Annotated in this window: 43 protein-coding genes and 1 pseudogene; 19 read left to right on the top strand and 25 right to left on the bottom strand. The window is 68.1% G+C overall.

The features are described from left to right. Positions 1-246 precede the first annotated feature (246 nt). From QHF83_RS37295 to QHF83_RS37285, 3 genes are all read left to right on the top strand, one after another. Positions 247-1,734 (top strand): hypothetical protein, encoded by a 1,488-nt coding sequence (locus QHF83_RS37295; protein WP_282422818.1) that lies wholly within the window; start codon positions 247-249, stop codon positions 1,732-1,734. Between the two features lie 423 nt (positions 1,735-2,157). Further along, positions 2,158-2,613, top strand: coding sequence for a hypothetical protein (locus tag QHF83_RS37290; RefSeq protein ID WP_282422817.1), 456 nt, complete (start codon positions 2,158-2,160; stop codon positions 2,611-2,613). Further along, the gene (locus tag QHF83_RS37285) at positions 2,610-3,650 is read left to right on the top strand and encodes an RNA ligase family protein (RefSeq protein ID WP_282422816.1); all 1,041 of its coding nucleotides are present in this window, start codon (positions 2,610-2,612) and stop codon (positions 3,648-3,650) included. Before QHF83_RS37290 ends, QHF83_RS37285 begins: the two co-directional genes overlap by 4 nt. Here the strand turns inward: QHF83_RS37285 and QHF83_RS37280 are convergent. Together QHF83_RS37280 and QHF83_RS37275 are read right to left on the bottom strand one after the other, a co-directional pair. Further along, on the bottom strand, positions 3,638-4,342 hold the full coding sequence (locus tag QHF83_RS37280; protein WP_282422815.1) for a hypothetical protein: 705 nt from the start codon (positions 4,340-4,342) through the stop codon (positions 3,638-3,640). The genes QHF83_RS37285 and QHF83_RS37280 overlap by 13 nt on opposite strands. Next, positions 4,339-5,604 carry a PAAR domain-containing protein gene (locus QHF83_RS37275; RefSeq protein WP_282422814.1) on the bottom strand — a complete coding sequence of 422 codons (1,266 nt, stop codon included), beginning with the start codon at positions 5,602-5,604 and terminating at the stop codon, positions 4,339-4,341. The genes QHF83_RS37280 and QHF83_RS37275 overlap by 4 nt, the downstream gene beginning before the upstream one ends. A 141-nt stretch (positions 5,605-5,745) precedes the next feature. On the opposite strand from QHF83_RS37275, the gene QHF83_RS37270 reads away from it, so the two are divergent. Further along, positions 5,746-6,282: a rhodanese-like domain-containing protein gene (locus tag QHF83_RS37270; RefSeq protein WP_282422813.1), complete on the top strand. Its 537-nt coding sequence runs from the start codon at positions 5,746-5,748 to the stop codon at positions 6,280-6,282. Next, a complete protein-coding gene (locus tag QHF83_RS37265; RefSeq protein WP_282422812.1) occupies positions 6,279-6,719 on the top strand; it encodes a MauE/DoxX family redox-associated membrane protein in 441 nt (146 codons plus the stop codon). The genes QHF83_RS37270 and QHF83_RS37265 overlap by 4 nt, the downstream gene beginning before the upstream one ends. Positions 6,720-7,058: 339 nt before the next feature. Here QHF83_RS37265 and QHF83_RS37260 read toward each other — a convergent pair whose 3' ends face one another. Both QHF83_RS37260 and QHF83_RS37255 read right to left on the bottom strand, forming a co-directional pair. Further along, positions 7,059-7,760: a hypothetical protein gene (locus tag QHF83_RS37260; protein WP_282422811.1), complete on the bottom strand. Its 702-nt coding sequence runs from the start codon at positions 7,758-7,760 to the stop codon at positions 7,059-7,061. Positions 7,761-7,803: 43 nt separating this feature from the next. Then, complete coding sequence (locus QHF83_RS37255; RefSeq protein WP_282422810.1) at positions 7,804-9,228, bottom strand: M20 family metallopeptidase; 1,425 nt, start codon at positions 9,226-9,228, stop codon at positions 7,804-7,806. 207 nt (positions 9,229-9,435) lie between these two features. Between QHF83_RS37255 and QHF83_RS37250 the strand changes: the two genes are divergently transcribed. Beyond that, positions 9,436-12,309, top strand: coding sequence for a right-handed parallel beta-helix repeat-containing protein (locus tag QHF83_RS37250; protein WP_282422809.1), 2,874 nt, complete (start codon positions 9,436-9,438; stop codon positions 12,307-12,309). A 10-nt stretch (positions 12,310-12,319) separates the two neighbouring features. Here the strand turns inward: QHF83_RS37250 and QHF83_RS37245 are convergent, their stop codons facing one another. Together QHF83_RS37245 and QHF83_RS37240 are read right to left on the bottom strand one after the other, a co-directional pair. Then, on the bottom strand, positions 12,320-13,564 hold the full coding sequence (locus QHF83_RS37245; protein ID WP_282422808.1) for a right-handed parallel beta-helix repeat-containing protein: 1,245 nt from the start codon (positions 13,562-13,564) through the stop codon (positions 12,320-12,322). Between the two features lie 221 nt (positions 13,565-13,785). Continuing rightward, a complete protein-coding gene (locus tag QHF83_RS37240; protein WP_282422807.1) occupies positions 13,786-17,964 on the bottom strand; it encodes a tetratricopeptide repeat protein in 4,179 nt (1,392 codons plus the stop codon). 699 nt (positions 17,965-18,663) lie between these two features. On the opposite strand from QHF83_RS37240, the gene QHF83_RS37235 reads away from it, so the two are divergent. Beyond that, the gene (locus tag QHF83_RS37235; RefSeq protein ID WP_282422806.1) at positions 18,664-20,808 is read left to right on the top strand and encodes an FAD-dependent oxidoreductase; all 2,145 of its coding nucleotides are present in this window, start codon (positions 18,664-18,666) and stop codon (positions 20,806-20,808) included. Positions 20,809-20,827: 19 nt separating this feature from the next. Here QHF83_RS37235 and QHF83_RS37230 read toward each other — a convergent pair whose 3' ends face one another. From QHF83_RS37230 to QHF83_RS37205, 6 genes are read right to left on the bottom strand one after another with little or no spacing between them, the layout of a single operon-like run. Then, positions 20,828-22,006 (bottom strand): hypothetical protein, encoded by a 1,179-nt coding sequence (locus tag QHF83_RS37230; RefSeq protein WP_282422805.1) that lies wholly within the window; start codon positions 22,004-22,006, stop codon positions 20,828-20,830. After that, complete coding sequence (locus tag QHF83_RS37225; RefSeq protein ID WP_282422804.1) at positions 22,003-23,364, bottom strand: MFS transporter; 1,362 nt, start codon at positions 23,362-23,364, stop codon at positions 22,003-22,005. The genes QHF83_RS37230 and QHF83_RS37225 overlap by 4 nt, the downstream gene beginning before the upstream one ends. 26 nt (positions 23,365-23,390) lie before the next feature. Next, the gene (locus QHF83_RS37220; protein ID WP_282422803.1) at positions 23,391-24,638 is read right to left on the bottom strand and encodes an ATP-grasp domain-containing protein; all 1,248 of its coding nucleotides are present in this window, start codon (positions 24,636-24,638) and stop codon (positions 23,391-23,393) included. Then, complete coding sequence (locus tag QHF83_RS37215; protein ID WP_282422802.1) at positions 24,635-26,032, bottom strand: methylaspartate mutase subunit E; 1,398 nt, start codon at positions 26,030-26,032, stop codon at positions 24,635-24,637. The genes QHF83_RS37220 and QHF83_RS37215 overlap by 4 nt, the downstream gene beginning before the upstream one ends. Further along, the gene (locus QHF83_RS37210) at positions 26,032-26,466 is read right to left on the bottom strand and encodes a cobalamin-dependent protein (protein ID WP_282422801.1); all 435 of its coding nucleotides are present in this window, start codon (positions 26,464-26,466) and stop codon (positions 26,032-26,034) included. Before QHF83_RS37210 ends, QHF83_RS37215 begins: the two co-directional genes overlap by 1 nt. After that, positions 26,459-27,622 (bottom strand): fatty acid desaturase, encoded by a 1,164-nt coding sequence (locus QHF83_RS37205; RefSeq protein WP_282422800.1) that lies wholly within the window; start codon positions 27,620-27,622, stop codon positions 26,459-26,461. Before QHF83_RS37205 ends, QHF83_RS37210 begins: the two co-directional genes overlap by 8 nt. 807 nt (positions 27,623-28,429) lie before the next feature. Here QHF83_RS37205 and QHF83_RS37200 point away from each other — a divergent pair. The 3 genes from QHF83_RS37200 (at position 28,430) to QHF83_RS37190 (ending at position 31,221) form a co-directional block, all read left to right on the top strand. Beyond that, positions 28,430-29,137: a hypothetical protein gene (locus tag QHF83_RS37200; protein WP_282422799.1), complete on the top strand. Its 708-nt coding sequence runs from the start codon at positions 28,430-28,432 to the stop codon at positions 29,135-29,137. Positions 29,138-29,581: 444 nt separating this feature from the next. Beyond that, positions 29,582-29,959 carry a hypothetical protein gene (locus QHF83_RS37195; RefSeq protein WP_282422798.1) on the top strand — a complete coding sequence of 126 codons (378 nt, stop codon included), beginning with the start codon at positions 29,582-29,584 and terminating at the stop codon, positions 29,957-29,959. A gap of 38 nt (positions 29,960-29,997) precedes the next feature. Next, positions 29,998-31,221: a trypsin-like serine protease gene (locus tag QHF83_RS37190; RefSeq protein WP_282422797.1), complete on the top strand. Its 1,224-nt coding sequence runs from the start codon at positions 29,998-30,000 to the stop codon at positions 31,219-31,221. A gap of 27 nt (positions 31,222-31,248) precedes the next feature. On the opposite strand, the gene QHF83_RS37185 is transcribed toward QHF83_RS37190, so the two are convergent. Beyond that, positions 31,249-31,617: a hypothetical protein gene (locus QHF83_RS37185; RefSeq protein WP_282422796.1), complete on the bottom strand. Its 369-nt coding sequence runs from the start codon at positions 31,615-31,617 to the stop codon at positions 31,249-31,251. 23 nt (positions 31,618-31,640) lie between these two features. Then, positions 31,641-32,033, bottom strand: a complete 393-nt coding sequence (locus tag QHF83_RS37180; protein ID WP_282422795.1) for a hypothetical protein — start codon at positions 32,031-32,033, stop codon at positions 31,641-31,643. 10 nt (positions 32,034-32,043) lie between these two features. Here QHF83_RS37180 and QHF83_RS37175 point away from each other — a divergent pair, with 10 nt between their 5' ends. Next, the gene (locus QHF83_RS37175; RefSeq protein ID WP_282422794.1) at positions 32,044-32,322 is read left to right on the top strand and encodes a hypothetical protein; all 279 of its coding nucleotides are present in this window, start codon (positions 32,044-32,046) and stop codon (positions 32,320-32,322) included. Here the strand turns inward: QHF83_RS37175 and QHF83_RS37170 are convergent. From QHF83_RS37170 to QHF83_RS37160, 3 genes are all read right to left on the bottom strand, one after another. Beyond that, positions 32,309-32,686 carry a hypothetical protein gene (locus tag QHF83_RS37170; protein ID WP_282422793.1) on the bottom strand — a complete coding sequence of 126 codons (378 nt, stop codon included), beginning with the start codon at positions 32,684-32,686 and terminating at the stop codon, positions 32,309-32,311. The genes QHF83_RS37175 and QHF83_RS37170 overlap by 14 nt on opposite strands. Before the next feature lie 842 nt (positions 32,687-33,528). Beyond that, positions 33,529-33,894 (bottom strand): hypothetical protein, encoded by a 366-nt coding sequence (locus tag QHF83_RS37165; RefSeq protein ID WP_282422792.1) that lies wholly within the window; start codon positions 33,892-33,894, stop codon positions 33,529-33,531. Between the two features lie 168 nt (positions 33,895-34,062). Continuing rightward, positions 34,063-34,404 carry a hypothetical protein gene (locus QHF83_RS37160; protein WP_282422791.1) on the bottom strand — a complete coding sequence of 114 codons (342 nt, stop codon included), beginning with the start codon at positions 34,402-34,404 and terminating at the stop codon, positions 34,063-34,065. Between the two features lie 706 nt (positions 34,405-35,110). Here QHF83_RS37160 and QHF83_RS37155 point away from each other — a divergent pair. Next, positions 35,111-36,418, top strand: a complete 1,308-nt coding sequence (locus tag QHF83_RS37155; RefSeq protein ID WP_282422790.1) for a C1 family peptidase — start codon at positions 35,111-35,113, stop codon at positions 36,416-36,418. A 10-nt stretch (positions 36,419-36,428) separates the two neighbouring features. Here the strand turns inward: QHF83_RS37155 and QHF83_RS37150 are convergent, their stop codons facing one another. Both QHF83_RS37150 and QHF83_RS37145 read right to left on the bottom strand, forming a co-directional pair. Then, positions 36,429-36,665 carry a hypothetical protein gene (locus tag QHF83_RS37150; RefSeq protein WP_282422789.1) on the bottom strand — a complete coding sequence of 79 codons (237 nt, stop codon included), beginning with the start codon at positions 36,663-36,665 and terminating at the stop codon, positions 36,429-36,431. A 54-nt stretch (positions 36,666-36,719) separates the two neighbouring features. Continuing rightward, positions 36,720-37,202 (bottom strand): hypothetical protein, encoded by a 483-nt coding sequence (locus tag QHF83_RS37145; protein ID WP_282422788.1) that lies wholly within the window; start codon positions 37,200-37,202, stop codon positions 36,720-36,722. A gap of 234 nt (positions 37,203-37,436) precedes the next feature. Here QHF83_RS37145 and QHF83_RS37140 point away from each other — a divergent pair, with 234 nt between their 5' ends. Next, positions 37,437-37,889 carry a hypothetical protein gene (locus QHF83_RS37140; protein WP_282422787.1) on the top strand — a complete coding sequence of 151 codons (453 nt, stop codon included), beginning with the start codon at positions 37,437-37,439 and terminating at the stop codon, positions 37,887-37,889. Positions 37,890-38,226: 337 nt separating this feature from the next. Here QHF83_RS37140 and QHF83_RS37135 read toward each other — a convergent pair whose 3' ends face one another. Then, the gene (locus QHF83_RS37135) at positions 38,227-38,868 is read right to left on the bottom strand and encodes a hypothetical protein (protein WP_282422786.1); all 642 of its coding nucleotides are present in this window, start codon (positions 38,866-38,868) and stop codon (positions 38,227-38,229) included. A gap of 221 nt (positions 38,869-39,089) precedes the next feature. On the opposite strand from QHF83_RS37135, the gene QHF83_RS37130 reads away from it, so the two are divergent. After that, positions 39,090-39,539: a hypothetical protein gene (locus QHF83_RS37130; protein WP_282422785.1), complete on the top strand. Its 450-nt coding sequence runs from the start codon at positions 39,090-39,092 to the stop codon at positions 39,537-39,539. A 336-nt stretch (positions 39,540-39,875) separates the two neighbouring features. Here QHF83_RS37130 and QHF83_RS37125 read toward each other — a convergent pair whose 3' ends face one another. From QHF83_RS37125 to QHF83_RS37110, 4 genes are all read right to left on the bottom strand, one after another. After that, positions 39,876-41,267: a sigma-54 dependent transcriptional regulator gene (locus tag QHF83_RS37125; RefSeq protein ID WP_282422784.1), complete on the bottom strand. Its 1,392-nt coding sequence runs from the start codon at positions 41,265-41,267 to the stop codon at positions 39,876-39,878. Further along, a complete protein-coding gene (locus tag QHF83_RS37120; protein WP_282422783.1) occupies positions 41,264-42,892 on the bottom strand; it encodes a HAMP domain-containing sensor histidine kinase in 1,629 nt (542 codons plus the stop codon). The genes QHF83_RS37125 and QHF83_RS37120 overlap by 4 nt, the downstream gene beginning before the upstream one ends. 92 nt (positions 42,893-42,984) lie before the next feature. Then, entirely contained in the window at positions 42,985-44,550 is a 1,566-nt protein-coding gene (locus tag QHF83_RS37115; RefSeq protein WP_282422782.1) for a hypothetical protein, read from the bottom strand. 125 nt (positions 44,551-44,675) lie between these two features. Beyond that, on the bottom strand, positions 44,676-46,232 hold the full coding sequence (locus QHF83_RS37110) for a hypothetical protein (protein ID WP_282422781.1): 1,557 nt from the start codon (positions 46,230-46,232) through the stop codon (positions 44,676-44,678). A 1,120-nt stretch (positions 46,233-47,352) separates the two neighbouring features. On the opposite strand from QHF83_RS37110, the gene QHF83_RS37105 reads away from it, so the two are divergent. From QHF83_RS37105 to QHF83_RS37090, 4 genes and pseudogenes are all read left to right on the top strand, one after another. Next, positions 47,353-48,171 carry an alpha/beta hydrolase gene (locus tag QHF83_RS37105; protein ID WP_282422780.1) on the top strand — a complete coding sequence of 273 codons (819 nt, stop codon included), beginning with the start codon at positions 47,353-47,355 and terminating at the stop codon, positions 48,169-48,171. Positions 48,172-48,233: 62 nt separating this feature from the next. Further along, entirely contained in the window at positions 48,234-48,959 is a 726-nt protein-coding gene (locus tag QHF83_RS37100; RefSeq protein ID WP_282422779.1) for a dienelactone hydrolase family protein, read from the top strand. 57 nt (positions 48,960-49,016) lie between these two features. Next, entirely contained in the window at positions 49,017-49,844 is an 828-nt protein-coding gene (locus QHF83_RS37095; RefSeq protein ID WP_282422778.1) for an alpha/beta hydrolase, read from the top strand. 41 nt (positions 49,845-49,885) lie between these two features. Beyond that, positions 49,886-50,155: pseudogene (locus tag QHF83_RS37090) on the top strand (ferritin-like domain-containing protein); the annotation flags it as partial. Positions 50,156-50,358: 203 nt separating this feature from the next. Here the strand turns inward: QHF83_RS37090 and QHF83_RS37085 are convergent. Next, the gene (locus QHF83_RS37085; RefSeq protein WP_282422776.1) at positions 50,359-51,804 is read right to left on the bottom strand and encodes a catalase; all 1,446 of its coding nucleotides are present in this window, start codon (positions 51,802-51,804) and stop codon (positions 50,359-50,361) included. A 281-nt stretch (positions 51,805-52,085) separates the two neighbouring features. On the opposite strand from QHF83_RS37085, the gene QHF83_RS37080 reads away from it, so the two are divergent. After that, entirely contained in the window at positions 52,086-57,548 is a 5,463-nt protein-coding gene (locus QHF83_RS37080; protein ID WP_282422775.1) for an AAA family ATPase, read from the top strand. The last annotated feature ends 123 nt before the right edge of the window (positions 57,549-57,671 follow it).

Here is a 57,671-nt window from a genome sequence, read left to right as displayed (position 1 = left end):
TTTGCGAGTCTCAGTGGCGGAAACGCTACTCGCGCGCGCCATTCCCATGACGAAAACGTTTCGTCATGGGTGCGGACGACAGGCAGGCAGAAACAGAATGAGACGTCCTCGCGCCACCGTTTTCCGAGGGCTCCTCGAGATCGGTGCTGCCTGCCGTCGCTGACCCCCCTTGCGTCTCTCGTCCCGCCGCGTGCGCGCGGGGTGGAGATCCTCGCTTCCTGAATCCTTAACGAAGGGCACATCCACATGAAATCGATTCTACGGCTGGTACCGCTGCTTCTTCTCCCCTTCGCCGCCGGCTGCCCCGACGACGCTCCCGTGTCGCCGCCGCCGGAGTGGACCTGCGACGCCGCGCGCTTCAACGGCTCCGACGGCTGCGACTGCGGCTGCGGCGCGCCCGATCCGGACTGCGACGGCGCCGGCTCGGCCGACCCGGGCACCGGCGTCGACAACGCCGCCTGCAACGCCTGCTTCGACGTCGACGGCAAAGCGCAGTCGTGCATCAGCGTGACCGCGGCGCTCGAGGCGGCCGGCTTCATCGTCAGCCCGGCCGGCAAAAGCGACGACGGTGCCGAGCTCTACGATCTCACGCTCCTGCAGCTGAACGATCACCAGGACGCGACGTCGGGCACCCACGAGCAGTACCTCACGCTCATCCACCGCGGCTTCGACCTGCCCATGAACTTGATCTCCACGGGATACAGCAATTATCTCGGGTTCGAACAGGATGAGTTGACGACTCTTCTCAAGGGAAATCAGCTTGTTCTGGACAAGCGCTTCCACAACGGCAATGGCGACGACTTCTCCCACTTCACGCGCAAGCAGGTCGCCGACGATGCGCACGACGTCGTGGTGCGCCTGCACGACCTGTACACGAGCGCGTGGCTCGGCTCGGGCTTCAGCAACGGCGGCGTCGACATGGTGAGCTTCCGCCAGCACTACCCCGATGACGTCGACGCCACCGTCGCGTTCGGCGCCCCGTTCATGGTGCCCGATGACGCGCGTTTTCTTTCGTTCTTCGACACCGTCGACGCCGCCTGTCAGGACCGCCTCGAGGCCATCCAGCGCGCCGTGCTCGGCGCCCAGCGCATGGGCGTCGAGCCCGCGGTGCAGGCGCTGGCCACCGACGAGCTCGGCGACGCCTTTACCCGCGTCGAGCCCGCGCGCGCCTTCGAGGCCGCCGCGCTCTCGTACCCGTGGCTGTTCTGGCAGTACTTCGGCACCCCCGACGACTGCGCCGGTCTGCCCGATCCGGCGACGGCGACGGCGGAGGATCTGACGACGGCGTTCTTCGACGTCACCAGCATCTTCGGCACCTACCCGATGTCCGACGGGTACCTGTCGTTCTTCGGCGCCTACTTCTACGAGGTGCAGAAGAGCAGCGGCTGGCCCGCCCTGCCGCGCGCCGAGCTCGTCGCGGAGGGCCTCATCCCCGAAGACCTCGTCGACATGGAGCGCGGGCTCGTGCCCGAGGGCGTGACCGCGCCGATGTTCGACGCCGCCGAGAACAGCTCGCTCGCAGAGTTCGCCCGCGTCGGTGACGGCGTCGCCTTCATCTACTCCGACCAGGACCCGTGGTCCGCCGGCGCCGTCACCCCAGCGGCAGGGAGCGGCAACCTCCGGTTCAACGTCACGAACGGCAACCACCTCGCGACGTTCTCGTCGCTCTCGGAGCCCGATCAGGCCGCGCTCTCCGCCTTCCTCGAGGAGAAGCTCGGCATCGACATCCCCTGAGAAGGGGTTCCCCCCTCTGGGCCGTCGCGCCGGGGCGCCGCCCCGGACCCCGCGGGGGCTGTCCGCCCCTCGACCCGGACCAGGCACGGCCTGGACCGAGGGTGGAAGAACTGCGCTCCGCGCAGTTCTTCCAGCGGGCCCGTGAGAGAGCCTTGCCAGCCGAAAGGGCGGCGCGGCTGTCTCGGTTGGCAGGGGTCTGTTCGATGAACTGCGCATCGCGCAGTTCATCGACCCCGGGTCCAGCGCTTGCGCTGGTCCGGGTCCAGGGGCGGATAGCCCCGGTGGGGCCTGGGGCAACGCCCCAGCGAAACGGCTCCCAGATGAGATCAATGCTGGGCGCTGATCGCCCCTGGGCGCTGCGCCCCTCGGCCCGCCCCGCCCGTTGACGCCTCGGCCCGCGAGTGGTCTCCTCTCGGGCCCGCCATGCCCAGTTCTTCGCGCCCGCTCTTCCTCGTCCTCGCTGCGTCCCTCTTTGCTTGCGCGGGCCAGACGCCGCCGCCGAATCCGCCCGAGGCGCCTCCTGCCACGATCGCGCCTGCCAAGGGGTACGATGCCCGCGGGCAGTCCAAGGCTTGCGAGCCTCCGCCTGCCGATTGCCCCGCCGTCTCGCCCGACCGCGACCTCGCCGATCGTTGCTCGCTCGGCGGCTTCCGCATGATCCAGTGCGGCTGCGAGATGCTCTGCGGCGGCAATCCCGGCAGCGGCGAAGCGAAGCAACACTACGACGCCGAGGGCCACGGCAAGGCCTGCGCACCCGCGAAGGACGATTGCACGCCGGAGCCGGCGAGCGCTGCCTTCCAGGACGCCTGCGCCGAGAAGGGGCACAAGCTCGAGGTCTGCGGCTGTGAATGGCTCTGTTCGGGGAACCCGAAGTTATGACGTTTTCCCCGTACGAGAAGATCGCCGACAGCCTCGCGGCCGCCCTCGGCGACGACGAGGCGGCCCACCGCGCGGCGAGCCGGGCCGAGTGGATCGTCACCGAGAAGATCCACGGCGCGAACTTCTGCTTCGTCACGGATGGCGAGGAGGTGCGGTGCGCCAAGCGAAAGGGATGGCTCGCGGAAGACGAGGACTTTTTTGGTCATCGCGCGGTGCTGGGCCGATTCGCCGGCGGCGTGCGTGACGTGCTCGCGCGGGTGAAGACGCGCGAGCCGAAGGCCACGCGCGTCCTCGTGTATGGCGAGCTCTTCGGCGGCGGATATCCGCACCCCGACGTCACGCCCGTCCCCGGCGTGCAGCCAGTGCAGACCGGCTGCTGGTATGCGCCGGGGATCGAGTTCTGCGCGTTCGACGTCGGGTTCGTCCGGGAAGATGCCTCCGAGCGCGTCTACCTCGATCAAGACGAGGCCCGCGAGGCGTGCGAGGACTTTGGCATTCCGTTCGCGCGGCCGCTCTTTCGTGGCCGCTACGAGGACGCGCTCGTTCTTCCGCTGGGCTTCGAGACCACGATTCCCGCGCGCCTCGGCCTACCTTCGCTCGGGCCCTCCAACAAGGCCGAAGGCGTCGTCCTGAAGCCCGCCCGGGCGCTCGTCGTGCCAAGGCGCGCGGGCGTGGTGCGGCCCGTCGTGAAACGCAAGATCCCCGAGTTCTCCGAGGACGAGCGTTTTCACGAGGCGGAGAAATGGACCGGCTCGCGCGCGCCTTCCGCCTCGCCCGTCGATTGGCTCATGCACGAGGCCTCGTCCCTGGTGAACGAGAATCGCCTGAACGCCGCCGTCTCCAAGGTCGGACCGACGCGGCCCGGGGACACGGCGCGGCTCGGCGAGGTGCTCGCGCTCGTCCGCGAGGACCTCGAAGCCGAGATGCGCGCGCGCCACGAAGGCGCCCTGCGCGCGCTCTCGCCGGCGGAGACCCGCGCGCTCGCCGCCCACCTCGACAGCGAAGCGCGCGCCCTCGTCGAGCTCTACCTCGGCTGATCGACCGGGATCCCGAGCCGCTCGGCGACCTTGCGCCGCCACCCCTCGAGCGGCGAATCCGCCGCCGGGATCGGCTTCTCCGCGAGCTTGCGGACGGACAAACCGACCTGATCTTTCGCGTCCGGATCGGCGCCGCGATCGAGGAGCTTGTCCACCTCGTCGTATCGATTGAGATACGCGAGCCGCAGCGCGGGCGTCTGCTCCATCTTGTTCTTCACGTCCACGGGGACGCCGCGATCGAACAAGATCCCCAGGTTTTGCCATTGCCCGAAGTTCAGGGCCTGGTGGGCGAGGGGAACGCCCTTCTGGTTTTCGAGGTTCCGATCGCCGCCGTTGTCGAGCAAGAGGACGAGGAAGCGAGGATCGGGGCTCGTCGCGGCCACGAGCATCGGCGACGTGCCGATCTTCGTGAGCACGTTCGGATTCGCGCCCGCCGCGAGCAAGGCCCGCACGGCGACCTCGTTCCTCGCGACGAGCTCGTACATGAGCAGGTTCACGTCCGAAGGCGCGATCTCGTCGAGATCCGCGCCTCGCGCGACGAGCGCGCGCAGCGTCGCCACGTCGCCGCGCTCGGCGGCGGCCGCGGCCTCGCGCAGTCGCTCGCTCGGAAACACCTCGCTTGCGGGGGGAACGGGCGGCCTCGGGCCCAGAATCCCCTCGAGACCTGCGGCAAATCGCTCGACGTCCTTCACGTCATCCCCTGAATGGTTGCGATGTCCTGGCTCTTTTGCTGCTCGATGCCGGCTTCGTGCGTGCTGTGACGCTCGATCATCTCGCCGAACCGCTTCTTCTCCTGGTCGATCTCCGCCGCCGCCCAGTCCTTCGTGCGCCGGGCCATGCCGAACGGGTTCAGATACCCCCAGCCGCTGTCCGGGTGATCGAACGTCGGCTCCGGTGGCCACTGCCGGGCCGTGAAGCTGCCGTCCGGATTCTGGTTCACCGCGTTCAGGCCGTACCGGTTGCCGATCGCGTCCGGCATCAGCCCGGAGATGGGCGAGTGCTCCTGCGCCCAGGTCAAGATGTCGCCGTCGACCTGGTACGCGTCGATGAGGTCGTTCGCCTGCGAAGCATCGAGCCCGTAGCGGTCGTACGTGTTGTTGTGGATGCCCGAGGCGTTGAACGTGTTCGCCGGCAGGCCCGAGGCGAGGGAGCCGGCCGAGGCGAGGCCGCCGCCGAGGGAGTGCCCGGCGATGCTCGCGTTGTTGCCGTAGACCGCGGCGACCTGCCGCGAGAGCTCGACGGCCTGCGTGTACTGCGCGCCTTCGAAGCCCGTGCCCTGCGAGAGGTTGCCCCAGAGCCAGTCGTTGCCGTCCCACTGCTTCCAGGTCTCGAACTCCGTGCCGCGCATGATCAGCCGGTAGCTGCCGTCGATGTCGGAGCGGTAGAGGTCGGAGTAAAACCCGGTGCTGTCGTCGTGGAAGACGGCGTTGCGCAGCTCCGGCGGGAGATCGTTCGGGCCGAGGCGCGTCCAGCCCTCGGGCGCGCCGCTCGTCCTGTAGACGTCGTTCACGAGGCGCGCGTCCTCGACCGAGCGGTTGTTCCGCGCGAGCCGCTCGGCCGCGTTCGAGAGGCGATCCTTCTCGGGGCCGTTCGGCATCGAAGCCGCGCGCTGCCGAGCCTGGTCGATGAGGCGCAAGCGCTCCATGAGGCGCATGCGTTTGTCCGCCGCGGTCATCTTGCCGATGATGACGGTGGGACAACCCTCGTCGATGAGCCCGCCGTGGAGCGTGCCGTCGCCGAAGCGCGCCGCCATCTTGCCTTCGAGGAGCACCGTGGGCTCGCCGATGCCGATGACGTCGGGCGGCGAGCCCGTGCACTCGAGCTGGTCGGTCACGCGGGCCGCAGGCTCGCCGCCGACGAGGATGGTGGTCGCGCAAGCAGGCAAGATGTCCTTGCCGACATGCTGCAAACAGAGGTGATGATCGCCTTTGCGCGCTGCGATGGGATCGCTCATCCGGGGCCTCGGGGTCGATCGAGCGCGGCCATGATCACCCGGGATGCGAGGAGATGGGAAGCGCGAAATGAAGACAACCCGCACCCACGCGCCGCAGCATACCTCGCCTCCTCGCCGCTTCCGCGCTAGCTTCGCGGGAGGATGTCGTCCGGGCTCGATCGACCCCTCCTGTTCCGATCGGCAGCGCTGCTCCTGGGAGGCGCCGTGCTCGGCCTCGGGATCAACGCAGCGCGGCCCGCAGGCGTCGCCCTCGTCGGCTTCGAGCCGCCCACGGCCTGCACCGTGGCCGCCGCCGACGAGACGCCCGTGATCGAGATGACGCCGCGCGAGGCCTCGACCCTGTGCGGGCAGCCAGGCACGCTCTTCGCCGACACGCGCACGGCCGAAGGCTTCGCAGCCGGGCACGTGGCCGACGCGATCCACCTGCCATGCGACGCGACCGCGAGCGGCGCCGAGGTGGCGATGAAGGAGCTCGGTCACGCGAAGACGATCGTGGTGTACGGCGAGTCGACGGAGGAGGCCTACGAGGTGGCCGAGACGTTGCGCCGGCGCGGGCTGAAGATGGACGTGCGCGTCCTGCGCGGCGGCTTTTCGGCCTGGGAACAGGAAGGCCTCGCGTGCGCCTCGGGCCCGTGCCCCGGCTGCGCCATCACCCACAAGCAGGAGCCGAGCCCGTGAAGACCGCGCTTCTTTGGCTCTTGCGCCTCGGCCTCGGCGGCATGTTCGTCGCAGCCGGCGCGCTCAAGTTTTACGACCCGACCTCGTTCGCGCTGGAGATCCACAACTACCAGCTCCTGCCGGATCTCGCCCCGCTGCTCGCGGCGACGCTGCCGACCGTGGAGATCGTCCTCGGCCTCGCGCTGCTCGCAGCCCCGCGGCCATGGATGCGCGCCAGCGCGTTCGCCTCCACGCTGGTGCTCGGGGTCTTCACGGTGGCCGTGGCATCGGTGGTCGCGCGCGGCGTGAACATCACGTGCGGCTGCTTCGGTGAGGGATCAGGGCCCGTGACGATGTTGACGGTGCTGCGCGACGTGGCGCTCGTCGCAGCGGGGGTGTTGCTGTTTTGGCTGGCGAAAGAGCCGCCCCGCCCCGCGCGTGTGCAGTCCACGGCGTAGCGCCGGGGTTTCACCCCGGACCCGACCAGGGGTTGTCCACCCCTGGACCCGGACCAGCGCAAGCGCTGGACCCGGGGTCGATGAACTGCGCAACGCGCAGTTCATCGAACGGGCCGAGGCAAGACCGGCGACGATCCTGCCGGCCAAGCATGACGCCGACGGCGTGAAGCGAACCTTCGCGGTCTTGCCACCGGCCTGTGGGAAGAACTGCGCATCGCGCAGTTCTTCCCCAAATGGTCCAGCGTTTGCGCTGGTTCGGGTCGAGGGGCGAACAGCCCCCGCGGGGTCCGGGGCAGCGCCCCGGCGCGACGCTCGCTTGTCAAGCGCCATCGGCGCCCGTCATTCGGCCGGCAAGAAGCCAATGGTGTTCCGGCCTGCTTCGTCCTTTCCGATGGCGTCCACGTAACGCTTCCAGTCGGCTTCGCCGGGGCGGATGATCTGGCTTCCGTCGTCCCGCGGATAGGGATCGAACACGAAGAGCCCGCGCGTGTCGCGGCCGACGAGGATCCAGTGGTCGCCCTCGTCGCCGAATATCGAGATCTTGGCGGGCCAGCATTCGCAACTGCGATCGAGCGTCCGCGCGAGGTCGTCGTCGTTCGGGCGGCGCGGCGGCGAAAAACCCGCGCGTTGCATCAGGTGGAGCAGCTTGCGGTACTCCATTCCGCCGTCCATGCCGCGGTAACGCCGGTAGAGCAGGAGCGCGTAATCGGCGAGCGCGCCGTACGTCGCGTCGGGGCCGCCGCTCGTGATGGCCTGCGCGAGCCGCGTGAGCTCGGCGCGCTTCTCGTCGTCGAGCTCGTCCGCGATCCGCTCGGCGAGATCGACGAGCCCCCTGTAGCCCGAGGTCGCGAGCATGGCGCCCACGAGCGAGACCGCGCCGCACGCGTGTGCGCTCGCCGAGGGGCTCGAACCGTTCAACTGCGTGAGCTTGTCGAGCGCCTCCATCGGATCGCGCGGGAGCCGCTCCTCGTCCGCGACGACGGGCCAGTCGACGTGGTGGATGCCGGGGGCAAACTGGTTCGAGCCAGAGGACGGGGGCATGACACGAGGATACTACGACCCGCGCGCGCCGTGCCCCGATCTCTTACGCGCTGCGGGTGAAATGATCGGCGATGACGCTCGCGACACACGCCGTCAGCTTCTTGCCGCAACGGATGTGCAAGAACTCGTTCGGTCCGTGGGCGTTCGACTGCGGGCCGAGGACACCCGTGATGAGGTATTGAGCCTCGGGGAACTTCTCGCCGAGCATCGCCATGAACGGGATGGTCCCGCCCTCGCCGAACGCCATCGCGGGCCGGCCGAAGAACGCCTGGCTCGCGCGCTGCATCGCCTCGTCGAGCCAGGGCGCGAGCGGCGGTGCGTCCCAGCCTTCCGAGGGTTCGGAGAGCGAGAACGTCACGTCGGCCCCGTACGGCGGATCCGCCTCCAGGGCGCGCTTGAGCGCATCGGCCGCGCGCCGCGGGTTCACGCGGGGCGGGATCCGCATCGAGAGTTTGACCTTCGTGAAGGGCCGGAGGACGTTGCCCGCGTTCGCGATCGGCGGGATCCCGTCCGCGCCCGTCACGCTGAGCGCGGGGCGCCAGGTGCGGTTCAAGAGGAGCTCCTTGTTGTCCTGCGCCATGGGCTTCGCCCCCGCGGCCCACGGCATCTCCGCGTAGACCGCGTCTCCGAGCACCGTCGCCGCGGCCTCGGCCTGGGCGATCCGCTGCTCGGGGATCACCGCGAAGAGCTCGTCGACGAGGATACGCCCGGTGCGCTCGTCCTCGATGCGCGAGAGGAGCTGGCGGAGGATGCGGAAGCTCGACGCCGCGACGCCGCTCGCCGATCCGGAGTGCACGCCCTCGCGCAGGATGCGGACCTCGAGCGTGCCTTGCACGAGGCCGCGGAGCGAGGTGGTGGTCCAGAGCTGGTCGTAGTTGCCGCAGCCGGAGTCGAGGCAAACGACGAGGCTCGGCTTGCCGATGCGAGGGGCGAGCGCGTCGATGTACGCAGGCAGGTCGAAGCTGCCGCTCTCCTCGGCCGCCTCGATCAGCACGACGCAACGCGCGTGCGGGATGCCCTGCTCGGCGAGCAAGCGGAGGGCCGCGACGGAGGCGAAGGCGGAGTACCCATCGTCCGCGCCGCCACGACCGTAGAGTTTGTCGCCCTCGCGCACGGGCTCCCAGGGGCCCTTGCCCTCGGCCCAGCCGGTCATCTCGGGCTGCTTGTCGAGGTGGCCGTAGAGCAGGACGGTGTCGTCGCTTTTGCCGGGGACTTCCATGAGGATGACCGGCGTCCGGCCTTCGAGGCGCACGACCTCGACCGTGAGACCGGGGACGGGCTGGGCACGGCACCACTGCTCGATGAGGGCGACGGCGCGCTCCATGTGGCCGTTTTCGCGCCAGTTGCGATCGAACGAGGGGGACTTGTTGGGGATGCGGATGTAGTCGGTGAGGGCGGGGAGGATCTCCTGCTCCCAGACGCGCTCGGAGAAGGCTTCGGCGTGCGACTTGTCGAGCTTGGTGGTCATACGGGGTCGTTCCTTTGGGCGGACCTTAGCGCCGAACGTGTCCCGAGGTGAAGCGGGGAGCGGAAGCGGGCGCGGGAGCGGAGGCGCTGGCGGGAAAGGAGGGCCGGCTCGCACTTCATCGACGACATGAGCGTCTTCGATTGTGAGCTTCGCGGTTCAGGTGGACCCCATGGTACGATCGCGCATGGCCTATTTTTCCCTGTGGCCATGGAGAAAGCCATGCCGTGGATGAGGCGTCCAATTTCGAGGGATTTGCTGTTCACGCTGCTGTTCGTGCTGTTCGCGTTCGGGGGCTGCTCGGACGAACCGGGTGCGCCTGCGGCGCCTGCGCCGCCGAAGACCTGTCCGGCGGGAGAGATGTTGCTCGAGGATGGACGGTGCCAGCCCGCGGGGCTGCCGCTCGACATGACGTGCCCGCCGGGGGAATGGGAAATGGCGGGGGGCGGATGCGCGCCGGCAGGGTTGCCGCCGGACATGGCGTGCCCGCCGGGGGAGATGGAGAAGGAAGGGGGAGGGTGCGAGCCGGCGGGGATTCCGCCCGAGATGTGCGCGCCGGGGTTCGTGGCGGATGGCAATCGAGGGTGTGAGGCGATTCTGCCGGCGGATCCTTGTCCCGATGGGATGATGGCGGTGCCGGGAGATACGGTTTGTCGTGAGGTAGCGCCGTGCGGGGATGGGGATTGGGGGGACATTCCGGTCGATGGGGCGACGGAGTTCGTGAATGCGGCGTATCCGCTGAATGACAGCGATGGGTCGCAGGAAAAGCCTTGGAAGACGATCAACGCGGGGGTGACGGCGGCGGCGACGGGGGCGATCGTGGCGGTGGCTGCGGGTACGTATACGGAAGATGTGACCATCCAGGGCAAGGCGGTGAAGGTCTGGGGCAGGTGCCCGGAGACGGTGGAGATCAAGGGGGTCAGCAAGGCCGCGGTCATTACGATCTCAGGAAGCGCTGCGGACGCGAGCGAGCTGCGAGGGGCCTCGATCACGGGACCGAATACTGGCATCACCGTGAATGGCTCGAGCAGCGTGATCCTGGAGCGAATTCGCATTCACGACACGGGCCACAGTGCGATCGACGCACGGAATGCGCCCTCGAGCCTGGCGGGAGTCACGCTGGCACATTCGCTCATCGAGCGTGCAACCGTGGCGGGCGTGTACGCGAAGGGGGCGACGATCACGGTCGACCGGTCCGTCGTGCGAGAGACGGCATGCAATACCAGTGGGAGGTTCGGGAGAGGCATCGATGCTGAATCTGAAGGAATGACACGGGCCAATGTCACGGTGAGCGGCTCACGCATCGAACGCAATCACGAGATGGGCATCCTCGTGGGGGGTTCGGACGCGCTGATCGATGCGACCGTGGTGGAGGAGACGCAGCCCAACGGGAATGGGGTGATGGGGATTGGTGTCTTCGCGGAAGCTTTTGGAGCGGAGCCGCGGGCAAAGATCGCCGTGACTCGATCGCTCATCGAAAGAAACCATGATGTTGCCATCTATGTCGGAGGCTCCGATGCCGTCATCGAGGCGACGGTGGCGCGGGAGACCCAGCCGCTCACCAGTGGGCTGTCGGGACTCGGCGTCGTGGCGCTTCCCGAGTCCGACACCGGGGAGTTCGCAAACGTGGCCATCGTGCGCTCACTCATCGATCGGAACCATGAAGCGAGTATCCTGGTTGGCGGCTCGCAGGCTCTGATCGAAGCATCCTTGGTGCGTAAAACCCTGCCCAACGGACAAGGCAAATTCGGGATCGGAGTCCAGGCAACGGACGACATCGATACAGAGAAGCGCGCGAGCATCACGATGCGGGGATCGGTCATCGATGAAAACAGCAAGACAGGGATCATCGTGGAGGGCGCAGATGGACTCATCGACGCGGTGGTCGTGCGGGATAACCTGGGGCATGGCATCGAGGCCGTGAACCGACGTGAAACCGGGCATCGGTCGAACGTCACGGTGCGAGCATCCCTCATCGAGAGGAACTTCGAAGTCGGTGCCCTCGTGCGGGCGTCCGATGTGCAGATCGAGTCGACGGTGATGCGCGAGACGAAGCCCGATGCGACCAACGAGGGATTGGGGATTCACGCGCAGAGCGACGCAGGGCAGCGCGCGAGTTTACACGTGCGCGGAGCGCTCATCGAGAAGAACCTCGACACCGGCATCGCCGTCGACGGATCGGAGGCGTTGATCGAATCGTCCGTGGTGCGCGAGACCTTGCCCCGAGGAGACACGGAGCCGGGCCGAGGGCTCAACGTGCAGGGCGTCGCCAAGGTCGAGCTTCCTACGGAAGTCACCGTACGGGCATCGGTGGTGGAGAAGAACCATGGGCTGGGCATCTTCGTGGCCGGTGCGAAAGCCCTGATCGAGGCCACCGTGGTACGCGAAAACGGGTTGGAGGAAGGGGGAGGTATCACCGTCCAATCCGCCGGCGCAGTCGCACGGACCGGCATCACCGTGCGCGCGTCACTCATTGAAAGAAACCAGGGCCTCGGCATCTTCGTGTCGGAATCGGATGTCCAGATCGAGGCGACGGTGGTGCGTGAGACGCGGCCCGATCCGGATGGCACCTTCGGAAGAGGCATCCAGGTGCAGATGCACCCGAGCATCGGGCAGCGCGCAAACGCCGGGGTGATTGGTTCGCTCATCGAGAAGAATTACGAAGCCGGCGTCTTCGTGGTCAACTCGGAGGCAAAAATCGAATCGACGCTCGTACGCGGGACCATGCCCAACGACTACGGTGAATATGGAGACGGCATCGTCGCGATCTCCGATGTCGATAACGTTTCGAAGTGGGCGGCCTTGCCACCATCGGTCGGAATAACTCGAACCCGATTGGATAGCAACGCGCGCGCCGGCATCGCCAGTTTCGGCGGATCCATCCAGCTCGTCTCCAGCGTCCTCACCTGTCACAAGTTCGACTTGAACGGGGAAGACCAGGCCGGGTATACCTGGTCCTTCGACGGTAGCCGCGACAATTCATGCGGGTGTCCCGAACCCACCGGGAAATGCGGCGCCAAGAGCGCGGGACTCGCGCCGCCGACTCCCTTGGTCGACCCGACCGGGCCACTTCCCCCCCCGTGATCCGCTCCCCCTACGGGCTGATCATCGTCAGGTTCGGCGCACTCGGCACCGAAAACCTCTCCCCCACATCCGTCTGAATCGCCGGCGCATTCTCCACCATCGGCTGCATCCCTCCTGCCGGCAAATTCTGCTGCCAGATCCCCTTCAGTTCGTCCCCTCCACCGAGCGTCACGTTCTTCAAAATGCTCGGCATGCTCCCCATCGTGCCCATGGGCCCGTCGATCAGCACGCTGACCCGACTGCTCCCGCTGATGGTCGCATCCTCGAGCTTCACGCTCGCCTGGTTCCGCCACACAATGCCATGACCCACCGGCTCGCTGCTCGCGCCGTCCGTGGGAAGGTTGTCCTCCAGCGTGTTCACGACCTTCGAACGGCAGAAAATGAACCCCTGCGTCTCCCCCTTGATCCCCAGGCCGACGCCCTTGTTGTTCTCGACCCTGCCGTTATGCAGCTCCGAGACCCCGCCGTCCGCGCCATTTTGAACCCATATCCCGATGCTGTTCCCTCGGATGACGACGCTGTCCTCCGCATCGTCCTGATCCCCGAGCCTCGCCGTCGAAGCGTCGATCAAGATCCCGTACGCGAAGTTGTCCTCGATGCGCAGGTTCCTCGCCTCGATCACCGTGGAGCACGCCGCGATCGAAGCGCCGCCGCCGCCCTTGAACGTCATGAACGACTCGCCTTGAAGCGTCCCTCGGATATCCACGTTGTTCATCACGACATCCGTCGTGAACAGGTCGACGCCACCGACGTGGTTATTGCGGATGATGCTGTCGGTGACCGATAGACTGGGTCGCGCGGCGCACGCGCCGCATCCTCCGCTGCACGTCGTCGCGATGCCCGAGCCCTGCTGGCCCAGGATGACGCTTCCCTCGATCGTCACGGAGGCGCCGTCGTCCGCGAAGATCCCGTACAGGGCGCCGTTTTGCACCGTCGAGCCGACCATCGTGACCTCGGCTCCCGCCTGGACCTTGATCGCCGCCGCCGTCGCGCCGTTCACGCGAACGGACTCCACACGCACGCCCTGCGCGCCGTCGAGCGAAAGCCCGCCGGATCCGATCTCCAGGCCCCGAAGGACCGAGCCCTCGCCAGCCGCGACCGTCACCGCCTTGACCTTCACCTCGTCGGCGCATGGCCCCACGAGGCTGACGCCTCCCGGCAACACGACGGCGCCATAACTCCCCGCGCCGAGCACGATGCACGTGCCGGCCGTGGCTGCGTCGATCGCGGAGCCGAGCTCCCCATCGTCGTCCACCTCGACCGTCTTTGAACACGTGATGTCCGTGGTTGACGCGTCAGCATTGCAAGCCCCCGTTGCGGGGACACCTCGGCATACGCCGCCCTGTTGATCTTCCGTTGCGCAGGTGACGGGCTCGGTTTCTTCCGTGCAACCCGTCGCCAACAGGGAACCAAGGATCGTCAGCGCGAAGGATAGGCAGCGTCGAATCGACATCGTGGACCTCGTCCCTTGGGGGATCAAGATACGGGGGTTTCGTCCGCTTGCTCGAGGAGCGGTGCGACGAGCGAACGCCATTCCATGGATCGTTGCCCGAGGTCCGGGTCGTCCGCAGAACGGTTCAGGATCCGTAGCAAGCTTCGCGCCACGCCTTGCGCCTTCGTATGGAGATCGGAGCCCGGTGTCGCTTTCTTGGCCACCTGCGCGCAGCTCTGGGCGACGGCCGAAGCGACGTCCTTGAGGTAGAACTTCCCCGTTTCGCCGGCGATGGCCAGCGCTCTCGAGCCTGCGTCGAGGGCACCATCGAGGTCGCCCGAGGCGAGGGAAGCCTGCGCGAGGTTCTTGTACATGTCCGCCAGGTCATACCCCGCCCGAGCCTGCTCGCCGAGCCAGACGCTCCTCTTCGCATGTTCGACGGCGGCTTTGGTCTCCGACAAACGCAGCTCGACCTCGGCGAGGTTGCTGTACGCGATCGCGAGCTGGTGAAGATCCCCCGCGCGCTCCTTGAGCCGGAGCGAACGCAGCAGATACTCGCGAGCCCCTCGAAGATCGCCCTTGGCGAGCCTCAATCCCGCGATACCGTTCAAGGCCAGGCTGACCTGATGCGGATGTGCCGATTCGGAGAGCATGCGCGAGACCTGACGAAACGTCCGCTCCGCGGCGCCGAGCTTCTTCTTCCCCAGGAGCGCCACGGCCAGGCCGAGCAGGGTCTCCACCACGTTCATTCTCCACGGCTCGTCGCGGTTGGGAATGGACCGGCAAATGCGGAGCCCCCTCCTCGCCGCCTCGAGCGCGCGATCCGGCTGCTTCAGGCGCCGGTGGAGGAAGACCAGCACGGCCAGCATCGGCGGCGTCTCCTCGTGCGCCCCCGCCTCGGTCGCCCGCGTGATGGCACGCTCGACCAGCGCGCGGGCCGCTTCGAGCGAACCTCGCACCCGCTGGAGCAACGCGAGGCGATAGTCGATCCGCGCATCGAACCGCAGGGCCCGCGCGAAATCGATCTCGCTTTTCGCGCTCGGCTCGTCCCGCGGGATCCGTTCGCGCGCCTGCTCGTAAGCCACTTCGGCTTCGTCGAGGCGCCCGATCCGACGCAGCACGTCTCCGAGCTCGATCCGAACGCGCACGCGATCCGCCGCCGATACGACGATCGGCGTGGCCACCACCCATTCCACGTGCTCACCGAGCTCCTGCTCCGCGCCGAGCTCGTCATGAATGTCTCGCGCCCGCTCGAGGTGCCGAAGCGCCTCCACATTTTCACCGAGCGACGCCGCGTGGTGCGCCGCCCGCTCGTAGGCCGCGGCCGCGCGGGCCAGATCTCCGCCTCGATCGTAATGCACCGCGACGACCGCCGGGCTCTGATCGGCCATCTTGCCCTCGAGCCATTCCGCGACGAGCAAGTGCAGAGGCCCCAGCACCTTGCGGCTCGGCATTTGGTAGGCGACCTCGTACGTGGCCGAATCGACGAACACATACTCCTCTTCGCCCGCGATCGACGACGGCCGGCGGCGGCGGATGAGCAGCCGTTCGCGCAGGACATCGAGGTGCCGCTCGAGGGATCCCTCGGGCCCGACGATGTCCCGGCTGAGGTGCTCGAGCGCGCCCTGCCAGAACGAACGGCCGACGACGGCGGCCCGCATGAGCACGATGCGAGTATCGGCGCCGAGCCGATCGATGCGCTCCTGCACGATGCCCTGGATCGTGGTGGGCAAGGTGAGCTCACCCATTCGATCCTCGTGCACGGTCCAAGGTTTGTCGGCTCGCGCTTCGATCACGCCCGTATCCAGGAGGAGATGGAGGGTCTCCTCGGCGAGCCTCGGAGATCCCTCGGCCCGATCGGCGACGATCTTCATGAGGTCCGGCGGAAGGCTCGGCACGGCGCGCAGCCGATCGCGGATCATCTCCTCGATGAACCGGCGGGGCAGGGGAGTGAGATCGATGCGCTGGTGGCCTTCGCGATCCGCTCCCCATTGCGGCCGACGCTCGAACAGGTCGGGCCTCGTGCCGCACAGGGCGAAAATGGGCAAGTCCGCGCCATCCCGGAGCACGTCGTCGAAGAGGTCCAGGCTCGCATCATCCACCCATTGGAGGTGATTGCACACGAACACGACGGGCGTCCTTCGGGCGGCGAACCGGAGCAGCCGCGAGACGGCAGCCCGGATGCGGGGCTTGACGAGGTTCGACGACTCATCGGGAAAACGATCGCGCGTCGCGCCGGCCTCATGAATCCCGAGAATGACCTCGAGCTGGCGCAGACCATCCTCCAGCTCATCCGCCTCGTCGCTCGGTATTCCGAGCGCGGTGGTCCAATCCCCCGCGCGCTCTGCCGCGGCCGTGCGCATCCGGAACCATCGCAGGCCGCTCCGTAACCTCCGTCGGACCCGCGTGGGAGAATCCCCTTCTTCGGCGCCGAACCGACGTCGCAGCATCGAGGCGAGAAATCCGTACGTGGTATCTCGAAAGAGCGGTGAGCCCTGACCGAGCAGGATCAAGGGGGGCTCCGGGCGCGAAAGGAACCCCGTGAGGATCTCGGACAGGAGCCGGCTTCGTCCGAGGCCCGGCGCGCCGACGAGCGTCACGAGCTGAGGACGGACCTCCGACACGGCGGTCTCGTACGCGTCCGCGATCCAGCGCCGCTCCGCGGAGCGCCCGACGAACTTCGTTTCGAACCCGTAAAAATCCGCAGTCGCAAAAGCGGGGCGCACGCTCGTGGGAGCGAGGACACGGAAAGCGGCGATGACGCCGTCGCCTCCTTCGAGCGGGCTCGGCGGCAGGGGCTCGACGTCGACGAGGCCCATGACCTGCCGGTACGCCTCGCGGCCGATGACGATCGCCCCTTCGGGAGCCATTTGCTGGAGCCGCGCCGCGAGCTCCGTCGCTTCGCCCACGACCGAAATCTCGGCCGAGGAAGTCCCCTCGATCTGCACGAACACGCGCCCGGTCGCCACGCCGATTCGCACCGAAGGGCGCGCTCCCTTGAGCTCCCGCAGCGGAGGTAGGCGCCGCATCGCCTCGCGCGTGCGCATCGCGCTGACGACCCCGCGCTCCACGTCGTTCTCGGCCGCGCGCGGAACGCCAAAAAGCGCGAGCGCCCGATCCCCGACGAGCCGCTGGACAATGCCTCCCAGGCCCTCCACCTGCTCTTCGAGGACGCGATAATGGCGGTCGCATATCTCCTTGAGGCGCTCGGGGCTCCATTTCGCGGCCCCGCGCGTGGCGCCGGCCAGGTCGACGAACATCACCGTGCATACGCGATTTTCGCCCGATGCGGGGAGCCTCGAAGAGACGCTCGGGGGGCCGGTCACGTCATCGTCGCGCTCGGCGTCCGCGCGCGTGGTATGGCTCCGAGCGCCGCTGTCGAGCGCAATCGAACGCCACGTCGGTCGGTCGGTCCTCGGCGCGCGGCGAGGCGTCTCCGCCTGCCAGGGCGCCGCCTCGGGGATGGCCGGGTAGAGGTCAGGGCTGCCATGCGTGCTCAGCGGTGTCACGAAGAGGCCGAGGGGCGGCGTCGAATCGATGTCCCTCCAGCCCATCGCGGGGGGCCTGCCCGTGCCGACGAGCCGCACGGTCGCCGGATCCACGCGTCCACGGAGCTCCGGCATGTCCGCGTCCGGCAGGCCGCACGTCTCGATCAGATTGCACCCGAGCTCGAAGGCGGCCTTGACCGTCTTGCCGCGCGCGATGGCCTGGTAAAACCCGACCGCGAACACGCTCGCCGATCTGTCGTCGATGGGGCCCTTCATTCCGATGACGCAGTCGACGTGCGCCGCGATCGAGGCGGCCTCGGCGGCGCTGAAACACGCGTTGAGCACGACACATCGCTGGGTCTTCAGGATCGCGAAGAGCCGCGCCAAGCTCCCGGCCGACACGGGCGCGGCCTCGCCTTCGGGCGTCTCGAGGAGAAGCCTCCCTTGCCGCGAGCTCGGCGGCGACCCCGAGTCGGGCAGGCCGAACTCCCGCGCCGTTCGCGGGGGGGGCTCGGTGCGGGCAAGCGTGCCATGGCCGCTGAAGTGCACGACATCCGGCTCGTACTCGAGCAAAAGCCGGTTCAGATCCACCGGCGTGACGGCGACCGCGGCCAGGATCTCGATCTCACCGCTCGCCCGCGCGCGCTCGATCTCTGCCTGGACGTCCCGGAACTCCGCGCCGATGCGGAGACGGGACGTGTCGATCCCATTGGCACCGACGAACAAGATCTTCACCGTACGAGCACCTTTCACAGTCGACCGAGACAAGCGCTCGACATCATACCCAGTTCCTCGGCCGCTCCGCGACAACCTTGCGAAGATCCTCCGCCGCGCACGCTGGCAGCCGAGGTGAACGACCACACAGTCAGCGTGCCGGAGGGAGGCGCTTCGCCGGGGCGCTGCCCCGGACCCCGCGGGGGCTATCCGCCCCTCGACCCGGACCAGGGCAAGCCCTGGACTCGGGATGGAAGAACCGCGCGATGCGCGGTTCTTCCAACGGGCCCGTTGGAAGACCAGGGGCAGCGTTGCCAGTTGAAATGGCAGCGCGGCTGTCTCGGTTGGCAGGGTCGTCGCTGGTCTTGCCTCGGGCCTGTTCGATGAACTGCGCATCGCGCAGTTCATCGACCCCGGGTCCAGCGCTTGCGCTGGTCCGGGTCCAGGGGCGGATAGCCCCTGGTGGGGCCTGGGGCAACGCCCCAGCGAGGCCCCTCCCAGATGAGACGTAGCGAGCGGGGGAGCGGGACGGATCTGCGGGCGCGGTCGCCCTGGACGGCATGGCTCGGCCTCGGTGGCTCGCTTCGATACAGGGGGGGTGGCGTCAATCGTGCATTCTCGCGCCATGGAAAGTCGGTCGAAGAACGCTTTGTTTATTGTCAGATGCGCCGCGCGTCCTCGTTCGCGCGCCATGGGTAATTGAGATCATGGAGAGCGTTCATGACGGCACGCGTTGCGATCGTAGGCGGTGGGCCTGGGGGCCTCTTCACCGCGTACATGCTCAATGACAAGCTCTGGGACCGCTGCGCGATCACCCTCTACGAAGCGAGCTCTCGCCTGGGCGGGAAGATCTCGACCGCGAAGCTCGGGCCGGGAGGGCCGGTCTACGAGGCCGGCGTTGCCGAGATTTACGACTATTCGATGATCGGGTACGACCCGCTCCGCACCCTCGTCGAGCACCTCGGGCTCGGCGTCCTCCCGATGTCTGGAGGCACGGTCCTCCTCGGCGACCGGGTCCTTCGCAACATCGCCGATATCCGGCAGCTCTGCGGCGATAACACGGCCAGCTCCGTCGAGGCGTTCCGCGCCGAGGCGATGCGGCAGCTCAGTCGCGAGGACTATTACGACTCGCATTGGACCCACGACAACGCGCATGCGTGGGCCAGAAAGACCTGCCGGGAGATCCTGGATCGCTTGAAGGACGAAGACGCGCGCCGCTACTTCGAGGTCGCGGCCCACAGCGACATCGCCACCGAGCCGCACCTCACCAATGGCCTGAATGGCCTCAAGAACTTCCTGATGGACGTGCCCGGCTACATGCGGCTCTACACCATCGAGGGGGGCATCGAACGCCTCGTCGACCGCCTGAGTGGCCTCGTGAAGGCCGACATTCGGCTCGGGCGGCGGGTCGTCTCGGTCGAGCGCGGCGAACGGGGGTATCGGGTCGTCGCGCGGCATGGGCTCGACCTGGAGGAGGCGGAGTACGATTTCGTCGTGATCGCCCTCCCGCACGATCGGCTATCGATGCTCGAATGGAAGGATCCTCGCCTCGCGCGGGCCATGCAGACGCACGTTGCGCACTACGACCGCCCGGCCCACTACCTCCGCGTCTCCGTCCTGTTCTCGCGCCCGTTCTGGCGGGACGCCGTGCCGGGCTCGTACTTCATGATCGACACCTTCGGCGGCACGTGCCTCTACGACGAAGGCTCTCGTTATGGCGACGCCCCGGGCAAAGCCGTCCTCGGCTGGCTGCTCGCGGGCAGCGCCGCGCAGACCCTGGCGAACAGCGATGACGCGACGCTCATCCGCGAAGTGCTCGACGCCCTCCCTCCGCCCCTCCGGCATGGCCGTGAGCTCGCGCTCGAGGGCCGTGTTCACCGGTGGCTTTCGAGCGTCAATGGCCTCCCCGGAGGGTTCCCGACGCCCGACATGCGCGAGCGCCATGTCCCGGAGCCGAAGCGGCACCCCGGCCTCTTCCTGGTCGGCGACTACCTCTTCGACTCCACGCTGAATGGGGTGCTCGACTCGGCCGACTTCGCCACGGATTGCCTGACCAGCGAAGTGTTCCGCGGCACCTACCTCCCCGAAGCCGAGAAGGCGCAAGACGACGAACCGCAGGCCACGAAGCGACCCCATGAGGACGAACGGCCCGCAATCACCATCGTCGACGGCGCCCCGTCCGAGGACCTCGACCCGGCCTACCACGACTTCTACGACGGCGAGAGCTCCTACGAGGCTTCGTTCAACGAGTACTTCGACGCGCGGTACGTCGTGGACCTCATCGAGATCATCTGGGGCGCGAAGCCTCCGTACAAGCTCCTCGATTGCGGCGCCGCGAACGGCATCACGCTCGAGGAGTTCGCCAAGCTCGACGTCGATGCCTGGGGAATCGAGAAGAGCGCATACATCCACGGCAAGACTGCGAAGAAGTGGAAAGCGCGCAACGCCCTCGGCGACGTTTGTGCGATGCCCTTTCCCGACGATGAATTCGACTTCCTCTACGACACCGCGCTCTGTTACGTCCCGCAGAAGAAGGTCGGCCGCGCGATCCGCGAGATGGCCCGGGTCTGCAAGAGGGGCGTCTTCTTCGGTTCGATCGCCAGCGACATGACCCAGCAGGTGATCGACGCGCACGACCTCTTCTCCGGCGTCAGCACGTTATCGACCCTGTGGGAATGGTCCGAGCAGTTCCTGGCGAACGGCTTCCGTTTCGCCGTCGTCGACCCCAAGCCGCTCGCTTGGGCCTTCGCGCGCGAGCTCTCGGGGAGCCCGGGAGAGCATCCCTGGTATCCGACGGCCGAAGCGATGCGATATTGCTTTTACACGAAGGTGCCTCGCCGACGGAAGAAGAAGTCCCGACGGTAGGGGCAGGAGCGCCGGATCCTCACCGGCAAGCCTTCTCCGCCGCCTCCTTCCCGCGCTCCCCCTCGATCATCTCGCGCGCCCCCTTCTCCGTCGCCAGGCACTCGCGCAGGCTCTCGGGCATCACCCCATCATAGCCGTACGGCAACGCGCTCACGCACCGGCGGGCCCGCGCGCACGCCTCCTCCAGCGCTGGCAATGCCGCCGTCTCTGCGAGCGCCGCCTCCGCCTCCGGCCCCGCGAGCCGCTCCAGCCACGCCGAGAACCCTCCGCGCTGGAGAACGATCTCGGACTTCTCCTGGCGTAGCTCCATCAGCTCGCCCACCGCCTCGTTCTTGAATACGCTCCTCTCGGACGTCGACGACCACTGCGCTGGCCATGCGTCCCAGGGCTCGCCGACCGGCTTCATGAAAGAGCGGCCATCCGTGAAGCAATACAGCGTGCCCAACCCAAAACCCTTCGGCTCGCGTGGCCCTCCCGGCGCTTTCACCCGGAAGCAGCCCGCGAGCGCCGCCGGGAGCGGCGTCCTCGACCATTCTGGAGGCGGCGGATCGGGCGGCCGGAGGCGCTGGCTTTCCCGCAGCCGCTCGCAGAACCCCCCGCGCGCCTGATCACGATCACAAATATCCACGAGGATGTCGAGCTCGTCGCACGCGGTCAGCACCCCCCGCGCGCACGCCTCGCCGATCATCTCGACCCCCCGCACCGCCGTGCGCGGGTCGGACGATAGCCCCGATCCATACATCCAGCACCCGCACATCGAGTCTCGCTCGCAGGCCGCTCGGAGCCTGGTCTCGATCCTCGCTCGATCGCCAGACGTCGCCTCCTTTTGCCAGGCGAGCGTGAGGCAACCCCAGGCAAATCCCTTCTCGCACGTCATGCGCAGGAGCTCCATGCCCCGCGCCGGCCCGCCGCCCTCCTTCGGGTGCTTCGTGTGCCACGCCGCGAGCGCCACGCAGGCCGCCATGTCCCCGTCGCCGCAGCCTGCCTCGCACGCTTTGGGGTCCGTGCTCGCACAATCGTCGCTCGTGATCGGGCAATCCACGGTCTCGACGCCGGGACGCGGGCGAAAGGGAATGCTCTTCTCTTCGGCGGTTGCTCTCGCGGCGGGAGGTCGGGGGCCCCCGCCGCATGCCGCCGCGAGGCTCCCGATCGCGAGGGCGAAGAGCACGGTCACACGGAGCGGCGAGACGGGCTTCACGAGCTCCTTTTATCGTCGCAGGGAAAAAGCGTCGATACCGAAATGCCATCGAGCCCAGCCGTCCCTCGGCGGACCTCTTCGGCGTCGACCTTGCCCGCGGCGCGGGTCCAGCTGTTCGAGAGGCGCCAGAAGACGGCCGCGACGATCAGCGACGTCACGCCGAAGACGGCCGGAAAGAGCACAAACCCATACGTGCGGCAGAGCTCTATGACGAGGCCGCCGAGCACGTTGCTCGCGCCCCCGCCGACGCCCCAGGCCAGCATCGCCAGCCCGAAATACGGACCCGGCGTCGCGCCCCGCGCCTGGATCGACTCGTTCACGAGGACCTGGACGATGGGCACGAAGCAGAGCTCGCCGAGCGTGAACAGGGCCATGAACAGCAAGGGTGTGGCGTTCGGCAGCCACGCCGCCGCGCCCAGGGAGAACAGCGCCAGGCCCATGCAAGCCGCGCCGATCGCGACGCCGTCGAGCTTCGACCGGCCGCGTTCCTCGTGAAAGCGCACCATCCAGCGGTTGATCCGGTAGCCGAGGAGCACCACCATGGCCGCGTTCAGCGAGAACATGGCCGAGACCGCGCTCGCGCTCGTGCCGGCGCCCTCCATCAGCAGCACCGGGACGATGACGTGCATGAGGCTGAAGAGGAACCAGATCATGGGCAGCACCAGCACCAGCGACCGGAACCGCCGGTCCGCCCACGCGCCCGCGAGGCCCCGGAAGGACGGGCGCCCGTCCGACGGCCCGAGGACGCGCGCCGGAAAGGGGAAACGGAGCACGAGCGATGCGCCCGTGGTGAGGCATGTCAACGCCGCCAGGCCATGCAGCGCCTGGAGCGGCACGCCGCAGGCGATCGCCGCCGACGACAGCAGCGGCCCGCAGGAAGCGGCCAGATTGAAGACGACATAATTGAACGCGAGCGCCCGGCTGCCTTCCTCTTTCGTCGCGCTCACCTGCACGAGCAGCGTCGAGCGGCAGACGGCGTCGAGCCCGCGGCCAAACCCGAGGAGGGTGAGGCTCGCGCCGTGGTGCCAGACCTCGTGCGCGAGGCCGGTCGCCCCATAACCGACGACCGAGAGGGCCGTGCTGAGCGTCAGGCAGGCACGGGGGCCGTATGCGTCGACGAGCGCGCCGCACACGGGCCCCATGCAGCGCATGCTCACGAGAAACAGGAGCATGACCACGCCGATGCCGAGCGGCGCGATACCCTGGCGGTGGAGCTGCACGGCGAGGACGCTCGTGAACATGAACTGCGCGGCCGTGTTCACCCCGAAGCTGCCGAAGAGCCAGCGGTGCCTCGCCGGGAAGGCACGGTCGTGCTGGGTACCGAGGAGCCGGCTCAGGAGGTTCGTGTGGACTGCCATGGTGGTCGCTTGCCGCTCCGAGGGCGTCATCTGTAGACGATACGGACGCAGCTCGCGGCGGCTCGCGCGCGGGCCTTCGCGCTCGCCAGGTCCGCGGCGGCGTTCATGGAGTAGCCGACGCGGTCGGTGCCATCGCCGAACGCGACCAGCCGGTCACCGACGCCCACGGAGATGAATTTCTCCAGGAAACCCGGAGACCCATCGAGCTCGTCGAAACCTTCGACCGCGGCGACCTCGCCCGTCGTGCGGCAGAACCAGTGCACGGCGACGGCTCGACGGAACGGCTTCAGCGCAGGGACGCGCCGGCTGAGGAGCGTGGCGAGGACGATGCGATAGTAGTTGTTGCCGGAGGCCGCCTCGATGAGCTTCGCCACCCGTCCGCCGGGGATGCGGCCGTTCAGCTCGATCACGAAGAGCCGCCCATCGTCGCGCCGGCGCAAAAGCTCGAGATGCACGACGCCGTGGCGCACGCCGACGGCCTCGAGGACCGCGACGCCATAGGCATGGACCTCGGCCTGCGTCTCCGGCGAAAGGGCCGAGGGCAGCGCGTGCCCTATCTCGATGAAGTTGTCGCCGACGACGGTGGTCTCGGCCAGCACGAGCGGGGTGATCTGGCCCTCGCCCGCGACGATGAGCTCGAGGGTCAGCTTGTCGCCTTCGATGAACTCCTCGACCAGCCACTCGGCACCGATCTCGAGGTATCGATACCGGGTTCGCGCAGGCTCGCGGCCGTTGCGGAAGGCCTTCATGAGCCCGTCGGCATCGAAGGCCTTCATCACGCCCACCTTGCTCAGACCGTTGACGGGCTTCAGCACGACCGGGAACGTGAGCCTCGGCAAGAGCGCGGCAAGCTCTCGTTCGGTCGAGAATCGGTGGAAAAACGGCGTCGGGAACCCGTGTCGCTCGAGGATGCGGCGCTGCTGGTACTTGTTCCGGAGCACCCGCCCGACGACGCTGCCGTTCGAGTGCAGCCCGAGCCTCTCGCCCGCCACCGCCGCGAGCAGGACGCCCTGCTCCGTGCCGGGGAAGATCGCCGCGGGCGCGACGGCGAGCGCGCGGATCTTGGCGACCGCCTCGTCCGCCGCCTCGTCCGATTCCATATCCGCCTCGACACGCACGAGGTGGTCGGCGAGCGCGTGCACGTCCTCGGGCGCCCGCTCCGACGCCGACGTCACCACGATGACCCGGTGGCCCTGGGCCTTCGCCTCGCGCACGAAATCGGAGCCCTGCGAATCGCTGGTCCGGAGCGGCCCGATCACGATCAAATCACTCATGTTGTTCCCCTCGAAGTCAGGCCGGGCAGCCGACTGCCGGCCAGCAGGTTGATGTCCTTGATGATGCGTTGATGATCGTCCGCCTTGCGGGCGCCGAGCCTCCGCCGGTTATGGGCGAGGGTCTCGGCGCTGAAGGGGAGCCTCCCGGGATCGAGATAGCGGATCGAACGGTCGGGCCCTCGCGCCGGCAGGACGTCGCCGCGCGCGGAGCGGCTCGGCGAGAACGGGATATCGAGCAGGCCGCGCTCGAATGCCGAGGCCACGGACTCGACCAGATCGTCCGTGCCGAGGTCGTAGACCGCCGCCAGGATCTCGTCGACTTCCCGCGTGATGAAGGAGCGCTCCTCCGCGACTCTCTCGGAGCTCGCTTCGCCTGCCTGCTCGGCCACGCTCGTGCTCGCGAGGCTCTTGCAGAGGCGAATGCAAAAGGCATTGGCTTCCTTGGTCGGGACGCCGTGGGCCTCGAGGTGCGTCTTGTTGATGAGCTTCGTGGCCTTTCCAGCCGCCGCCGACACGACCCCGGACGCGATCAGCGCGAGCGCGGCGGTCATGTCCTTCGGGAACACGCCCATCCACTGGTGAAAGGACGTGAAGATCTCGACGTCCGGCAGCCCCAGGCGTCGCAGGTGCTCGGCGCAGAGGCGCGGGATCGCGGTGAGCGCGGCCATGTCTTGATAGAAACAACCGGCCTCCGGATAGCCGATCGTCACGGCACGCACGCCCTGCTCGACGGCCAGGGCCATCTCGAGGATGCTGATCGCGATGCTGATGGACGGCGGCGTCAGCACCGCGGTGAGCGGGCCGAACGTCTCCCGGTCGATCGTTTGCACCTCGGAGGCGAGGCCGGTCAGCCGATCGACGTATTGCCAGGCGCGCAGCGATCGCCGGAGCGGCACGGCCTTGCTATAAGGGAGATTGTACGAGATTCCGCCTCCTTCGAATGACGTGAGGCCTGCGCGATAGGCCACCTCGGCCAGCAGCCGCCCGTCCGGTGAGCCGTGCCGTACTTGCAGCGGCACGCCCACGGCTGCCTCCAGCGTGGCGGCGCGGGCCGCGCCGTGATGGATCAGAGGATAGCCGTTCAGCTCCGTCGTCGTGGCCGCCTTTTCATAAAGGTTGAGGCGTGTGTAGGCGTCGATCGTCAATGTCAGGATATCCGGCTCGCCATGGATCTTGAGGAACCGCAGGAGCTCCTCCATCTCCGCTTGGCCACCGACGCCGCAGCGCGGCTGGATCTTGAGCGCGCCCCCCCCGCTGCCGAGGACCTCCGTGACGCTCGGGCACGTCCGCGCCGCGAGCGCCGCGAGCGTCTCCTCGAGCGGGAACGCTGGGATCGGCGCATTCCGGAAGAGCTCGCCGCGAAGGGTGAGCAGGTCCTCGAGCTCGAGCTTCATCACACCGCCTCCGGCAGCCGGGCGCCATGCGCCGGCGGGACGAGCTTTCGCAGCGCTTCGCGGGCGTCGTTGAACGATTGGAGGACCGTGAAGCCAATCTCCGCGAACCTCGCCTGGACTTCGTCCGCATCGCTCACGGGCCCGAGGGTGACCTTGCCGCCGATGAACAAGGGGACGGAGCACGCTCGGATCGCGAGCTCGTCTTTCAGTCCGGACAGGTCGCTCAGCGCGTGACCATTTTGTCCGCTGATGAAGACCGCGATCGGGCGAAGGCGGGCGACCGCGTCGGCGATCTCGGAGCTCGGCGTCGTGACGCCGAGGTTCATCACCCGATAGCCATGCTTCTTCAAATAGAGCTCGAGGAGCTTGCAGGCCACGACGTGGCAGTCCGATTCCGGGACGGCGAGGAGAACGAGGGGCTCGAATTCACGCATGGCTCGCTCCATTCACGGCGCGGACCGGCGCCGGTGTTGCCACGTAGACGGTCTCGCAGGTTCGAGACAACGCGGAGAGCGCTGCGTCGAGGGCCGGCACGAACCCCCATACCTCCGTATAGGGCGGCCATCCGGGCGCGCCTGCATCGATATCCTTCTGGCGCGCGTAGGCGTAGTTCATCCACTCCCGCGATCGCGGGTGGCGGTGATGGTAATCGTGGCATGGCGTGTCGCCGACGAGCACGAACAGGCGCGCCGGCAGGTGGACGAACAGCATACGAAGCGCCCACCGCGCCCAGGCGACGGCGGCCGAGATGCCACCGAGCTCGGGCGAGGGCGTGGCTTCCCCGAGAAAAATGCCCGTCGAATAGCTGGCGACCAGGGCGCGGCCGGGCGGCTGCCTCTCGGCCACGGGGGCGGGCCATAGGTGCTCGGACGAAAGACGCAAGCAGGAGCTCACGTTGTAAAGGAGCACGATCGGCACGAGCCACGCGACGGCGAAGACCAGCTCGGCCCCGAGGATCACGACGATGGCGAGCACGGCGCCCCAGAAAATCACATAGGCCGCGAGCTCGGATGGCGAGCCGCGCGCGACGGACGCGATCCGCTCCGCCGTCATCCCCAGGTGATAACGTGGTGACACGAGCGTGAGGAGCAGGCGCCGCCACAGCTCGGGTTTGCTCATGCCCGGGCGGAGGCCGACCTTGTCGAAGAGGAACACCACCGTCGGATCGCGGCGGGTCATGTGGTGTTGCGCGTGGTGCAGCTCGATGTGTTTCGCGCGGTAGCGCTTGAACGGCTCGATCGTGAGCAGCAGCGACAGGGCCGCGCCGACGAGCTCGTTCACCCGGCGGCTCCCCGAAAAGGTCCCGTGGGCGCACTGGTGTACGATCATCAACTGCAGCTTGCGCGCGCCGGACACCGTCACGAGCCAGGTCAGCGGGAGCAGGCCAAGCTGCATGCCGAGGCCACGGCTCACGAGCGCCGCGCTCGCCGCGACGCCCACGATCACGAAGGCTCCGGGCACGAGCAGGTGGCCGTGAGGAGAATGGTTGCTCGCCTTCTGCCCCGGCAGCGCCTTGCCCGTCAACCAGGTCAGGAAGGGCTGGCAAATGCCGGGCAGCACGCTCATCGTCCCGCGAACGTCGACGTCCATCTTTTCCTCCAGGATTGTCGTGCAGAGGTCTCGCGCGCGCGCCTCGCCATGGCGGCGGCTCGGCGCCGGGCTCACGTGGGAGCGGACGTCTCGCGCGGTGGTTCGTCGCTCTGTCGCGCAATGGAGGACGCGACACGTCGCTCGGACGACCAGCTCGAGAGGCGCGATGCGCACCGCCATCGCAATGCGCATGCCACGCAGGGTTCGGCGCGCTCCGCGTCACGCGCGCCCCAGCGTCGACTTGCGCCGAGGGCAGGACGTTGCGCGATCACGCAACGCAAGAGCGAGTGCCGTGCGCGCTTGCTCCCGGCGCGCCCGCTCCGGAATCACGAGGGCGCGCTCCTCTCGTTCGAGGAGGCCTTTGCGGAACGACCACGCGCCCGTAGCTACCCTCGCGTCTCCAGACGTTCGATCCGCCTCGGGTGACCGTTACCCGCGCCCGATCGAGCGTTCGATCCGCCTCGCGTCACCGTATCCTCTGCGTCTCCAGACGTTCGATCACCGCCGCGTCGTCGGCTCCTCTGCGTCTCCAGCCGTTCGATCGCCCCTCGCGCCACCGTCGCCGATGCGTCGCCAGACGTTCGAGCGCTCTCGCGTCACCGTGACGCGCGCCCGATCGAACCTTCGATCACCCACGCGTCACGCTCCCCCGACTCGCTCCGAACGTTCAGCGACCCTCGCGCGCCCGAAACCTGCTTGTCCTGAATGCATTTTTCCGGCGCGCGTTCAACGACCACCCCGACGTTGCATCGCCGCGTCGTGGCCGACCAACGAACACCACCGGGCCATCGGCCCAGGGAGCCCCTCATGCGCAAGTATCGCAGCAATGCCTCGTCCTCGGTCCGCTTCGAGTATGGCGTCGAGCTCGCGGCCGGCCTCGCGCAGTTCCCCGAGACCGCCTCCGCCGCGCTCGACATCCGGGCCGTGAACGACGCGCTCGACAGCCAGCACCAGGAGCGCCGCGCCCTCCGCGTCCCCGTGGTCGAGACGCGCGCCGCCGCCCGCTTCGCCGAATACCGCGCCGAACGCATCATCCGCTCCGCACTCCGGGCCGCCGAGATCGAGGACGGCGGGCGCCGCGGGAGGATCTGCGCCGCCGTGTTCCCGAAGGGCTCGACGCCGATCCTCACGCCCGCCGGCAGGGCGCAGGTGAAGTCGATGCAAGACCTCGTCGACCGGCTCGATCACGCCAAGGTGGCGGGGATCGAGGCATACCGCAATGCATGGTCGCCCAAGCTCGGCGCCGCGCTCGCGGACCTTCTGGCCGCCCTCGACGCGCGCGACGAGGCGCTCGCCGCCCACGACGTCGCATTCAAGGCGGAGCTCGCGCTGCGCGACGCGCATCACGACGCCGTGGACCGGGCGATGGGCGTGGTGCGAGCGGCCTTCCCGCGAGATCGCGAGCTCCAGGACGTGATCTTCCCGGTCCTTTCGGCCGCGACCACGAAGAGCGAGGATGTCCCCGTCGAGGAGGCCGACGAATCCGGGGCGCCTGCCATGCCGGCGCAAGGCTGAGGGAGGCGAGGGGCTTCGGCTGGGGCCGCCGCGCCGGGGCGCTGCCCCGGGCCCCGCGGGGGCTATCCGCCCCTCGACCCGGACCAGGCACGGCCTGGACCGAGGGTGGAAGAACTGCGCTTCGCGCAGTTCTTCCAACGGGCCCGTCGGACCGCGTTGCCCGTCGAAAAGGCAGCGCGGCTGTCTTGTTTGGCAGGGTCGTCGCCGGTCTTGCCTCGACCTGTTCGATGAACTGCGCATCGCGCAGTTCATCGACCCCGGGTCCAGCGCTTGCGCTGGTCCGGGTCCAGGGGCGGATAGCCCCTGGTGGGGCCTGGGGCAACGCCCCAGCGCGGCGCCTCCCAGACGACGCCCGCTTACGACGTGCGTGCGAATCCCCCATGCTTCGTGCGGGAACGTGGGTTTTGCCATGGACCTCGTACGAGGATTGGAAGGAGTTTCGCCATGATTCGATTCGCCATTACCTCTATGCTGGCCCTCGGCCTCGCATCCGCCAGCTTCACGGCCCTCGCGGCGGACGACGCCGCGCGCGAGGACTCTGCCGACGTGGAGCGCGGCCTCGATACCCTGAGGGTCATCAGCAAAATCGACCGCACCTGCGAGATCTGGGTCAACGGGTCGTTGCGGGCGACCATCGGCCCCTTCGGCAATAGCGGCATCCTTTCCACCGCGCCGAGCAGCGCGGCTCGGACGGAGATCATGGCTCGCTGCGAGAACGCCATTTACTTGGAGATCGTGACCGAAACGCGTCGTCATTGCGATCTCACGATCGACCCGAGGGTGACTGGGTACGATCTCCTCCGCGGGCCCTGCCACGACTGAGCTCCCGCGAAATGTGCGCGCGTTCCCGGTCCCTCGTGATGGCGGTCCTGGCCTCCCTTTCGGTCGCCGCCTGCGGGGCGCCCGCCGAGGAGCCGCTGGCCGCGGCGCTCGCGCTCGTCGGCGGTACGCCCGTCCCGGCCGGGCAATGGGAGACCGCCGTCGCCGTCACCCGCCATGGGCTGATCACCTGTTCGGGCACGCTCGTGCACCCGCGCCTCGTGGTGACGGCTGCGCATTGCGTGCGCGGCCTCGACGATCCGGAAGCCTTGCAGGAGGCCGGCGTGCATGTCGGGCCGGGCGCGGAAGGGGGCGCCGCGCGGCCCACGGTGGCCATCGCGCGGGCGGTCATGCACCCGCTGTACAAGAAAGCCAGCCCCGAAGCCCTCTTCGGGCGATACGACGTGGGCCTCGCGATCCTCACCGAGCCACTTCCGGCGATCGCCACGGTGCCGCTCTTGACGGACGTCGCCGAGACCCGGGAAGCCCTCGTGCCGGGCCGGGAGCTCCTCCTCATCGGGTATGGTTTCCGGGACCGCGAGGAGGACGTCGCCCGATATGGACTCAAATACGCCGCGTGGACCCGCGTCGCCGCCGTCGGCCGCGCCGAGCTCAGGGCCGGGGGCGCGGCGGCCGATGCTTGCGCCGGCGACAGCGGCGGCCCGGCCCTCGTGCGCCTGGAAGGCGGCTCTTTCCGGCTCGTGGGCCTCGCGTCGCGCGGGCCTGATCCCTGCGCCGACGACGCGAGGCCGGGGAAATGGAGCATTTTGCGCGAGACGGCGTGCTGGATCCAGGAGGAATCGGGCGTCGATCTCGCGCTCGGGGACCTGGATTGCGCGCCCCCGTCGCGCGCCTCGCAGGACGAGCCAGAGGGCGAATCGTTTCCAGCGCGATGCGAGGCTGCGAAGAACATGGGCCCCGGTCCGCGGCGCACGCTGCGGGCCATCGCCGCCGCGCTGGGGGAGCCGGCCTCCGCGGCGGACGCGCCCGATTGCCAGCGCCTCGGGGAGCGCCTCGCCGCGACGGAGGCGCTCTCGCTCGATGACCTCGCGCTGACGGACCTCTCGCCGCTCGCCGGACTCGCGGGGCTGCGTCGCGTCTCGCTCCGCGGCAACTGGCTACGGTCCCTCGCGCCACTCGAGCACCTGCCGGACCTGCAATGGGTGGACGTCACCGCAAACGGCGTGGACGACCCGGAGCAGGCGCGACGGCTCGAGGCGCGCGGCGTCGCGGTGGTGGGTGGGGATGCGCAGCTCGCGCAGTAGGATCCGCGAGCCGCGCATCCGCGCGGGCTACGTCGTGGGGCAGTTCCAGAGCCTCTGGAGGTACGCACACGGCAGACAGCCATCCTCCGGGTCGCAGTACAAATCGGACGCGCCGGGCGCCTCCCCGGCGGTGATCGAGCAGGTATTGTTCCCGAACGGGCCAGGCATGACCACCAGCGCCCGCAGCTCATAATCCCGGTGGCATTTCCAGATGCCCACGGGCGCCGAGCTACGCGCGGCGTCCACCGCCGCCGCCGCGTTCGACGGCTCGTCCCATGGCCCCGACACGCTGGATGCGTCCTCCGACCCGCAGCCGTTCACGAAGGCGAGCGCTGCGAACAGCGCAAGCCCGAATCCCGTCATGATGGCGCGACCGGCTCGATGAAGCGTTTTCATGATGGCCTCCCTTTTCGAATTCGTCAGAGCGGATCACGGTAGGGGCATGCCAGGCGGACCCGCAGTGTCTGGCAATCCGGGCAAGTCATGAAGCTGCCAGCGACGCTGCAGAAGCGCCTCGAAGAACCCTGGAGCGCTGGGCCGAAGATCGTGCAGCTCGAGTTCCCGTACGGGCCGGGGTAGGCCACCATCGTCCCGCTGTGCAACCCCCCGTCGAGGGTGCATAGGAACATGCCCGGCGGAGCCCGGGTCTGCAGCTCATCCTCGGCCTCCGCGCTGGATGGTTCGACGGATGGTTCCCCCTCGCCTTCGTCGGCGTCCGCTGGCGCACAGCCGTGCACGAGGGCGAGCGCAGCCATGAGCGCCCTACCGAACCCGCTCTGGAGAGCGTGACCCACGGGACGAGAATTTTGCATGCTTGCCTCCATGTTTTCATCGAGAGCCGGCGTGCCCGTGCAGCGCCGACGAACCTCGAACGCCTGGTTGCAATGCGGATGCCCCCTCGCCGCCGCGTCGAAAACGATCACTCCGCGCGGCTCGTGGATGGATGGCGCCGACGTGCTGAGCTGCGACGGGTACTGCTTCGAGCGGGAAAAGAAGGGCTTCGCGGGCAGCTTCGAGCACCACGTCGCTTCGACGCGAGGGACGAGGAGGTGCCGCCGCCTCCTCGTCCCGCATCAAGCCGGGCCGCTCACGGCGCCATGACGCATCCGAGCGTGTCCTTGAGATCCACACAGTCAGGGCACGTGCCGAGTAATGGAGGCGCGGGGAAGCAGAAGATCCTCGACGAATCGCGCGGCTCCGAGGCGGCCATCCTGCAGGTCGGGATCGCGCCGGGTTCGCTAACGACCTCCAGCGACCCGATCACCAGCCCCTGCGCGAGGGTGCATGTATAGACGTGGCGGACTTCGCGGCTCTGCAGGTCCTCGGTGACCTCGTCGCTCGATGGGTCACCGGGTTGCCCCGCGACATCCCCCACCGCACAGCCATTCGCGAAGGCGACCACGGCCAGAAGCAAAAGCCCGAGTCTGGTCGGATCTGCGCGACACCTGTCGCGTCGCTCGTTCATGGTTTGCTCCTTTGTCGATCGAGGCGGGACGGGGGCGAGCCTCATTTCTCACGAGCCGACCCGCCGGCATGGTCGAGGTTCGTTGGACAGCGCTAATTGATCATCTGGCATCCCCATCCCCTTGCGAGTGAGTCGCAATCCGGGCAGGTGATGAGGATGCTGCCCGGGCAGTACAGCAGAGACGCAGCGGGGGTGTACCCGACGTAGATGCGACATTGGCCGCCGGCGTAGGTCACCAGCGACGCCTGGAACAATCCCCCTCCGGTCGTGCACGCCCACTGGCCCACCGGGGGTGCGGCCGCCAGGTTTTCGGTTGCCTCTCCGGGCGCCAGATCAGCGGATTGCTCCGACTCGTCGGCGACGTCCTCCGACGCGCAGCCATTCACGAGAGCGACCGCTGCCAAAAGCGAGAGGCCGAAACCGATACGGAGAGCGCGACCCATCTGATGTCGAGTACTCATACTTGCCTTCCTTTCGATCGAGGCCCAGCACGCCAGGGCAGCGCCGGGGAACCTCGAACGCCCAGGTTGCAATCGAGATGCCGTGGGCATCCGTGATCAGGTGGCACAGCGTGATGCAGCGCCGCCCGGCGTGCCCGCGGGCCATGTGCTGGGCGAGAGCATTCCGCGCGCGATCCATCGACGACGAGCGACCACGCGTAGGCGCCGTCCACCACGAGCGACGACGTGGGCGTGGAGGGGACTGGAATGGCGGGTAGGAGCAGTCTTCTGCAGATCCGCGCTACTCGACCATGCTGCCCGAAAGCCCGTGGGCGATCTTCGGCCAGTGAATGCACGGGCATGCTCGATGAAGATTGCTCGGGATGGCCTTCCTTTTCGAGCTCATCGGCTCTGCGCACCGTAGGGGCACGAAAGATCGATCCGGAGGGCCTGGCAATCCGGACAGGTCGTGAAGACGCCCGTCCCGGTGCAGTAAAGCTTCGAGGAATCCGCGAGCGCCGGCGTGACGATGGAGCAGAGCGAGTTCCCCCACGGGCCGGGGTAGGCCACCATCGACGCGGATACCAACCCCCCGCTGACGGTACATTGGTAGCTCACGGGCTCCCTGGTTTGCAGCTCATCCGCGGCCTCCTCGCTGGGTGACTCGACGGATTCTTCCCCCCCGCCTGCGAGGGCGTCGTCCACCGGCGCGAAGCCGTACACGAGGGCGAGCGCAGCCAGGAGCGCCATTGAAAGATGATTGCGCATGCTTGCCTCCATTCTTTCATCGAGAGCCGGCGTGCCGGCGCAGCGCCGACGACCACCGAACGCATGATTGCAATGCGGATGCCCCCTCGCCGCCGCGTCGAAAACAATCACTCCTTCGGCGAGAGGGACGAGGAGGAGCCTCCCTCGTTCCGTATCGAGCCCGGCCGCTCACTGCATCATCGTGCATTGGAGCCCGTCCTTGAGAGCCAGACAGTCGGGGCAGGTGCCCGGAGACGTGTTCCCAGGCGCGGGGAAGCAGAAGCTCCTCGACGAGTCGGGTAGCTCCGTGGCGGCTATCCTGCAGGTCGGGGTCGCGCTGGGGGCGCTGAAGACCTCCAGCGACCCGAGCACCAGTCCCTGCGCGAGGGTGCACGCATAGACGCGGCGGTCTTCGCCGCGATCCTGGTCCCCGGCGGCCTCGTCGCAGCCATTCGCGCAGGCGACCGCAGCCAGAAGCAAAAGCCCGGGCGCTCTGGGAAAAGCGCGATACGTCCCGCCCCGCTTGTTCATCCTCTGCTCCTTGTGTATATCTGCGAAGAAGCACTTGCCGTCCTTTTCGATGGAAGCACAGCGTGTCCACGCAGCACCGGAGAAACTCGACCGCCAATTGCAATCGATATGCCGTGGGCATCCGTAACCCGGCGGCACAGCGTCATGTAGCTCCGCCCCCGCTGGATATGCCGAGCGCAAGCAATCTGGGTCCGGCGGATCGACGAGCGGGATCCGGCCATCCGACGACGCGCGAGGAGTCGTCCATCACAATCGACAAAGTGGACGCGGAGAAAACCGGAATGGCAGGGAGGAGCAGCTCTCTCGCAGATCGGTGCTCGTCGACCACGCTACACGAACGCGCGTGAGCGATCGTCTGGCAGGTCACGCAGCGGCGGGGGAGCCGTCGTTGCGGGAGGCCAGGGGCGAGGTCCCGAGCGATGCCCAGGGGGCGCGGCGCGCCTGCGGAGCACCATGGCGGGCGGGACGAAATCCAGGCGGACCGGGGCGAGCGCGGGCCCGATCGATCCGCGTCCCTGGCCCGACCGCGCGCCGGACGGGCGAGGCGGCGACCTCGAGCGCTTTGCGCCCGAGCGTGACGAGCGACGGTGGGGGGAGGGGAGCGGGAAGGGAAAACGGAGCACGCGAGACGGGAAGAGCAGGATCCCGCTCGGGAAGTTCGTACAGTCGTGTAACATCCGCCAGCCCGCTTCGTTCATCCGTACGTATGCCGCGTTCGCCTCGCTCCGACCGCCTCCGCCGCTTCGCGCCGCCAGCGCTCGTGCTCACGGTCTCGCTGCTCGCGGCCTGCTCGAAGAGCCCGCCGCCCGCGCCGCCGCCGCAGCCCTACACGGCGCAGCCGTACCCGCAGCCGTATCCGGCGCAGCCGTATCCGCAGGCGCAGCCAGCGCAGCCGGCGCTGGGCTCGGCGATGCTGGACATGATCGCCGCGGCGCAGAAGACGATCCCGTGCCCCCTGCCGGGGCTGCCGCCCGAGGTGGCGCGGCTCATCGATTGTGCGGCGATCCGGACCGCGACCAACGCCGTCGCCTACGTTCCCAGGGCGATCGCGGCGGGCTCGCTGCCGGCCCAGGTGGACCATCGCGCGCAGGGGCTGACGGGCCCGGTGAAGGATCAGAACCCGGTGGGCGCGTGCTCGGGGTTCGCGATGTCGTCCGTGATGGACAACGCGATCCGGCGGCGGGGTCGCTACGACGTGGTGTCGCCCCTCCATGTCTTCGCGACCTACACGCAGCCGAACGATCTCGGCGTCCTCAAGGGCCGACCGCTCGCGGTCGATCCGGTGTGGCCTTTCGACAAGGTGAAGGCGTGCCGCATCTCGTCGCCGGCGCATGGCGGATATTGCCAGTCCGACGCGGGCGTCTTCCCGGGCTCCGGCGCGAACGACCCGATGCTGCTGTCGGAGCGAGCGCGCGCCGATTCGATGGGCGCCTACCGCATCGACGCGCTCGAATACATGGAGGCCAAGGACATCGACCAGATGGCGCTCCTGCTCGCGGAGGGAGAGGCCGTGTGGGTCGCGCTCGCGTTCGATCGGCAAGCGTGGGACTGGAACAGCGTGCGCTCGGGATACCTGCCGTATTATCCGCGCCAGGACGGCATCGGCCACGCGGTCGTGCTCCAGGGCTATCGCACCGGGCCGACGGGGCGGGAGTTCCTGTTCCAGAATAGCTGGGGGCCGAACTGGGGGCTCGGCGGGTATCTGTGGATCCCCGAGTCGATGATGCGAACGCACCTGCTCCACGCGTACCGCGTTCGCGTGAGCGACGCGGCGGGCGCGCCGTACGTGCCGCCCTCGGTGCCGCAGGCGCCAAACGTGCCCGCGGCGAGCTGCCCGCAGGGGCAAACGGCCGTGCTCGGGGTATGCCTGCCTCTCCCAGGCGGCGGCGCGGTTCCTTCGCCCGGCGCGATCCCTCCGCCGAGCGGGCTCCCGCCGATGGGCAACTGCCCGGCCGGCACGGTGCCGAACCTGCTGGTCCCTGGCCAGTGCGTGGCCGTTCCCAGCGGTCTCTGATCGTCCGAGCTCAGGACTGCGCGTCGCCGTCTGGAGACGCAGGCGCGAGCGGTGTGATCCGGATATCGGGAAAACATTCCCGCGCGAGCTTCATCACCTGCTCTTCAATCGACTTCGCCGCCTCGTCGTCGACGTGGCCCGCGCGGCCAATGACCGACGCCCGTAGCGCGGTGTCATAAACAATGAGCACGGCGCGGATGATCTGCGCCTCGCGTTCGGTACAGGGTGCGCTGAACGAGACCTGCATGATCGCGAGTGTGCGCAGGTGTTGGCCCGACCTGCAAGAAACCCGCGACGCGCCTCAGCGCGCGTCCGCCATGGGCGCCCTGCGCATCAGGGCGATGGCGCCATGAATCGTGGCGGCGCAAAGAAGCCCGATCAACGCGGCCGGAACGGCTCCATAAACCATGGTGGCCACGAGCGGCTTGCCGAAATAATCCCACGCGGCCTGCGCCAGACCGAACGCGTGGTCGTGCTCGATCTGAGCAGCGCTCGCCAGCGAGAGCAAAAACGCGGAGATCGCGAGGGTCCCGAGGCCGAAAAGCGGTCCCCACGCCACGGCCGCGCCCCCGCGTCGCTCGATGGCGCGCCCCGCGAGCCCGCCGAGCCACCACACCGAGGCCCCGAGGCCGAGCAGCGTGGCCAGGATGATCAGGCCGAAGCCGGGCTTGTACGGGACGCGGAAATCGAACAGCGCAAGCACGAAGAAGATCGTCGCCACGGCAAAGAGGGCCGTGACGGCGCGGCCGAGGAGAGTCCCGAGGTGGAGAGAGTCGTGGGGCATCGTGGAAGTCATGCCCCGTCGCCTTCGCAAGCATGATGCCATCGCGTTTCCAGGCCCGCGCGCCGCGATCCGTCGCCTCCCTCGAAGCCCGCCGTCGAGCTCGACCGTCCAGCCCGTGGACACCTCCCTCCACCCGCTGGACATCGTGGCCGACGCGCGCCCGCGAATCCTCGGGGAAACGTCATGGCACCGCAATTGCGATGCACGGACGAGCAGAAAACCCTTGGAGGAACCATGAGGCGAATTCGCGTCACGCCGGAGGTCTGGAAGGGAGCCGTCATCGGGGCAGCGACGCTCGTCGTTTTCCTCGTGGCTTATGCCCTGCTCAGCTTCGCGCTCGGAAGAGCGCACGGCGCAGACCCAGCCGAGCACGCGCAAACGGTCACATTTCTGGGGGCCATCCTGCTGCGCACCCTCGTGCCCGCAGCGCTGGTCGGGGGGCTGCTCGGCGCGGTCGCTCGAGGCGTCCGCAAAGCACGCCGTATCAAGCTCGTCGGGGCAGCCCTCATCAGCTACTTCGTGGTGTTCCCCGCCGCAATGCTCACGTCCGGTGACACCACGGCCATACACTTCGGTGTTCTCACGAGCGTATTTCTCGCCCCGCTCGCAGCACCGTTTCTGGTGTTGGCCGCAGTGATCCTCGAACGCTGCACCCGCCCCGGCGTGCCGAGGGATGCGCGCGGGTAGTGTCATCCGGGGGCCGCTGCGCTGGGGCGTTGCCCCAGGCCCCACCAGGGGCTATCCGCCCCTGGACCCGGACCAGCGCAAGCGCTGGACCCGGGGTCGATGAACTGCGCGATGCGCAGTTCATCGAACAGGCCAGGTCAAGACCGGCGACGACCCTGCCAAACAAGACAGCCGCGCTGCCTTTTCGACGGGCAACGCGGTCCCACCGGCTCGTTGGAAGAACTGCGCATCGCGCAGTTCTTCCACCCTCGGTCCAGGCCGTGCCTGGTCCGGGTCGAGGGGCGGACAGCCCCCGCGGGGTCCGGGGCAGCGCCCCGGCGCGGCGGCTGCATTGTGATCACGGTGTCCACTCGCTGTGTACGATGCCGACCGTGTACCAAGCGCCCTCGTACGCTTCGCACACCACGCGGAGCACGGCCCCGTCGTGCTCTGCGTCATTCGGGGTGCTCGGTGGGCGACGGCGCTGGATCACGTGGCCGTGGGGGTATGCCTTGGCGAGGTCGGACTCGAGCGTGTCGACGTCGAAGGCTGCGGCCTCGTAGCTCGCGGCGTCGCTCCCCGCGGCTGGCTCCCATCCCGATGCCGGATGGAGCACGAATCGTTCGAAGTATGCCGCCGGCTTCATCCGAATGCGTTCGTCGCTTTCGGCCAGGTTGCCCCAGTCGCGCACGGCGTCGTCGTCGAATGCCCCGCGGAGCGCGTTCGCGTCGAGCACCACGTCTTCTTCCGGACGCACGAAACCGAAGGGCGTGAAGCGGATTCCGCGAACCGGATGGGCGGCGGCGGCGAGGGCGTCGCCCGACCGCGCTTCGAAGGCGGCGATCACGCGCTCCGCGCACGCGTCGACCGTGGCGACGCGCGCTTCCGTTTGCGGAGCGGAGCTCGCCGGTTTCGAATCCGCGCTGCACGCGGAGAGCGCGCCGCCGAGGAAAACGGCACACGCGAGACCGAAAAGGTCGTCCGAGCTCGTGGAAAGCATGCCGCTCCGCCCAGGCAAGCGTGATGCCATCACGCTCCGAGGCCCGCGTCGCGCGGTTCGCAGCTCGACGTCGAGCTCGACTGTCCAGCCCGTGGACACCTCCCTCCACCCGCTGGACATCTCGGCCCGCGCTCGCCCGTGAATCCTCGGGAAAACGTCATGGCACTGCATTTGCGATGCACCGCCGAGCAGAAAAGTACCTTGGAGGAACCATGGGACGCATGCGCTTCACATCGGAGGTCTGGAAGGGAGCCACGCTCGGCGTGGCGATGTTCGTGGCGTTTTTCGTCGTGTATGCCGTGCTCGGCTACATGTTCGGAGGCCACATCGATCCGGATCTCGACGAGCACCTGAAAGTGCTCGCATTCCTCGGCCGCATCCTCCTGGCCGGCCTCCTGCCCGCGGCGCTCGTAGGTGGGCTGATCGGCGCACTCGGCCGAAACCTCCGCAAAGCACGCACCCTCAAGCTCGCCGGCGCCGCCCTCCTCGGATCTTTCGTGGTGATCGCCGCGACGTTCGCAATCCCATCCACAGAGCCCCTGACAGCAGCCTGGTTCGGGCTCCTGATCGGCGTCGTATTCGTCCCACTCCTCGGGCCCTTCTCGATCGTCGGAGCCGTGATCCTCGAACGCTGGACCCGCCCAGGCGCGCGGACGGATGCATGCGGGTAGCCGTTGCGCTGGGGCGTTGCCCCAGGCCCCACCAGGGGTTGTCCACCCCTGGACCTGGACCAGCGCAAGCGCTGGACCCGGGGTCGATGAACTGCGCGATGCGCAGTTCATCGAACAGGCCGAGGAACGAGCCCTGCCAAGCAAGACAGCCGCGCCGACATTTCGACCGGCAACGCTGCCCCTGGTCTTCCAACGGGCCCGTTGGAAGAACTGCGCGGAGCGCAGTTCTTCCACCCCGAGTCCAGGGCTTGCCCTGGTCCGGGTCGAGGGGCGGATAGCCCCCGCGGGGCCCGGGGCAGCGCCCCGGCGCGGCGCCCCCAGAAGCGACCCTCCCTGTCAGCGCAACCCGTACCGATCCAGCTTGTTCAGCAGGCCCTGGCGTGACAGCCCGAGCCGCTGCGCGGCCTGGCTCCGGTTGCCCTGGCATTCGGCGAGGGCGCGCGTGATCTCTGCGCGCTCCAGGCGCTCGATCTTTTGCTCCAGCGTGAGTGACGTGTCCTCCCCAGGCGCCTCGACGGCCGCCGCCGATCGGGAGCGACGGAGGGCAGGGGAGAGATCTGCTTCGAGGATCTCCGCGCGGCCGGCTGCCATCACGAGGGCGCGTTGCATCTCGTGCCGCAGCTCGCGCAGGTTGCCCGGCCAATCGTGGTCTTCGAGCCGCCGGAGGGCCTCTTTCGACAGCGTCGTCGGCCCGGCGCCTGGCACGAGTGCCCGCGCCTCGTTGAGGAAATGCTGCGCCAGGACTGCGAGATCTCCGGTTCGATCGACGAGGCTCGGCAGCGTGATTTCGATTCCCCGGATGCGCCAGTACAGGTCCTCGCGAAAGGTGCCCGTGCGGACCATCTGTTCCAGCGGCCGATGCGTCGCCGACACGATGCGCACGTCGACGCGCACCGGCTTTGCGGCGCCCACGGGCAACACCTCGCCCGATTCGAGCGCGCGGAGCAGTTTTACCTGCAGCGCGAGCTCGAGATCGCCGATCTCGTCGAGGAACAACGTCCCGCCGTCCGCCTCCACGAAGAGACCACGCCCGTCCGCGATGGCGCCCGTGAACGCGCCTTTCTTGTGACCGAACAGCGTCGATTCGAGCAGCGACGGCGCGAGCGCCCCGCAGTTGATCGCCACGAACGGCTTCTCGCGTCGACGGCTCCGCGCGTGCACCCGCCGGGCGAACAGCTCCTTCCCGGTGCCCGACGCGCCCGTGACGAGCACGGGCACCTCGGCCGGCGCGGCGCGCTCGGCGATGGAAAGCGCCTCCATGAAGGCCGGCGAGCCGCCGAGCAGGCCAGCTTCGCCCGTCGCCGCGAGCTGACCTTCGAGCTCGGTCACGCGGTCTTCGAGATCGAGCCGCGCCCGGGCCCGCGCGAGCACGGCGAGCAGCACGTCGGGGTCGACCGGCTTCTCGATGAAATCGTAGGCTCCTCGCCGCACGAGATCCAGCGCGAGCTGCGTCTCGCCCGTCCCCGACACCACCACCACCTTCACGCGTGGCTCGGCCGCGAGGAACACGTCGAGCAGCGCGGCGCCCTCCTTCGGCAGGCCCGAGGGCGGCAGCATCAGGTCGAGCAGCACGAGGCGCGGGCGCTTCGCGAGGAACGTCGCGCGGGCCGGCTCGGCGGAACCGGCCTCCAGCACCACGAGGCCCTCCGCTTCGAGGAGGGTGCGCCAGGCGCGCCGGAAGCCGGCGTCGTCGTCGACCACGAGAATCGAGGCGGAGGCTCCGTTCATCGGGCGCGAGTCTGGACCATGGGGGCGGCGTTGACCACGCGCGCCGTCGTCGGAAACCGGGCGATGAAGCGCGCGCCGCCTTCGGGCGGACGCTCGTGGCGGAGTGAGCCCCCGTGCCGCTCGGTCCAGCGCGCCGCGATCGCGAGGCCGAGACCCGTCCCGGGGTGCGAGGCGTCGCGGCCGCGCCCCGTGACGAACGGCTCGAAGAGGCGCGGCTCGATCTCGACCGGGACGCCGGGCCCGTCGTCGGTCACGCGCACGACGGTCTCGTCGCCCTCGCTCGTGACCTCGATCCTGACGCGACCGCCGCCGCCCGCGGTCGACAGGGCGACGAGCGCGTTGTGGACCAGCACCTTCACCACATCGCCGAGCGCCGCGCGGTCGAGCTCGGCCGAGAGCGCCGCGTCGCCGGTGACGTCGACGGGCGGGGCGAGATCGCCGAACGCGGCGCGCGCGGCCTCGGCGGCGCGTGTGACCTCGGCGAGGACCGGGGCGACCGCGAGATCGAGCGGGCGCGGCTTGCCGTAGCGCAGCAGATCGTCGAGGAAGCGCCGGGCGTTCGCGATTTCTTGCCGCAGCCCGGCGAGCGTCTCGGGGTCGGCGCCGCGGCGCTCGAGGATCTTGGCCTGCGCGAGCATGACGCCGAGCGGATTTCGGATCTCGTGGGCGACCGCGCTGACGATACGACCCATCTCGGCCAGCCGCTCGGCCTGATCCGCGCGCGCCTCGCTGCGGTCGACGGCCTCGGCGAGGTCACGCACGCCGATGGGATCACGCGCGACGCGCCGGCCGATCCCGTCGACGACGATCTGCCGCAGCGGATCGAACGGCAGCGCCGCGAAGAAGGTGACGACGAGCGCGCCGGCGACGAACGCGGCCGTCGAGCCCTGCGCCGGCACGAGGTACGGCAGCGCGAGCGCGTATCCCGTCGCGAACACCGCCGAGACGCTCGCCGTGAGGACGGCGTAGACGATGCCGCTCCGCACGAGGGCCCTTGCTTTGCCTTGCTCGCGGCCGAGCGTCGCGTGCGCGGCGAGCAAGGTCGAGCCGAGCATGAGCGGGGCGGCGATCCAGAGGGGGCCGATGCCGAGGATGAAGGCGCTGATGGTCCCGCCGCCGCCGAGGCAGCCGAGGACCGCCGCGCCGAGCAGCGTGAAGAGGGCGCCTCGCTCGTCACCGGCGGCGTTCTGCGCGCGGGCCGCGAGGTAGGCGAGCATCGCCACGGCCGCCGCGACGCCGAGGACGGCGAACGGAACGAAGGCCGGCCCGATGCCGCGGGCGCCGGGGCCGTAAAGCAGGCGCGGGGCCACGGCGCCGAGCGCCGCGAACGCGCCGGTGGCCATCCAGGTGCCCGCGACGAGCTTGCGCCGGGGTTTTCCCGCGAGGGCCTCGGCGGCGTGGATGAAGCCTGCCCCCTGGACGATGCCCGAGGGGAGCACGCGCTCGGCGATGTGGCTCGTGCCTGGGGTCGTGAACAGCACGAGGCCGGTTACCCAGACGCCTTGCGCGAAGCAGAGGAGCGGGAGCGCGTAGCCACGCGAGCGCCCGAGGCGCAGCGAGACGAACCCGACGAGGAGGGCGAGGGCCCAGACGGGGTAGAAGGCGAAGGCGGAGAGCGCGCTCATGGGGGGCGGGGGCGGGACGATGCTATAGGCCCGCGCATCATGGAAGGGGGCGCCGGGGGGCCACGTGGTCCACGTGGCCCCGACGTCGATGCCTAGAGGTCCGGATAGGCTGTCCAGATGCCCGCGCGTTCGGGCGTGCGCACGGCGTAGACGACGCCGGGCTCGGGCCAGAAGAGCTCGCCGGATTCGGCGGCGCCGGTATCGATGTCGAGCTGCTGTCCGGTGGCGAGGCCCCAGGCCCCGAGGGTGCCTGCACCGAGCGCGTCGTCCCAGTCGTGAATGTAGCGGAGGGTGCGCCCCTGGGGGACAAAGTCCGGGGTCATGCGGTGGACGCCCGGGATCCGGAGCGCTTCGGTCAGCGTCGCCGTGTCGAGCACGACGAGCGTCCCGAGCTCCTCCTCGGGGTCCGTGAGCGTGGGGAAATAGCCCTTCATCCCTGCCCATCCCTCCCAGAAGTTCTCGAGGAGCGGAGCAAAACCCCCCTCCGGCGTCCATTTTCCAAGCGTGGCGGTCGCGCCGTCGTGATCGAGCTCGACCAGAAAGTCCTCCTTGCGCGGCCAAGCAAACCAGGTGGGGCTCGGATTCGTCCCGACGAGCACGGGCTCGCCGTCCCCCGGGACGGCCCAGAGCTCGCGCTTCTTCCCAGGCTCCTCGCGCTCGAAGAAGACCCACGACATCGAAATGCGGTTGGCGGCAAGCACGGACGTGACCCCGCTGGAGAAGACGCGTTTGTCCCCCGTCTCCCGGTCCAAAACCGCGAGCACGCCGGCCGCGCAGTCGTCCCGGTAGGTGAGCTTCAGCGGGGGCCCCCCCAAGCCGTATTGGGGTTTGCACGGCGCGGCCGTCGTGGGGATGGCGATGGGCCCGGGGTCCCCCGGTTTCAGCACCCAGAGCCCCGTCGCATCCACATAAGCCGCCTCGTCTCCGGCAAACGCGACCGCGACCTCGGTGACGCCCTCGCCCGCGGTTTGCAAGATGTTCCCCTCGAGATCACGCACGACCAGGTGCCCGCCCTCGATCAACCAGAACTTGTCCCCCGCGTATTTCCAGAAGCTCGCGCTCTCGGCGATCGTGTGCACCGAGTCGGCCCAGGGATCGATCTTCACGACCTCCCCGGACGTCGTCCGCGCGGCGTAGACCTTGGGCGTGGACCAGCCGATGAGCTCCACCGGCGCTTCGACCGAGGGCACGCGCATGCGCTCCACGCAGGACGCGTCGAAGACGCGCAGGTCCCCGCTCTCGGCCCCGAGCTCTCCTTCGAGCGTCAGGATACGTGTCGGGCGAGGGTCGACGCGCGGCTCGTTCACGCCGAACCCGGGAGGGGGTTCCGGCTGGGCCGTGTGGTAAAAGAATGCCTTGCCCAGCGAGCAGGTGCGCTTTTCGCCGTCTGCGAGCGAGACCAGGTTGAGCTCCTCGTCCCCCGGCGCGCGCTCCTGCTGCGCCAGGACGAAGGTCCCGTCGGGCTCCGATCCTCCGACGAAGAGCCCGTGATAGAGGCCCTCCGCGTGCATCGCGGGGCTGCGCTCGATCTCGACGTCAGCGCTGCACGCGGGGAGCAGCGCCGCGGCAAAGAAGCCGAGGGCGGCGAGCGCGCCCCGTCTCCACGTTTCCCCCGACGCACCACACCAGAACCCTCGCAGCGTTCGTCCGTGCACCATGCGAAACCTCCACGGGGGCCATGAGTTGCCGCGGGGGGGATGGTCATTCGAGTGCGCAGGAGGCGGGGATGTGCTTTCGGGGGCCACGTGGTCGTGGCCCCGTCATGGCGCGCGGGGGCCGACGCCTAGAGGTCCGGATAGGCTGTCCAGAGGCCGGCGCGTTCGGCCGCGCGCACGGCGTAGACGATGCCGGGCTCGGGCCAGTAGATCTCGCTGAATTCGTTGACGCCCGTATCGACGTCGATCTGCTGCCCGTTGTAGGGGATCCAGACCCCGAGGGTGCCTGCCCCGAGCGCGTCGTCCCAGTCGTGAACGTAGCCGAGAGCAGGCACCTGGCCGGAAAAGTCGGCGGTCGCGCGGCGGACGCGCGGGACCCGGAGATCTTCGGCCATCGTCTCCATGTTGAACACGACGAGCGTCCCGACATCCTCCTGCGCGTCCACGAGCGTGGCGAGATAGGCGCTGTTCCCTTGCACGTACCCGGAGGAGTTCTCGAGGAGCGGAGAAAAACCGCCCTCCAGCGTCCAATGTCCCAGCGTGCAGCTCGCGCCGTCGTGATCGAGCTCGACCAGAAAGCCGCTCTTGGACTGCATCTGAAACCAGTTGGGCTTCGGATTCGCCCCGACGAGCACGGGCTCGCCATCCCCCGGGACGGCCCAGTACTCACGCTTCTTCCCAGGCTCCTCACGCTCGAAGAAGATCCACGCCATCGAAGGGTCGTAGACGAAACGCGTGGACGTGACCGCATCGGAGAGGACGCGTGTGTCCCCCGTCGTCAGGTCCCGGACCGCGAGCACGGAAGCCGCGCAGTCGTCCCGGTAGACGAGCTTCCTCGAGTTCGTGTAGGCGTACTGGGGTTTGCACGGCGCGGCCGCCGTGGGGATGGCCGTGGGCTCGGGATCCCCGAGCTTCATCACCCAAAGTCCCTTCGCATCCACATAGGCCACCTCGTCTTCGAACCGGTGCGCGATCTCGGTGACGCCCTCGCCCATGGTGTGCAAGCTGTTCCCCTCGTGATCGCGCACGACCAGGCGCCCGTCCTCGATCAGCCAGAATCTGTCGTCCGCGTATCTCCAGAAGGTCGCGTTCTCGGAGATCGTGTGCACCGAGCCGGCCCAGGGATCGATCATCACGACCTCACCCAACGTCGTCCGCGCGGCGTAGGTCTCGACCCTACCCGAGCCGTAGATCAGCGACGGCCACGCCTCGACCGAGGGGACGCGCATGCGCTCCACGCAGGACGCGTCGAAGATGCGCAGGTCCCCGCTCTCGGCCCCGAGCTCTCCCTCGAGCGTCAGGATACGTGCCGGGCGAGGTTCGACGGACGGCCCGAATCTGGGGGAGCGCTGCTGGTCCGTGTGGTAATAGAATGCCTTGCCCAGCGAGCAGGTGCGCTTTTCATCCTCGGCAAGCGAGATCAGGAGGAGCTCTTCATCCCCCGGCGCGCGCTCGTGCTGCGCCAGGACGAACGCGCCGTCGGGCTCCGTTCCTGCGACGAGGAGCCCGCGATAGAAGCCGTCCGCCTGCGTCTCGGTGCTGCGCTCGATCTCGATCTCCTGGCAACCGCTGCACGCGGGGAGCAGCGCCGCGGCAAAGAAGCCGAGGGCGGCGAGCGCGCCCCGGCTCCACGTTTCCTCTGACGCACCACACCAGAACCCTCGCAGCGTTCGTCCGTGCACCATGCGATACCTCCACGGGGGACATGAGTTGCCGCGGGGGGGCTGGTCATTCGAGTGCGCAGGTGGCGGAAGCGGGGGCGGAAGCGGAAGCGGGATGGGTCGACGTCGCCAGCAGCGAGGAAGTGTCACCCGAACTCCCGGTCTGAAGTGTCACCCAAGATTCCGGTTGCACAACCCGCGTGGACGCGACCGGAAGGCGCGCCCACACGACCACGGAGACGCGAGGGCCAAGGATGCCCTAACTAGGGCACCACCGCCTCGGCAAGATCGCCCGGGAGGGAAATCTCTTGCGTGGATTGGGGCGCGAGGCTCTGCGCATGCTCCCACTCGAGTACCCGCGCGTCTCGAGCGCTCCCCCCGCATCCCACACCAAAGAGGCTCATCAGCATCCCCAGGTAGTGCCCCCATTGTCGTTGCTGCCACGTGCACATCATCAAATGACCGTTTGCGTTCGGATGTATTGCTTGATCCATTCCTCGAAATGCGCATCGGCCTCCTCGTTGGCCTGCAGCGGCGGAGCTTGGCCGCGATTGGCATCTAGCTTGTCCACGAACTCTGCAGGCGTCGGGCCTTGGCTGAACGGATGCGGATGCTCCAGCCACCCTATGGTGAGAAGAGGAATGAGCCAATTGTCGGCATGTACGGACCGGTTTGGTATTTGCACAGCTCTAGATCTTGGAAATGCATCGTGCGCCTCCTCGTCTAATTGTGTAATTCGTCCCGCGGTAGAGCACGGCGTCGTCCGCGTAGAGCCACCACATCCGGCGCCGCACCCCCTCGACGCCTGCCGGGTGCACCGACGCGAGCGCGGGATCGCTCGCGGGATCACCCGTCTCCCGTGGCACCGCGCGCGCTCCGCCGCACGCACAGAGGATCACGCCGAGCGCTGCTACCATCGTCCGCACGCCCGCAGCGTGCCATAGGGCCGACCCGAGCGCCCGCGCAACGGAGGCAGCGCGGCGTCGGCCTTGCCGGTGTACTTTCCTATCCGAGCTGTATGAGATTGTCCGAACGGAGGGGCACGACACCCGCCTTTGGTAGGGTTGCCTCCGCCGATGATTCCGACCATACGAGCGCCCCCCTGAGCGCGTGAGCAACGCGAGAATCGGAAGGGACGTTCGGGATGAAGGAAGAGACGTTCGAGGGTAAAGGTGGGCTGAAGATTTTCATGCGCTCGTGGCGGCCGGGGACGCCGCGCGCCATGGTGGTGCTGGTCCACGGCTTCAAGGCCCACAGCGGTCTGTACGAGTGGACGGCGGAGCAGCTCGTCGAGCATGGGTTCTCGGTGTTCGCGCTCGACCACCGCGGGCATGGGCGCTCGGAGGGCGAGCGGCTCTACGTCGACAAATTCAGCGACTACGTGGAGGACGTGCACACGCTCGTCCGCCTGGCCAAATCGCGGGAGCCCGGGCTGCCGGTGTTTCTGCTCGGGCACAGCGCCGGCGGCGTGATTTCGAGCGTATACACGCTCGAGCACGGCGAGGAGCTCGCGGGATTCATCTGCGAGAGCTTCGCGCACGAGGTGCCCGCGCCGGATTTCGCGCTGGCGATCCTCAAGGGCCTCAGCCACATCGTGCCGCACGCTCACGTCCTGAAGCTCGACGACGACGGCTTCTCGCGCGACAAGAGCTTCGTCGAGCGGATGAAGAACGACCCGCTCATCGAGCGCGCGGGGTACCCGACGCAGACCGTGGCCGAAATGGTGCGCGCGGACGAGCGACTGAAGCGGGAATTCCCGCAGATCACGCTGCCCGTGCTGATCCTGCACGGCACCGAGGACCGGGTGACATTGCCGCATGGCAGCCAGCTTTTCCACGAGAAGGCTGGATCGAAGGACAAGACCCTCAAGCTGTACGAGGGACATTTCCACGATCTGCTGGCCGACGTCGGCAAGGAGGGCGTGTTGCGCGATATCGTCGAGTGGATGACGGCGCGGATGTAGCGCGCGCCTCACTTTTGTCCTAGGTGCCTTGCAACGCATATTCCGATCGGAGAAGCACGCAAATGGCTGCATCGACCTGGCATGACGACCCCGAACATGTGTTTCGCATCGGCTCAGCAGAGGGCAGCTTCAACGGCTACCTGGCGCGACCGGCAGCAGCGGCGGCACCGGCCATCGTCGTTCTGCATGAGGTCTTTGGCGTCAATGCGGACCTTCGTACCACTTGCGACGAGCTTGCCGCGGCAGGATTCATCGCGATCTGCCCGGAGCTGTTCTGGCGCCAGGGGGAGTCGCACGTGGACCTGTCCGTTCAATCGCAACCCGACTGGGAGAAGGGCCTGGCCCTTTATAAGGCGTTCGATATCGACGCTGGCGTGCGCGACGTCGAAGCGACGATCGCCGCTGCGCGCACGCTTACGGGAGCTACGGGACGAGTGGGTGTCATGGGTTTCTGCCTTGGCGGGCTGCTCACATTTCTCGCAGCGGCGCGCACGCGCGTGAATGCGGCGGTCGCCTTTCACGGTGGGCGTACCGAGGAATTTCTCGGCGAAACAGCGGACATCGACGGACCCTTGCAGATGCACCTCGCCGAAGGGGACGAGTTCATCCCGAAGAAAGCGCAGCGAGAAATCGCGGAGGCCCTCGCGGGAAACCCGAAGTTCGAGGTCTTCAGCTATCCGGGTTGCCGTCACGCGTTCTCGCGGCACGGCGGAGCGCACTTCGATACCGAAGCAGCGCGCCTCTCCCGTGCCCGCACGCTCGAGTTCTTCAACCGCGAACTGGCGTAACGCGCACTCGCACACCTTCAGATTCCAGCCATCCCATAAGACCGAGGAGTCCACATCATGAGCTTCGTACGTACCAAAGACGGCACCGAGATTTTCTACAAGGACTGGGGCAGCGGTCAGCCGATCGTGTTCCACCATGGCTGGCCCTTGAGCAGCGATGACTGGGATGCGCAGCTCATGTTCTTCCTCTCGAAAGGGTTCCGCGTGATTGCGCACGATCGGCGCGGGCACGGACGCTCCTCACAGACTTTCAGCGGCAACGATATGGATACGTACGCTGCTGACGTCGATGCGCTGGCGGAACATCTGAAGCTCGAGGGTGCCGTCCACATCGGACACTCCACCGGCGGCGGCGAAGTGGCGCGGTATGTCGCGCAATACGGTGGCGGCGGGCGTGTCGCGAAAGCCGTGCTCATCGGAGCCGTGCCTCCGGTCATGGTGAAGAGCGAGAAGAATCCTGGCGGGCTGCCCATCGAAGTGTTCGATGGATTCCGGGCTGCGCTCGTCGCCAACCGCGCGCAGTTCTATCGCGACGTGCCCTCGGGCCCGTTCTACGGCTTCAATCGGCCCGGTGCGAACGTGCTGCCGGGTGTGATCGACAACTGGTGGCGGCAGGGAATGATGGGCGGCATCAAGCCCCACTACGATTGCATCAGGGCGTTTTCCGAAACGGATTTCACCGAGGATCTGAAGAAGATCGAAGTCCCGACCCTCGTCATGCACGGCGACGACGATCAGATCGTTCCGATCGCGGACTCGGCGTTGCTGGCCATCAAGCTCCTCAAGCGCGGGACCCTCAAGGTCCACAAGGGCCTGGGTCATGGGCTGTGCACGATCAACGCGGATGTGGTCAACGCAGACCTGCTGGCGTTCATCCAGGGTTGAGGTCTCGTGCGTGCGGCACGCGGCCTGCGCTGCGTGCCGCACGCGCGGTGACGCTGGGCGCCAAAGCGTACGGCACCGCCCGCCACGTGGCCAAGACGAGCCGCCTGCCGGACTATCCGCAGGAGACGTCGAAGGATCTGGAGCACGTGCGCCTGCTGGCCGAGCGCATCGAGGCCTACCTCACCGGCCTGCACGAGAGCCGCAAGGCCGTCGAGCAGCACCAGGACACGGACACAGTGGACCTGCTCACCGCCATCATCACCGAGTTCGAGAAGCACGCCTGGTTCCTGCGCGCCTCGCTCGAGGGCTGAGCCGGGCGCTCAAATCACCGACCGGCGGCGGATAGCACAGTTCTAGACAAACCAGTGCAAGTGGCGCCGGAATCCGAAGCGGAGCAGGATTCCGGTCAGTCTGACCCGGGGTCGCCAACTGCCGGGCTGCGTGGGACGGGATGCAACCGGGTCATGTGCGGGGTGTTGGGATCGCGATTGGGCTGGCGTAGATCCACGGGCTGCTAGCCCCGGTCAAGGCCGAGCGCCCGCGCCACCCCGGCCCCGTAAGCGGGGTCGGCCTTGGTGCAATTGGAGACGTGCCGGCGTTGGACCTCGACCGACGCGCCGCCGAGCGAGCGCGCGGTGTTGTCGAACAGCGCCTGCTGCTGCCCAGGAGACATCAATCGGAACAGGCAACCCGGCTGCTCCCAGTGATCCTCGTCCATGCGATGATCCCAATGCGCGGAGTCGCCGGCGGCGGGCAGCGGCGGCTCGCCTGCGCTCGGGCTGTCGTTCCATTCGCCGTGTCGATTGGGGAAGTAGGAGGCCGTGGCGCCTAGATTGCCGTCGACGCGCATCGCGCCGTCACGGTGGAAGCTGTGGAACGGGCACCTCGGCGCGTTGACGGGGATCTGATTGAAGTTGACGCCCAGCCGGTAGCGCTGCGCGTCGCCGTACGAGAATAGCCGCGCCTGCAGCATCTTGTCCGGCGAGAAGCCGATCCCGGGGACGATATTGGCTGGCGAGAACGCGGCCTGCTCGACCTCAGCGAACACGTTGTCGGGGTTGCGATTCAGCTCGAGGACGCCGATCTCAATGAGCGGATAGCCGGCCTTCGGCCAGACCTTGGTGAGGTCAAACGGGTTGTGCCGGTGCGTCCGCGCCTGCGCCTCGGTCATGACCTGAAGGCAGAGCTTCCAGCGCGGAAACCGACCCGCCTCGAGGCTTTCGAATAGGTCGCGCTGGTGGCTCTCGCGGTCTCGCCCCACGACCGCTTCAGCCTCGGCGTCGCTCAGGTTATCGATCCCCTGCTGGCTGATGAAGTGGAACTTGACCCATACGCGCTCGTTCTCGGCATTGAGCATGCTGAAGGTATGGCTGCCAAAGCCATGCATCGTGCGGTAGCTGCGCGGGATGCCGCGATCGCTCATCACGATCGTCACCTGGTGGAGCGCCTCGGGCAGCGACGACCAGAAGTCCCAGTTATTATCCGCGCTGCGCATCCCGGTCCGGGGGTCGCGCTTCACGGCATGATTGAGGTCGGGGAAGCGCAGCGGGTCGCGAAAGAAGAACACCGGCGTGTTGTTGCCAACGATGTCCCAGTTGCCTTCTTCGGTGTAAAACTTCACCGCGAAGCCGCGGATATCACGCTCGGCGTCGGCGGCGCCGCGCTCGCCGGCGACTGTCGAAAATCGCACGAACACGGGCGTTTGCTTGCCGATCTGGGCGAACAGCCGCGCGCGGGTGTAGCGCGTAATGTCGTGCGTGACGGTGAACGTCCCGTACGCCCCTGAGCCTTTGGCGTGCATGCGCCGCTCGGGGATGACCTCGCGGTCGAAGTGCGCCAGCTTCTCGATCAGCCAGATGTCCTGCAGCAACGCAGGGCCGCGCGGACCGGCGGTTTGGATGTTCACATTGTCCACCACGGGAGCCCCCGTGGCGTGCGTCAATTTCGGCCTGGTAGACATCGGTGCCGCTCATGTAAAGCAATCCTGCCGACGCAGGAAACCCGACCTTGGTCGGGTTTCGATGTCAGCTACATACGCCGCGATGCAAGTTGCGCGCAAATCGCACGAGATCGGCGACCCGACGCTGCCTGCATCCGTGACGGCCAGCGCGGCTCGAATTGTCATTGATCAACTGTGTCCCTTTTGCTAGTTGCCTTGGGCCGCGCCTGGCAGTGAGCCGGACCGTCGCTTCCAGTCAACGAGTCCATGTCCACGCGAGCGCGCCCTCGCAGAGGACGAGCATGAACGAGCTGTCGGCTGGATCGGTGCTGCTCCGACACGATGGGGAGTGGGAGCTGTGGCGACGACTCGGGACGGCGCAACTGCCACCATCGCTCGTGCTCGCGCCTACTTCGAGACACGTCTCGGTCGAGCGCCTGCTTCACGAGCACGACCTCCGCGACCAGCTCGATCCGACATGGGCGGTACGTCCCCGCGAGCTCGTGCAGGAGGCGGGCAAGCCGGTGCTCCTCCTCGACGACCCGGGCGGAGAGCTCCTCTCCACACGGCTGAAGCACAACGGCGACGTCGGTTCGCTGTTGCGAATCGCGACCGAGCTTTCGAGCGCTCTCGCCAGAACGCATGCGCACGGCTTGATTCACCAGGATATCCGTCCGGCCAACATTCTCGTCGACGCGGGCGGACGCGTCCGCCTCACTGGCTTCGGGCTCGCCATGCGCGCCGATCGCGAGCACCGCATCTTCGACTCGGGGCGACACGGCGCGGGCTCGCTACCCTACATCGCCCCGGAGCAGACCGGCCGCATGAACCGGTCCGTCGACATGCGGAGCGATCTCTACTCTCTCGGCGTCACGCTGTATCAGCTCCTGGCCGGTGATCTGCCGTTCTCGGCATCGCTTCCGATCGAGTGGGTCCATTGCCACATCGCAAGGCCGCCGGTGCCGCTCGAAGAACGCGCCCCCGCGCTTCCGGCGACGATCGCCGCGATCGTCATGAAGCTCCTCGCCAAGGCACCCGAGGACCGCTACCAGACGGCGGCTGGCGTGGAGGTGGATCTCCGGCGCGGCCTCGAACAATGGGAAGCCGGAGTCGTATCCGCGTTCCCGCTCGGCGAAGCCGACATCCCGGACCGCTTGGTCCTGCCTGAGCGCCTCTACGGAAGAGCGCGCGAGATCGACGACGTGTTACGCGCGTTCGAGCGCGTGGCCACCGAGGGAACCGCAGGGCTGCTCCTCATTTCCGGGCCCTCCGGCATCGGGAAGTCGGTTGTCGCGCGCGAGCTCGATCGCGCTCTCCTCGCACGACCAGGCTGGTTCGCGTCCGGCAAGTTCGATCAGTACAAGGGGAACATCCCCTACGCGCCGCTCGCCCAGGCTTTCGGCGCTCTCGTACGGCAGCTCCTCACCCGCTCGGAGGAGGAGCTCGCGCCGTGGCGTGAGGCGCTCGTCAGAGCGCTCGGCCCGAACGCCCCCCTCATGTGCGAGCTCGTGGCGGAGCTTTCCCTCGTCCTCGGACCGCAGCCGCCGGCTCCCGCTGTGCCGCTCGAGAACGTGCGGGACCGCCACTTCTTGGCCTTCCGTCAGTTTCTCTCGGTGTTCGCCCGGAACGACCGGCCGCTTTCGCTCTTCCTCGACGACCTCCAGTGGCTGGATCGCGGCACGCTCGATTTCGTCGACCACGTCGTGGCGCACCCGGACGTGAAGCACGTCCTCGTCGTCGGCGCCTACCGCAGCAACGAGGTCAGCGAAGCGCACCCGCTCACCGCGACGATCCGTCGGCTTCGCAGCATGAGCGCGCCGCTCGTGGAGGTCGAGCTCGCCGGCCTCTCGAGCTCGCACGTGAGCGAGCTCTTGACCGACGCGCTCCGGGCTCCTCCCGCCGACATCGACGACCTCTCTCGGCTCGTCGTCGAGAAGACGGAGGGCAATCCTTTCTTCGCGCTCCAATTTCTTCGCGAGCTCTGGGACGCACGCTTGATCGGCTTCGATCGAGAGCGTTGCCTTTGGGCGTGGGACCTCGACGTGATTCGAGGACGCCCTTCGACCGACAACGTCGTCGAGCTCGTCCTCCGCCGCATCGAGCGGCTCCCGAGAACCACGGGGGATGCGCTCGCGGCGCTCGCGTGCTTCGGGAACGCCGCCTCGGCTGCCGAGCTGGCGAGCCACTGCGAGCGCGAGCTCCAAGAGATCGACGGCGGCCTTGCCGACGCAGCTGCCGTCGGCCTACTCCATCGCGGGGCCTCGGGTTTCTCGTTCGTCCATGATCGCGTGCGCGAGGCTGCATACTCCGTCCTCTCGGAGGAGCAGAGGGCGACGCTCCACGCGATGATCGGTCGCAAGCTTCGCGGTGCGGCTCCAGCGGACATGGTTGAATCCGTATTCGACGTCGTCGGGCACCTGACGCGCGGCCTCGCATTGTTGTCGGCCTCGGAGCGAGTGGAGCTCGTGACGTTGAGCCTGGCGGCCGGCAAGCGCGCGAAGTCCACCGGCGCTCATGCGACCGCGCGGACGTACGTGAGCGAAGCGACGCGAATCCTCGAGAGCCTCGAGTCGGATCCGTGGTCGCGACATCCCGAGCTCATGTTCGAGCTCGCCTACAGCCATGCCGAGTGCGACTCGCTCTGCGGTGAGCTCGCGAGCGCCGAGCTTCGACTCGTCGCTCTCGCTGCCCGCGCCACGCGCCTGACCGATGCGGGAAGAGTCGCGGCGCTGCGCGCGGCCGTCTCCTACTACTCGGGCGACTTCGACCGAGGCCTCGAGGTCGGACTCGAGTACCTGAATGGGGCTGGAAGCCCGTTGCCACCGGCACCGACGGACGAAGACCTCGCCCGCGAGTACGGCCGGTTTCGAGAGCAGCTCGGGACGAGGAGCATCGCCGATCTCGCAGACGTTCCGGTCTGCGCGGATGAGCTTCACGCCCGAACCCTCGAGCTCTCGTTCCAGCTGACCCAGCCGGCGCGGTGGGGCAATCACGATCGGCTCCACGACCTCCTGGTCTGCCGCATGGTCAATCTGAGCCTCGAGCGCGGCCACGCGGAAGCCTCTGCCATCGGCTATCTGCTGCTGGGCATGGTGGTCGGCCCCCGGTTCGGCGACTACGCCATCGCGCGCCCGCTCGGAGAGCTCGCCCTCGAGCTCGTCGAACGCCATCGGCTCGACCCATATCGCGCCCTCGTGCGACACGGCATGGGCGCGATGATCGGGCCTTGGTCCCAGCCCTTCGACGCTTGCCTACGCTACGAGAGGCACGCGCTCGCAGAGGCACAACGAATCGGAGAGCCGATCGTCGGAAGCGGGGGGTTCCAGATCGTCTCAAACTATCTGGCCAGTGGAAGACCCCTCGCCGATGCCGAAGCGGAGGCCGAAGTCGCCATCGAGACTGCCGCGAAGCTCAACGTTCTGCCGTGCGTCGCGCTCGCAGCCGACCAGCTCCGGCTGATCCGCACGCTGCGTCGGGCCGGTAGTGCCTTCCCGGACATGTCGGACGAGTCGCGCGACGAGGCGGCCTTCGAGCGCGACCTCGAGACGAACCCAGGGATGCCGCTCGTCACGTGCTGGTACTGGATCCGTAAGCTGACCGCCCGCTTCTTCGCGCGGGATCTCCGGGCCGCGCTCCACGCTGCGAATGCCGCGCGCGCGCTCATCTGGTCTTCCGCGTCGAACGTCGACGTGGAGGAACACCATTTCTATGCCGCGCTGGTGCATGCGGGGCTCTGCGACGGCGCGCTGCCCGAGGCCATACACGCGCATCGCGAGAGCCTGGCCGAGTACAAGCGGCAGCTCGACACCTGGGCGACCCACTGCCCCGAGAACTTCGGGGCGAAGGCGATTCTCCTCGCGGCGGAGACGGCGCGGATCGAAGGGCGGGTTCTGGACGCGGAGGGCCTCTACGAGAAGGCCATCCGCATGGCGCAGGAGCAGGGCCTGACCCACGTCGAGGCGATCGCCAGCGAGCACGCGGCGCGGTTCTACGAGCAGCGCGGGCAGGCGATCGTCACCGAGGCCTATCTCCGGGTCGCTCACGCCGCCTATCGCGCCTGGGGCGCGGAGGCGAAGGTGCGCGCGCTCGAGCATGCCCACCCGTCGCTCTTGGCAGGCCAGCGCGGCGGAAGCCCCGCCGCGCTGGCGCGTGGGCTCCACGAGCTCGATCTGACGACGGTGGTCCGCCTGAGCCAAGCGATCTCGCAGGAGATCGTGCTCGAGCGATTGATCGAGACCCTGCTCAAGACGGCGCTCGAGCACGCCGGCGCGCAGCGAGGCGTGCTCGTCCTGCCGCGCGGAGAGGCCCTCGAGGTCGTCGCCGAGGCCCGCGCGCAGCCCGATGGCGTGAGCCTCGACCTCCGGCGTGCTCCCGTCTCCGAGCGCGAGCTCCCGCTCGCGCTGCTCCACTATGTTCGACGGACGCAAGAGAGCGTGCTGCTCGGGGATGCGGCCGAAGCAAACCAGTTCTCGGAGGAAGCCTACTTCCGTCGACGCGGCTCACGCTCGGTGCTCTGCCTTCCCCTCGTCAAGCAGGCGCGGCTCGTAGGCGTTCTCCATCTGGAGAACGACCTCGCGCCTGGCATCTTCACACCGGGGCGCTTCGCGATCCTGGAGCTCCTGGCGTCGCAGTCCGCGATGTCGCTCGAGAACGCGCAGCTCTATGCGGACCTGCGGCAGGCCAAGGTCTACATGAGCAAGGCCGAGAGCATCGGTCAGACGGGCACCTTCAGCTGGAAGCCTCGGACGGAGGAGATCTTCTGGTCCGACGAGGTGTTCCGCATCTTCGGTGCGGCAAGCTCGCCATCGGTGGAGTCGATGCGCGCGCGCATCCATCCCCACGACGTGAGCATCTTCGATGCCCTCGTCGCCGACCCCTCGCGCCTCGTGGGAGGCCCGCAGGTCGAGTATCGGCTGATGATGCCGGACGGCTTCGTAAAGCACGTCAGCATTTCCGCCCATCGCGTATCCGGCGACTCGACGGAGCAGGAACAGTACGTCGGCGCCATCCGGGACGTCACGGAGGTCAGACGTTCGGAGGAGGCCCTCCAGCGCACGCAGGCAGCGCTCGCCGATCTCACGCGGGTGTCGAGTCTGGGCGAGATGGCAGCCGCAATCGCCCACGAGATCAGTCAGCCGCTCGCCGCGATCGGCGCCAATGCGAGCGCGTGCGTGAACTGGCTCCAGCGTGACCCGGCGAATCCGGAAGCGGCTTGCGAGGCCGCGAGCTCCATCGCCCGCGACGTCACGCGGGCGGAGAACGTGATCCGTCGGCTCCGAGCCCTGTTTGGACGCTCAGGGGAAGCGCACGTGCCGCTCGACCTCAACGAGGCGATCCGAGAGGTCGTCCTGCTGACACGGGCCCGCGTGCAGCGGAATGGCGCAGCGATCCGCCTGGACCTCGCCGATCAGCTTCCCCCGGTGCTCGGCGACCGCGTTCAGCTGCAACAGGTCATCGTGAACCTCGTCGTCAATGCGTCCGAGGCGACATGCGGTGTAGCCCCCGGTCCCCACGAAATCCTGGTGCGAACGCGCCTGACCGATCCCGATGTCCTTGTGCTCGAGGTGAAGGACAGCGGTCCGGGCGTGAACCCGGAGGAGGCCGCGCGAATCTTCAGCCCTTTCTATACGACCAAGCAGGGAGGCATGGGGATGGGCCTCTCGATCTGCAAGACCATCGTAGAGAACCACGGTGGTCGGATTGGAGTGCGTCCGAACGAGGATCGAGGGGCGAACTTTCACGTCTCGCTCTCGGTTGGGCGCTAGATGGCTGGTGTTTTTCTCTACCAAACCATCGCGCGATGGTGTAAGGCGGGGGGCATGTCCCGTGGACAAACCCCGAAGCAGGGCGAGATGTGGAGGTCGACGTCGGCGTACTGCGGAGCGAAG

Source organism: Polyangium sp. 15x6, from assembly GCF_029960785.1.
Lineage (GTDB): Bacteria > Myxococcota_A > Polyangia > Polyangiales > Polyangiaceae > Polyangium.
This window is presented reverse-complemented; position numbering and strand designations above follow the sequence as displayed.

Bases quoted from the DNA above. Each gene is read 5' to 3' on its own strand.
- QHF83_RS37295 (WP_282422818.1), top strand. From the start codon at position 247: ATGAAATCGATTCTACGGCTGGTACCGCTGCTTCTTCTCCCCTTCGCC.
- QHF83_RS37290 (WP_282422817.1), top strand. From the start codon at position 2,158: ATGCCCAGTTCTTCGCGCCCGCTCTTCCTCGTCCTCGCTGCGTCCCTC.
- QHF83_RS37285 (WP_282422816.1), top strand. From the start codon at position 2,610: ATGACGTTTTCCCCGTACGAGAAGATCGCCGACAGCCTCGCGGCCGCC.
- QHF83_RS37275 (WP_282422814.1), bottom strand. From the start codon at position 5,604: ATGAGCGATCCCATCGCAGCGCGCAAAGGCGATCATCACCTCTGTTTG.
- QHF83_RS37270 (WP_282422813.1), top strand. From the start codon at position 5,746: ATGTCGTCCGGGCTCGATCGACCCCTCCTGTTCCGATCGGCAGCGCTG.
- QHF83_RS37260 (WP_282422811.1), bottom strand. From the start codon at position 7,760: ATGCCCCCGTCCTCTGGCTCGAACCAGTTTGCCCCCGGCATCCACCAC.
- QHF83_RS37255 (WP_282422810.1), bottom strand. From the start codon at position 9,228: ATGACCACCAAGCTCGACAAGTCGCACGCCGAAGCCTTCTCCGAGCGC.
- QHF83_RS37250 (WP_282422809.1), top strand. From the start codon at position 9,436: ATGGAGAAAGCCATGCCGTGGATGAGGCGTCCAATTTCGAGGGATTTG.
- QHF83_RS37235 (WP_282422806.1), top strand. From the start codon at position 18,664: ATGACGGCACGCGTTGCGATCGTAGGCGGTGGGCCTGGGGGCCTCTTC.
- QHF83_RS37225 (WP_282422804.1), bottom strand. From the start codon at position 23,364: ATGGCAGTCCACACGAACCTCCTGAGCCGGCTCCTCGGTACCCAGCAC.
- QHF83_RS37220 (WP_282422803.1), bottom strand. From the start codon at position 24,638: ATGAGTGATTTGATCGTGATCGGGCCGCTCCGGACCAGCGATTCGCAG.
- QHF83_RS37215 (WP_282422802.1), bottom strand. From the start codon at position 26,032: ATGAAGCTCGAGCTCGAGGACCTGCTCACCCTTCGCGGCGAGCTCTTC.
- QHF83_RS37210 (WP_282422801.1), bottom strand. From the start codon at position 26,466: ATGCGTGAATTCGAGCCCCTCGTTCTCCTCGCCGTCCCGGAATCGGAC.
- QHF83_RS37205 (WP_282422800.1), bottom strand. From the start codon at position 27,622: ATGGACGTCGACGTTCGCGGGACGATGAGCGTGCTGCCCGGCATTTGC.
- QHF83_RS37200 (WP_282422799.1), top strand. From the start codon at position 28,430: ATGCGCAAGTATCGCAGCAATGCCTCGTCCTCGGTCCGCTTCGAGTAT.
- QHF83_RS37195 (WP_282422798.1), top strand. From the start codon at position 29,582: ATGATTCGATTCGCCATTACCTCTATGCTGGCCCTCGGCCTCGCATCC.
- QHF83_RS37190 (WP_282422797.1), top strand. From the start codon at position 29,998: ATGGCGGTCCTGGCCTCCCTTTCGGTCGCCGCCTGCGGGGCGCCCGCC.
- QHF83_RS37185 (WP_282422796.1), bottom strand. From the start codon at position 31,617: ATGAAAACGCTTCATCGAGCCGGTCGCGCCATCATGACGGGATTCGGG.
- QHF83_RS37180 (WP_282422795.1), bottom strand. From the start codon at position 32,033: ATGCAAAATTCTCGTCCCGTGGGTCACGCTCTCCAGAGCGGGTTCGGT.
- QHF83_RS37175 (WP_282422794.1), top strand. From the start codon at position 32,044: ATGTTTTCATCGAGAGCCGGCGTGCCCGTGCAGCGCCGACGAACCTCG.
- QHF83_RS37170 (WP_282422793.1), bottom strand. From the start codon at position 32,686: ATGAACGAGCGACGCGACAGGTGTCGCGCAGATCCGACCAGACTCGGG.
- QHF83_RS37165 (WP_282422792.1), bottom strand. From the start codon at position 33,894: ATGCGCAATCATCTTTCAATGGCGCTCCTGGCTGCGCTCGCCCTCGTG.
- QHF83_RS37160 (WP_282422791.1), bottom strand. From the start codon at position 34,404: ATGAACAAGCGGGGCGGGACGTATCGCGCTTTTCCCAGAGCGCCCGGG.
- QHF83_RS37155 (WP_282422790.1), top strand. From the start codon at position 35,111: ATGCCGCGTTCGCCTCGCTCCGACCGCCTCCGCCGCTTCGCGCCGCCA.
- QHF83_RS37150 (WP_282422789.1), bottom strand. From the start codon at position 36,665: ATGCAGGTCTCGTTCAGCGCACCCTGTACCGAACGCGAGGCGCAGATC.
- QHF83_RS37145 (WP_282422788.1), bottom strand. From the start codon at position 37,202: ATGCCCCACGACTCTCTCCACCTCGGGACTCTCCTCGGCCGCGCCGTC.
- QHF83_RS37140 (WP_282422787.1), top strand. From the start codon at position 37,437: ATGAGGCGAATTCGCGTCACGCCGGAGGTCTGGAAGGGAGCCGTCATC.
- QHF83_RS37135 (WP_282422786.1), bottom strand. From the start codon at position 38,868: ATGCTTTCCACGAGCTCGGACGACCTTTTCGGTCTCGCGTGTGCCGTT.
- QHF83_RS37130 (WP_282422785.1), top strand. From the start codon at position 39,090: ATGCGCTTCACATCGGAGGTCTGGAAGGGAGCCACGCTCGGCGTGGCG.
- QHF83_RS37125 (WP_282422784.1), bottom strand. From the start codon at position 41,267: ATGAACGGAGCCTCCGCCTCGATTCTCGTGGTCGACGACGACGCCGGC.
- QHF83_RS37120 (WP_282422783.1), bottom strand. From the start codon at position 42,892: ATGAGCGCGCTCTCCGCCTTCGCCTTCTACCCCGTCTGGGCCCTCGCC.
- QHF83_RS37115 (WP_282422782.1), bottom strand. From the start codon at position 44,550: ATGGTGCACGGACGAACGCTGCGAGGGTTCTGGTGTGGTGCGTCGGGG.
- QHF83_RS37110 (WP_282422781.1), bottom strand. From the start codon at position 46,232: ATGGTGCACGGACGAACGCTGCGAGGGTTCTGGTGTGGTGCGTCAGAG.
- QHF83_RS37105 (WP_282422780.1), top strand. From the start codon at position 47,353: ATGAAGGAAGAGACGTTCGAGGGTAAAGGTGGGCTGAAGATTTTCATG.
- QHF83_RS37100 (WP_282422779.1), top strand. From the start codon at position 48,234: ATGGCTGCATCGACCTGGCATGACGACCCCGAACATGTGTTTCGCATC.
- QHF83_RS37095 (WP_282422778.1), top strand. From the start codon at position 49,017: ATGAGCTTCGTACGTACCAAAGACGGCACCGAGATTTTCTACAAGGAC.
- QHF83_RS37085 (WP_282422776.1), bottom strand. From the start codon at position 51,804: ATGTCTACCAGGCCGAAATTGACGCACGCCACGGGGGCTCCCGTGGTG.
- QHF83_RS37080 (WP_282422775.1), top strand. From the start codon at position 52,086: ATGAACGAGCTGTCGGCTGGATCGGTGCTGCTCCGACACGATGGGGAG.